A 57,671-nucleotide genomic window follows, 5' to 3' on the forward strand; every position below is an offset into this window, starting at 1 on the left:
TCGCGTTCATTCTGCAAGCAGAATGTTTACTCACTCGTTGTTCAGTTTTCAAAGATCAAACTTGTTTCGTTACCGAATTCCGTTCTCTTCAGCAACTCTTATATAATATCATGTCCGAACCAACTTTGCAAGCCCTTTTTTTAAGTTTCTTTCGAAGCTTATTTAATTCGCTTGCCACACCAGTGTTAAACCGTGTTTTCTTGGCCGGATTAATAATATATCACGTATAGATATTAATTACAATACTTAATTTAATAAAATTCATTTACCACAAATCAACTACCTTTACTATGTTGCTCTCCTCTATCCCAGCCTAAAGTTTATTATAGCTTAAATGACATTCTTTCCATTCATACATCGCAATACATGTCTAATTGCTTTTAAACTTATTAGCCTACATCTCCTCTCTTATATTTTAGCTTCATTAATATGCTCAATTTAGGTTGTCCTTTTATCAAGGTCATGCAAGATACTGGGGGCACTGTAAGTTACCACGAGTATAAGTAGAGGTATTATAAAAGATAAACAAAAAAAGTGATGCACGCATATAACTATACGTGAACCACTTTCTTGTGTGTTATTACATTATATATAGAAGGAAACTCTTAATGTTGTGCCTGTGCTGATGCTGGAGGCGTCATCGTCATTTGTCCATTACCTGCTTTTGCATACCAACTCGCAGCAACGTAATTCCCCACGTAATAATCGAGATCAATAGAAGATGAACCATGTATCCCCCAACTGCTTCTCCACTATAGATCAAACGCATAAATCCCTGTACCCCATTGGAAGCGGGCAGAAAGTTTCCGATATAACGGTAGAATGGCGCCAGCATCTCGGCTGGAATTATATTTCCTGCTGTCATCAACTGGAGCGGAACCATCGCTACATTAAATAGAGGACCTGCATTGCCAAACAGGGCAAAACTCATTTGTGTAAAACAGATACAAGCCAGACTCACCAGCACATGATACAGATACAAAGCGCCGAAGGAGCTCGCAACATCTGTGAACTGAAGAGCTACTGTATCCACAATTAGGGGAACAATCACAGCTATACACAATAACAGCAATTGCCGTCCCCAGAAGATTTCCCATTTGGAATGGGTACGCTTCATGATATTCGACGTAATATTAAACTGAATATTCATAGTCATCGAAGCAATATAGGTGATAAAACCCAGAATCATGGGCAACATCGATGTTGCAAAATCACTCACGCTGTTCGTTTTATTAATTTCAGCCTTCACAGGCCCTTCATTCATCTTCGCCATCGCTTGTCCAATAGCTGCACTCAGTTCATCGCTGTTTATACTATCGTTATTGAGTGTCACTTGAACCTTGGATTCCAGAATCCCTTGACCCATTTGTGCAGTCATTCCGGTCGCAGCATGTTCCACAATGGATTTGGCTACATCGGCATTTCCCTGATTGATATAAAAGGGTAAGCTCGCCTCTGTGCCTCCTGCAATCTGGTCAGTGAATCCTTCCGGAATAACAATAACCATCGCATAGTTACCTGCATTCATCTGTTGCTCAGCTTCCTCGGCAGATCCCAGAACATTGACATGGAAAGGCGCGAGCGTTTCAATCTGCTTCTGCACCTCTGTTCCCTGTATCCCGTCTTCGTTCACCAGAGCAACTTGAAGTTGATCCACTCTCTCCGTGGCTTGATGATAACCCGTCATCCAGATCACAACAAATAACAGCGGAACAATCAATGCAAAAACCAACCCTATTTTTGTCTGTGGCATTTTAAGAAAATCTTTGAAGCTTTTCATTCGTTCACGGCTCCCATTAGTAAAAATTAAAATAATTGCACTACATATATATGCACATGCACATAATTGCTCAAAAAAATTTATTTCATCTTTTCATAGATACGATTCATCACATTCATGAATGCTTCAAGCTCTTCAGGAGAACATTCGGCGAGTGCCTCTTGCTCTTGCTGTTTTGCCTTTGGTGTCAGAACGTTATTCATTTCCAGTCCTTCCGCCGTCAAACAAAGCAAAACCGCTCTGCGGTCCTGTGGATCTTCTTCTCTTGTCACCAGACCTTTGCGAATCAACTTGTCTATAATTTTGCCTACCGTTGTCTGGTCCCGCACTGTTAATTCAGCCAGTTTTTTCTGTGATATATGACTTCCAGCCTTGCTCAATTCATTCAAGACTGCAAATTGTTCCGGAGTAATATCCTGTTCACTCAGATTTCTGGTTGTTGTTTTTTTGTATGCCAGATACGTCCGTGACAGAATCAGTCCAAGTGGATTTTCATCCATATTAACAGGCATGCTGTTGCTCCTTTCTCTATATAGTAGCACTACCATCTAATTTGTGTAAGCTCTATATTATTACCATATTTACAATACTGTCAATTTATTTTTTTATCTTTTCAAGCAAAAAGAGACCCACCCGTTAGTCAGGCAGCTCTCTCCTCTGGCATCGTCAAGCCACACTTACTCGGGCTTGCCACTTGAAGTTTCGGTATCGTCCTTCTTCTTTGTACCTTTACTTTTATAAGGTTTCGGGGCACTTTTCGCCCGGTTAGCAGCGGCTTGCCAACGGTTCCAGCCTTTTTTACCCGTACCACGGCCGGTGCCGCCTTTTCCTTTTGCATTGCTCATGTTATCACTCCAATAATCCTGTATATGCTTAAAAATGACCGTCCTCGGTAACTTATTATGCAACCCAGCCCATCTAATTCACTTCCAGCATTTCTTATTATACCAAAAATCCACGTCTTTACGTCCATTTCCATAAATCATTGTAGTGTTATTCTGTTATGAAAGCGGTATAGTGGACATAATTGAAAGAGGAAGCTGCGTCTTCTTCGGGATTGTTACTGGTAAGCAGGCGATACCCAAACCAAGGCTGTCTATTAAGCCTTAGTTTGGGTTTTTTGTTTTTATTACGACCAATTGAGGTGAAACACATATATGATCATCCGTCAGATTTTTAACAACAATGTCATCCGGGCTGAGAACCAGGTTGGTCACGAATTTGTTGTCATTGGCAACGGTCTTGGCTTCAAAAAGAAAAACGGACAGCCCGTGGATGAGGATAAAATCGAAAAAACCTTTGTGCTGAAATCGGATAAAATACCACAAAAATTAATCGATCTGATTGGGGAAACATCGGTCGAATATTTGAAGTTAGCGGACGAAATTGTGGGCCATGCCAAAAAGGAAATGGGCGATATTTTTAGTGATAATATCTATATATCATTGATCGATCATATTCAGTTTGCTATTACCCGGTACCGTAAATCCGTCGGGCTGAAGAATTCTCTTTTGTGGCAGATCAAGAAGTTCTACAAAAAGGAGTTTGGGATTGGCATGAACGCTGTGGAGCTGATTCAGGAACAATTCGGTATCCAAATGGATGAACATGAGGCCAGCTTTATTGCGATGCATTTTGTAAACGCTCGTCAAGATGCTCAGGGCATGAAACAAACCGTTGAAATTACCGAAGTTATTGATGATATCTTCAACATTGTGACCAACCACTACCAGATCGCCCTGGATGAAAATTCATTTAATTATTCCCGGTTTATTACCCACCTTCAATATTTTGTGCAAAGAATGTTGAGTAATGAACAGGAGCAATTTGCTTCAGGAGATAACTTTCTGTATGAACAGGTGAAGGACAAATATAGCAAGGCATTTGAATGCACGCAACGGATCAATCAGTACCTTGAGGACAAGTTTGAAAGTGCCATGTCCATTGATGAAAAGGTGTATTTGACGATCCATATTCAACGTGTCACTTCCCGTAACGAGCTTCTCGACGCGGAATAAAAAAAGCTTGCAAACGATTTCGGCGTCATATATAGTAGGTCTCACAACTTAACGACAAGGATTGTTACTGCTCAAGCAGGCGATACCTAAATGATTGGCAACAGGTCATCTTTCCGATGATCATAGCCATTCGTTTAGGTATTTTTTGTTTTCAGGCAATCTTAACAACAAAGGAGAATGAACATGGATCATAAAAAAATGGGGGATGACATCGTTCGTCTCGTCGGCGGAGAAGCCAATATCAATGGTCTTGTCCACTGTGCGACCCGGCTGAGATTCGACCTGAAAGATTCCAAAAAAGCCGAACGCGAAACGCTTGAAAAGCATGACGGCATTATTACCGTTGTAGAAAGCGGCGGCCAGTTCCAGGTTGTCATCGGTAGTAACGTGGCTCATGTATATGCGGAGATCATGAAAAACCGAGATTTCGGAGGAGATTCCTCCTCATCGGCTGAGTCCACAGGGGAAAAAACCTCGCTATTATCCAAAGTTTTTGAAATTATATCCGGAAGTTTCTCACCGTTAATCCCGGCTATGGCAGGATCAGGTATGCTAAAAGCTTTGCTGACTGTCCTGACCATGCTCGGATGGATGTCGGATACAAGTGACACATACCTGATTTTATCTGCTACCGGCAACGCTGTATTTTATTTCTTGCCTATCTTCCTCGGCATCACACTGGGTATGAAGCTGAAAGCCAATCCTTATGTAGCTGGCGTAATTGGTGCCGCTCTGATGGAACCGAGTTTCACCGGGCTGATGGATAAGGGCTCAGATGTATCATTCCTGGGTATCCCGGTTGTCATGATGAATTATTCAGCCAGCGTATTCCCAATCTTCATATCCATTAGTATCTACGCTGTTCTCGATAAGTTACTCAAGAAAATCATTTGAAAGACCTGCAATTGTTCCTTGTACCAATGATTGCTTTGATGATTATGGTTCCTCTGTCCGCAATGGCCTTTGGACCATTCGGTACCACGGTAGGTGACTGGATCTCCTCGGGCGTAACTTGGCTCATTGGTGTCAGCGGTATATTATCAGGGGTTGTACTGGGTGGATTCATGACCTTCATGGTTGTGTTCGGACTCCACTGGGGCTTCACTCCAATCACGATACAGAATATCGGGGTTGGCGGCGATCCGATTGAAGCCATGGCTGCTGCAGCTGTATTTGCACAAATCGGTGTAGCCTTCGGTATTTTCCTGAAAGCCAAAAAGAACAAAACCCTGCGCACTCTTGCTGGCTCAACCAGCCTTACAGGTTTACTTGCAGGAGTCACTGAACCAATTGTATATGGTCTGATCCTGCGTTATAAACGTGTGATTCCTATCGTGGTTATCGCAGGTGCGATCGGCGGTGCCATCAATGGTCACTTTGGTGTTAAAATGACTGCTTATGTGTTCCACAATATATTTGCCATTCCTGTCTATACACCAACGGTTGTCTACGTAATTGCGATTGCCTGCTCCTTTGCGGTAGCCGCGGTATTAACGGTGATGTTTGGTTATGAAAGCAAAACCAAAGACAAAGTTTCCGGGACCAATGAATCTGTCTCCCACACGTCAGTTGAAAGTACGCCGGCAGAGCTTCCTGTCGTACCTGAGTCCAAAACAACAGAAATCAAGAAAGAACAAATTTATAGCCCGCTCACAGGTAAAGCCGTAGCACTGAGTACCATTAATGACCCGGCTTTTTCGACTGGTGCTATGGGCAAAGGTTTGGCGATTGTCCCTGAGATTGGTGAAGTTGTCGCTCCGGTAGACGGTGTTGTCACTTCCCTCTTCCCGACTGGACATGCCATTGGATTAACCACCAACGCAGGAACAGAAATCCTGATTCATATTGGCATCAACACAGTAGCGCTGAAGGGAAAACACTTCACTCCTGTCGTTCAAGAAGGTGATATCGTAAGACAGGGCGATCTGTTGATCCAGTTTGACATCGATAAGATCAAGGAAGCCGGATACGAAACCGTAACACCTGTCATTGTCACTCTAACGCAACAAGAAGTGGATGTGTTCGAAACAACTCAGGAACAGGTACAGAAAAATGATGTCCTGCTGACTCTCGTAGTCTGACCCAACTTATATTATACGAATTTAATTTAGGAGGAACTAACCATGAAACATACTCAACTAAAACCATTTCCTAAAGATTTTTTCTGGGGAGGTTCAACCTCTGCCTATCAGATTGAGGGAGCCTGGAATGAAGATGGTAAAGGCCCTTCTGTCATCGACATGGGGAATCATGTGGAAGGCGTAACCGACTTCAAGGTAACCAGTGATCACTATCATATGTACAAAGAAGATGTGGCGTTGCTCGCCGAAATGGGCTTTAAAGCCTACCGCTTCTCCATCGCATGGACACGCATCTATCCGCAAGGAGCAGGTGAAGTGAATCCGAAGGGCCTCGCCTTTTACGATTCCCTCATTAATGAGTTAATTAAATACGGTATTGAGCCCATTGTGACGATGTATCACTTCGATCTTCCTTATGCGCTTGAAGAAAAAGGCGGCTGGTCCAACCGAGCAACGATTGATGCTTTTGAACAATATGCCAAGACTCTTTATGAAAACTACGGAGATCGGGTTAAATATTGGCTGACCATCAACGAACAAAATATGCTGATCCTGCATCCTGGCTCTCTGGGTACACTGGATACAACACTTGTTGATCCGCAAAAAACACTGTATCAGCAAAATCACCACATGCTGGTTGCTCAAGCTAAAGCCATGGTCCTGTGTCATGAAATGCTGCCTGAAGCCAAAATTGGCCCAGCTCCCAATATCGGTGTAATTTACCCGGCGAGTTCCAAACCAGAAGACACACTCGCGGCTGATAACTATGCTGCCATTCGTAACTGGCTCTATCTCGATATGGCGGTATATGGACGTTATAACCATATTGCCTGGAGTTATCTCGAAGAGAAAGGATATACGCCTGTCATTGAAGACGGAGATATGGACATCCTGGCTCAAGGAAACCCTGACTTTATTGCGTTTAACTATTATACTTCCCAAACGGTTGGTGAAAGCCTGAACGATGGTAATGACTTCTCCCATACAGGAGACCAGCATGAAATCGTAGGTGAACCGGGCGCATATAGAGGATCTGTGAATCCCAATCTGCAAAAAACGGAGTTTGGCTGGGAAATTGATCCCGTGGGCTTCCGCTCTACCCTGCGCCAGATCTACTCCCGTTATCACCTGCCATTGATTGTTACGGAAAATGGTCTGGGTGCCTTTGATAAACTGGAGGAAGGCGACGTGGTTAACGATCCATATCGTATTGAATTCTTCAATAAACATATCGAACAGATTCAACTGGCGATTACGGACGGCGTGGATGTATTTGGCTTCTGCCCTTGGTCTGCGATCGATCTGGTCAGCACACATCAAGGGTCGAGCAAACGTTATGGATTCATCTATGTGGATCGTGAGGAATTCGATATCAAGGAATTGAGACGTATCCGCAAACAGAGTTTCCACTGGTATCAAAAACTGATTGAAACGAATGGAGAAGTCCGTTAATACACGTACTATTAAAAAAGTCGACTGCACATGAAACATGTGTAGTCGACTTTTTTGGTGTTGATGCATTGATGTGAAAGCTTTCTTTTCCAATTATAAAATTACATTTCAGCCTTCGGTTGCTTTACCGCTTTGGCCCCTCTGAGTACCCGCAGGGATAACAGGAAACAGATCGCCAAAACGGCTGCTGCTGAAACATAAGGATAGTTAATATTCACATCGAACAGTGCTCCAGCTACGATTGGACCTGCGATATTCCCCAAACTGGTATACGCCGAGTTCAATCCGGCCACAAAGCCCTGTTGTTCTTGTGCCAGTTTGGACATCTGTGTACTAATCGCCGGACGTAAAATATCCATACCCAGAAAGACGATAAACGTTACGACAAGAATCATCCAGTACGTACTTACAAACAAGGTCAACAGTACAAATACGGCTACAAATAACAGACAGACCGAAATGACCATCTTTTCACCAAACCGATTGAGCAACCAACCGATCAAGGATACTTGCACAACCGCACCCGCGATGGAGCCAAATGTAATAATAAATGCAATGTCTTTGGTCGTGAAGCCAAACTTGTGATCCACAAATAGTGAAAATACCGTCTCATAGTTCGCCAGACCAAATGCCATAACAAACACAATAATCAAGCTGAAAAAGTACGGTTCACGGTATGAATTCAGCAATTGGGATACCATACCCGGAGCTTTGACCTTCGTTAAACCAGGGATAGGTTTACTTTGTTCTCCTGTACTTCGTGCAGATTCCGGCAAAATAATCAATGTAATGATGGATGCCAGCAAACCGGCAACCCCAGCGGCGTAGAATGGAATTCGAATGCCAAAGTCCGCAATGTATCCACCAATTCCCGGACCGATGATAAATCCGGTTGTAATCGCTGCATTAATCAAGCCCATACCTTTGCCGCGTTCTTCCTCTGTTGTAATATCTGCGGTGTAAGCCATAACCGCCGGGAAGATCATCGCCGCACCAATACCGCCTAACATCCGGGCTGCGAAGAGCAAGACTGGTGCATTGACCGCACCAAACATAAACTCGGATACGGCAAAGATCAGCATGCCGCCAACGATAATTTTTTTACGTCCCCATGTATCCGACCAACGACCCGCAAGCGGGGAGAACAGAAACTGGGTGAAGGAAAATGCCGCTACCAGCAATCCAACCGTGAATCCGGTGATATGCAGTAGATCCATATACGCAGGCATGATCGGCACAACTAGGCCAATACCTGTAAAAACAAGAAAAATATTAAACATTAACAGCAGCAGTGCGCCCCTGTTCCGTGTTAGTAATGCCATGATTCCATCCTCCGTAGTTGTCAAAATGTTGCTTAAGCTTTATCTTTTGCAATCCCGTGCAAGAATACACTAGCGGCCTGGCGGTATAACGCAAGAGCCTGATCAGGCTCCATCCCCCGTGACATCTGACTAAGGCCAATAATGGTACTTTCCAATATGAGCGCGAGATTATCTACATTGTCTGCTTTGAACTCACCGCTCTCAATGCCTTGCTCTATCATTTGTTTATTAAATTGAATATGCCGCTCAAACATTAAGGAGATCCGCTCCTCAATATCATTTTCTTTCTTTTCCCCTGTGAAGAACTCATCAGCTGCCTTCGTCAGCGGGTGATTCATATCATCCATGACGAGTTGTTCCGCCAAACCATAAATTTTCTCCGTGGAGGTGCGATAGAGATGTTCTTTGGCCGCCCAACTCTCTTCCCACTCCCGGTCCCACTCATCGATTAGATAGAGGAACAGACCTTCCTTACTTTTAAAATGGTAATATATATTGCCTTTGCTGCTGCCCGTCGCAGCTACAATATCCTCAATGGACGTTGCTTTATAACCTTTTTGTACAAAAAGGGCTTTGGAAGCATCCGCAAGTTTTTTCTTGGTCTGCTCAGTCTGTAGTTGTTTTTTATTCATATTCATTCCATTTCACTCCGTCCCATGCATACTGAACATTCGTTCTGTATTTTAACAGATGCACCCAATATAAGCAATGAAAAAGGTACGACTGACAAAAAAAGAACCTTCCTATTAATCTAAGAAGGCTCTAGTTATTTTCATTTTATTACTCCGAAGGAAAAGCGCTGAGATCCATATAGGAAACTTCCCACAGGTGATCATCCAGATCCTGAAAACTCCATCCGTACATAAATCCGTGATCTTGTGGTTCGTTGGATGGCTTCCCTCCTGCATCGAGGGCAGCTTGTACAATTACATCCACCTGCTCCCGGCTATCTACAGACAGGGCAACGATGACTTCGGTTGTATCGGCGGCATTGGAGATTTTTTTTGAAATGAAGGATTGGAAACGTTCCTCCACCAGAAGCATGGCATAAATATTATCCCCGATAATCATACAAGTAGCAGACTCGTCCGTAAAATTGGCGTCAAACTCAAATCCCACCTTGGTAAAAAACTCAACGGATTTCTTCAAATCTTGAACAGGTAAATTGACAAAAATCTGCTTAGCACGAATAGCCACCATCGATCACCTCGAACTCATAGAATACATTCCACCTCAAAATAACACCTCGCGAATACGCTGTCAATTGAATATAATGGAGACATTCCAACTTGTGAGGTGACACGGATGTTGCTCCGTATTGTTCGAAGTAATTAGTCGTCGGGCTGGGTCAAAACGCGTACCAGCTATCAAGGTACACGTCTGTCCATTTGATCCTATTCGACCATTTACATTAGAACGATTTGGCACAACGCTCTTGTCCTATTCAAACAAACTCACATTGGAGGAATATGAAAATGAAAAACAAAATAGATTACGCTGACTTTTATGAACGCGTAGGCCGGACGAATGGCTGGAACTTCAGCTCCATGAACGTTGTCTCGGAGAACATCGGATGGAACTTCTATGAGGAAGTTGTCCGCCATACGCGATCGTCCGATCTGTTGCTGGATATTGGAACAGGTGGTGGAGAAGCCATTCTGTCCATTGCGGAAGAAACTTTATTGCTGGTGGGAATTGATCTCGCTCAAGGAATGATTGAGACCGCACAGCATAATCTTCAGTCTACGGGCGGTCATTCCAATGTACGCTTTCTTCATATGGACGCAGAAAAACTGCATTTTCCAGATTGCTTCTTTAATGTGGTATCTTCCAGACACTCCGGATTCTCAGCTTCAGAAGTATTTAGGGTTCTTGCTCAGGGTGGGATATTTCTAACCCAGCAGGTCAGCGAACATGATAAATCCAATCTTTCAGTAGCTTTTGGCCGTGGCCAAAGTTTTGGCATTCAACCTGGCACATTGATGGAACGATACAAGCATGAACTTCAAATAGCAGGTTTCCGTGACATTCAGGCCCGTGAATATAATGTGGTGGAGCATTACGCTACACCTGAAGATTTGATGTTTCTCCTAACCCATGCACCCATCATTCCTGATTTCGGAAAGGTAGACACTGACTTCGAGCGATTCCAGCAGTTTGTGAAAGAAAATCACAATGAGAAGGGCATTCATACCAACTCGGCACGCTTCATGATTACTGCTCGGAAATAAATGATTCCATATTGAATAAAATGAAACAATAAAGACCCGGTCACATGTGAGAACCATAACATGGTGACCGGGTCTTTTTATTATGCTTACGAGGCTATATTAAATCGGAGTTACTGCGTAATCTCCAACTTTTCCAAAAAAGGCTTTAATTTATCCACGACATAGTGGCTTCCACCTCGGCCGTTCACCTCTTCAATTACAGCGGATAACAGGAAGGTCGGAGAGTCGGTATCAAACACTACGAAAAATCCGTTTTCCTGTCCCTTCTCTCCCTTTTTTGCTTTCAGTTCCGCTGTTCCCGTCTTGCCCGCGAGCCCTCCAGGTATTAAATTCAAGGTGTGGGCCGTACCTCCCTGCCGGGAAACAACTTCTCCCAAAGCATCCTTAACCGTATTTGCGGCTTCCGGAGTAATAATTACCTCAGGCTCAGTGCTTTCTTTTCCCTCGATCAGAACAGGTTTCACCAGTTTCCCTTCATTAATAAAAGGTGTAAATGACGATGCCAGATGAATCGGGGACATCAACATCTCCCCTTGCCCGTAGGACGTATCAGCGAGCAACACCTCGGAAGACAGATCCAGATGTGCTTCGTTGGCATATTGGCTTGGCTTCAGATACAGTTCATCCAGTCCAAAGTTATCGCCAAAACCAAACTTCTGGATCCCATCAATAAACTTGGCGCTACCCATCTCGATCGCTTCCATCGCAAAGTAAATATTGTCCGAATACACCAGAGCATCGACCATGTTAACCGGGGATAAACTCTTCACACGCTTAACATAATAACCGCCCCAGCTATCGTCTTTGCGCCATTGCAAGCCAGAGATATCATGGGTTTTGTCCGCTGTAGTCACCTTCTCCAGCAGTCCCGCTGCGGCTGTAATCGCTTTGAAAGTTGATCCTGGTGCATACCGGGTAGTGACTCTGTTGATAAAAGGAAGCTTCTCATTCGCCGAATAAGCATCCCACTCTACCTGAGTAAGTCCTGTAACCATCTTGTTCGGGTTATAGGAAGGCGCACTGACCAACGCTAACAGGTTGCCGTCCGTCGGATCCATCAGAACCATTGCACCGGCATCTCCACCACTGGATAATGTCTGATACAATTTCTTTTGCTGTTTGGAGCTAATCGTCAGCTGAACATTCTGTCCATCTACAGCATCCTTGCGAATAAGCTCAGAACGAGAGTTACCGGATTCATCCGTGATTTCAATCAGACCACCACGTTCACCACGCAGCTGCTTCTCCATGGACTGCTCCAAACCCGCTTTGCCAATCCAATCTTCTGCGCGATAATATCCTTCCGTATCCTTATCCAGATCTTCCTTGGTGGCTTTGCGCACGTAACCAATCAGGTGCGCAGCCGCATTGCCGAGTGGATAATAGCGGATTTCCTTGCTTTGCATCGTAACCCCGCTTAAAGATTCTGGTACGTCAAACTCCTCCGTTGAACCAATCGGGACAAAATACTCCGGCTTCACCCATGTCTGCGCAAGCGCCTTGTGAATGGCATCTTCCGAAACCTGATAATGGCTCGCGATTCGGGCAATCATCTGGTCCGGGTTATCACCAAGTTTCTCAGGTACAATGCCCCATTCATTCATCGTTCCCTTGGTAGCGAGCGGCAAACCATCACGATCCACAATGTCTCCACGATCCGGGAACAGTGTCCTCACTCGTACCTTACTGCCCTTAACCATGTCATTCAGGATCAGTGAAGGCTGCCAGTTAATTTTCCAGTTTTTCCCGCCGTCCTCAAGCTCGTGCCGGACCAGTTTCAATGTATGCGTCTCACTGACTTCACCCAAAAAAGTTGTCAGTTGCAGGTTGTAATCCACCTCATACATATCCGGGTTTTGTTTCTCTGCATCGGTCTTACTGCCATCGGAAGTCGTTTCGGCAACCTCCACAGGTTTAACCTCCGCCTTGACGGTGGATACTTCCATACCCGAATAGATCGCATTGTATTTCTCAACAAATTGTTCCTTGTTCATGCCCGACTCTTGCAACGAAGCAGGTGTCATCAAGGTGTACAACTGGTCAAATTCTTTTTTTTGCAGATGCTCTATGTATTGATTCACGGTAGTCTGGGGCTTAGCCTCTGCTTCTTTGTTATTCTGCATGTATAGATACATTCCGATTCCACCTGCAAACAAGATGGGCAGCAGTCCGTACATTAATTTACGTTTTGATTTCATGGTTACATCACCTCTAATATACACTATAGATTTCCAGAGCCATTTAAACAATGAAACAAATCTGACGAATTTATCATTAAAAATAGCCGAAAGCTCACATAATATGTTTAAATAAGGAGAGTGAGATTACATACTAAAGCTTTTTTGCTATGCAAAAGGCTGAAAAGGAGCCCGATGATGGAAATCAGCTATTTTTTACTCCCCAAAGCCGAAGTGGCCTATATCAAGTCTACCGCTTCCATGAAAGATGCTATTGAGCAATTGGAATCGCAACACTACACCGCCGTTCCCGTGATTGACCAGGATGGAAAATATGTTGCTACCCTGTCCGAAGGCGATTTGTTATGGAAAATGCGAAATACACCCGGATTGACTTTTGATACGATGGATCAGGTTCAGGTCCATGAGATTAACAATCGGGTATATAATGAATGTGTATTCATTGAGGCTGAAATGGAGGATATGCTGACACTTGCAGCAGACCAAAATTTTGTGCCCGTGGTGGATGTCGATCGTGTCTTCCTCGGTATTATCCGTCGTAAGGATATTATTGAATACTATACGCGTAACATTTCGGATTAAATGAAGTCAAACATCCTGTAATAAACGAATATTCAACTCGAAAGGGTACTCCTGTGGTCATGTTTTGGCCAAACCGGGGTACCCTTTTTGTTTCATGGTCTGGTCGGAATCATTCTAGTTACGCTTAGCCCGCTCTTCAATGTAATAACTCAACACATCCCTCGGACTTCCCTGAAATGCACGCTCTCTGCCGAACTCATACGCCTGATGCAAATACGAATACGCCTCGTCATGCTGTTCAAGTCTCATGCAGATCATGCCGAGATCGATCAACGGACTCGTACTTCTATCCGAACTCCGCGTACTTAACGATATCTCAGCCCAAGGCTTGGCCAGTCCATACTGTTTCAGATCGATATGTGCATTCGCATGACAGGATGCGATCCAGCTTGCAATCTCCCATTCCATCTTCGGCTCGGGCAACATGCCCCATGCCTGATCATAATAGATAAGTGCTTGTTCATCTTGTTGCGTCTCATCCAGCACATTACCGGCTTCTACCGTTTCTACAATTTGTCGCTCCAGTTCGGCATGTTCCGGTGTCAGATCTTTCATTGCACCGTCTCCTCCTCCAGAACGAAATACCACTCCAGAAAAGCATTGAAATCAGCCCACTGCGGCTCACTCTCGCCATTAAGAAACCGTTCAATCGATTCACCCAGTTCCACCAGTACCACTTCTCCCGTCTGACGGTTGTAGAAAAATCCACCTTCACCTTCGAAACTGTCCAGTGGAATATACGCCTCGGGAAGTCCCAGTGTAAGCTGTGCTACATCCATGTCTTCCATATATACGGTGTTCTCCATAAACCAGCAGATCTGATACAACTCCTGATGCCTGCTGTAGAAAGTTGGTCCATCCTCTGCATGTAAATAAAATTGTGCAAAATCCGATTGAAGATCAATTCCAAGCTTCCGCAATGCTTCTTCGTAGGCTGCTGGAACATCTTCATGCCACCAGCCTTGCTCCTGGCAATGATCAATCACTTTATTGGATAACATCGCAGACCTCCTAATTCAATTTTGCTCATAATACATGTTCAAAAAGAGCCGTTTTCAGTACCAAGAAGATGGGATGAAGGTAGAAATGGAGTAGCGGAGCGTAGGGAAACTACGTGAGCAACGGACATTTCGGCTGAATGCCATATTCGATGCTGATGATGCCTCCAGGCATCCTTCGTAATCAAAAACGGACTTTTTGAACAACCACAGGTATCCAGACTTGGGGAGGTGTGCCGTGACCTCTGTACACTTCAAGTTCTGGAATACCTGCATGCTTATATGAAGTGGAAGGAAACCACTCTGTCATAATATGGTGCCACAACCGTTGTATCGCCTCCGGCTTTAATTCATTCGCTTCAAATACAACCCAATGGGAGGTGGGAAGTTCGATGGACACCAAACCTTCAGGCACTTCACCTGAGTAAGAGGTAGCAATCCAATACTCCATTTGATTGTCATGCAGCTCTCGCTGATCTACACAGATGCCCACCAGACCGGGAATAGCTCCGTTGTTGAACCCGTTTAAACGTTCCTCAATGCCGTCTGCCAAAGCATCCTGCCACATCTTAGGAATTTCTATTAAATTCTCACCATCCACACAAGAGAACGTTCGTTTGATGCCCACAAAGGTAAGGGACTGTTGTTCGATCACATGTTCATTCACATTCATTAGATGGACTCCTCTCCGAGAGCGATATGGGGCACGGTTCTCCATGACCCATTATGAAAACATTGTCCCATACATGATATATACCTCCGATATGTCCTACAGTTACTGTATCAAAAGAGTAAGTAGATTGGAAATAGTGCCAGTACTCCTGCAAATAAAAAAAGTCCGCAGTGACTGCGAACCATATCTCTAAAAGGAATCACTCATAGCTTCACTTAAGAAAACACTTCCCGGCTATGGAATATACGATATGTGGCAAGTATAGTCGAAACAGTCATGAAAGCCATCACAACTATATATAAGGTTAAATAAGACATATTCAGCCCAAATAAGGAATAGTTTATTGGTGTTTGATAAAGCCCTGTTACCCGTATCATGGTACTTATCGAAAATTTTTCGACCCATTTTAATGACACGGATTCCAAATTTAATACGTCAAAGGCCAAGTATGGCAGACCTACTATCACAGTATTCGTAATTATAGCTATAAAGGATGTAGAACTGAGGACCGATACCAGTAAAACAATAGATGCAAAGACCAAGCTACCTGCTATATGAGTAAACAATTGAACTAAATAATATTGAAAAGCAGTAAAAGTATACGGTGAGAACTCATAATCAAAGCTGTAAACATACATGCCCACGCTCTGTATGGAAGTATCCGCCCCAGCCAGATTACCAAACCTTAACCAATATAAAACCAAGTTTACACCAGTAAATAAAACGGCACACATTACAACGTACAATATGGAAGCAATGCATTTTGCTGATACAAGCTTGCTTTTTCCTCTTTTGCTGCTACGCAGTAATGATGCTGTACCTAGTACATATTCTTCGGTAAATACCGGAGCCAACCCTAGCAGAATTATAATCATCATAAAAACTACACCGAATTGATCAATGTATTCCAGTAGGTAACCCCAAGGTTTATTATAATATATTTCGGATACATTCACTGTTCGCTCCATGATGTTGCCATGATCATCATATCGTGTACTGTTCTTAATCGCCTCTGGAGAAAAAAACACAATATCGTACAATGCACCATATTGGTATCTACCTTTGGTACTATCCCAAATGGAATCATATTGATTATGTGCGACTTTTACCTTCTCTGTTGTAATAGCACCTTCATAAGGTTTGTAAAAGGCGGAACCATCCATTATCCCAGGATGCCTCCAAAATGAGTATACGACTAGAAAAACAATTAAAATAGACAATGCTATGCCAATACTTTTACGCGTTATAATTTTATAAAACTCGAATTGAGTTAAACGAATCAAGACTTCGTCTCCTCTCCAAAATAGTGCATATATACATCTTCAAGCCGAGGTGATTCTCGTACGGCTTGCGGGACAGGCTGTTCTTTGGCCAGTATTCTGGCTACGATTCCATCAGACTCATAAGACAAACCACTTACTTTGAAATGAGAGGTAAGATCAGCAAGTTGCTGCGGATTTAATTTCGCTTTCCATACGTTATTTTTCATCCGGTTCATAATCTCTTCCGGAGTATTATGGGCGATGAGCTGCCCTTCATTCAACAAAATCATCTCCTTACATGAAAACTCCAAATCAGAAATGATATGCGTAGATAACATTACAATACGATCTCTTCCCAGCTCGCCGATAATGTTACGAAATCGAATGCGCTCTTTGGGGTCCAATCCAGCTGTAGGTTCGTCAAGAATCAAAATTTGTGGATCATTCAACAAAGCTTGGGCAATTCCCAATCGCTGCTTCATTCCTTCGGAGAATGTGCGGATTTTATGTTGTGCTTGATTTTCAAGGCCCACCGTCACTAGCGTTTCCTGCACACGTGCTGAAGCTTGACTAATACCGATCCCTTTCAAAGAGCACATATACATGAGAAATTTATAAGCACCGAATCGGTTATAAAATCCAAATCGCTGGGGCATGTAGCCCAACAAACTTCGATAACGGTCTCCCATGTTTTGGATAGACTGCCCGTTCAACAAAATTTGTCCAGACGTGGGCTTGGAAATGTCTACAATCATGCGAAGCAATGTTGTCTTCCCTGCTCCATTCGGCCCAAGAAGACCGTAAACACCACCACTGGATAGTTCTAGTGAGACTTCTTTTACAGCCAACTTGTTCTTGTATTTCTTGGATACGTTATCCATGGTCAGTATCAAAGGAGTAACCTCTTTCTGTCTGTGATGTATATTTCCTTGCCATCTCATAGATCTGACTGATTAATAGTAAAACTCCGCATAGAGCCATTGCTATAAGTACTGTGGGCTGGATCGATTGAAGTAGAGTCTTCAATTCGGGATTACTTAGTACAAGCCAAACCAGCGCGAACCATACAATTAAAAAGATACTGACGGCTGTCCCACCTCTGACACGCATCGCAAGCCATAGACTTGTACCTGCTGCTATCATAAGCTGTGTATACGAGAGGCCGATAGCACTCCATGATATGGAAACATCTTTTTCGCTTGATATAAGTAAATTAAGCAAAACAACAAACGCCATATTCCCAATAAGTACTACGATTAGACGGGTAAGCATCAGTTGCTGTGCCGTGATTTTGCAGGTCAGTTCGATTTCCATTAATCCTTGATCTCGACCTTTAAAAACTTCTAGCAAACCAAGTACAAATGGAACAGGAACTATAAAGAGCACACTCATGTACGGGTCTGTCGTACTGTGAGTACCTAGCCAATAGCCGAACAACAAGAGCATTGAACAAACTAACCAGTAAGATTTGTGGAAGACAGCAACCTCACCATAAACTAACTGGAACAATTCCTTGACTGAATTCCCAGATGATTTTTGTTTCAGGTGAGCATTCATGGGATCTGGCATATATGTATCCAGTATTCTAATTGTCTTGTCAATCTCCATCTCGGATGGAAATTCGACCGGATACTCATCCAGATATGAAGCAATTTCGTTGTACTCTTCTATTTCCAACTCTGTTACAGGATTCAGTTCATCTCCGTTTCCTCTGCTTTTCATCCCGTTCACCTCCCACAATAATCTCCTTTAATTTCGTTATCCCCAATCGAATGCGCGACTTCACGGTCGATTCGTTGGTTCCCGTAAGTTCAGCAACTTCCCTGATCTTCAATCCATTGTAATAGTTTAGTATGACTGCATCTCGCTGGTGATCAGGCAAACTTAATACTGCGCGCCTGACTTGCTCATTCTGAAATCGCTTATGAAAAATATTCCAAACATTCTGTTGTTCACTGGCAGGGAACGCATCCTCAGTTAATTCACTCTCTCTTTGTTGCTGCTTGAACTCCCGCCCACGATAATAATCTCTACAATGGTTCACTGCAATCTTCAGTAGCCAGTGACTGAATTTACCTGTGTTCTGATACTTGTCAAAGGAATTCATCATTTTTACAAATACCTCTTGTGTTAGATCATAAGCAGTATGGTACTCTCCGGTTTTCCGGTAAACATAAGCAAATATCGACTGATAGTGCCGCTTCACCAGTACTTCCATGGCAGCACGGCTACCTTCGCGAATCTCTTGAATAAGCTCTTCATCATTCAACGCTCCCTCACCCCCTCTATAAACAATTAACGAAATTTGGATAGTAAAAGATCAAAAGCATAGAAGTATATTTTTCTGAATATAACAAAATTTCAAAAAAGAAGTATTAATACATTGGCTCTGATCCAAATTTACTCAGGCGTGCGAACTACTGGCTTCATCCTTGATTTCCTTATTCTGGTGCAACTTTATTGTTACTCGTTCGTCTAACTACTGACCAACAACGAAGGAGATGACTATGCGAATAACTTGCAGCCCCGGTTTTCCTGGAAGCATGATTGGATCGATTGATCTTCAGCCATCGAAGTATTACACCCCACCTTCCAGTAACAGTAAGATCACAGAATATGTTGACCCCGATCTCATTACCATTCCCTATGTGGAAGATCCAGCATTCGGCTCACACTTTGACGCCATGAAGATCATGATCGGAACTTATAAAGATGAAATGCAAGTGAGCTATGATGTCGAATTTACGATTGATGTAGATAAAAAAGGTTATATTACGCAATTCGAGCATATGTTCCAGCTGGAGCGTTATTTGGATCTGGTTCGCACAAAGTCCTATAAAGTGATCAAGACAAACTGGTGCGGACAAGTATTTCACGTGATGACGTACAGTTACCTGGAGGAAGTCATTCATCCGAAAAATGTTCTTTTTAAATGTAACATCGCAGAAGACGTTTTTGTGGTAGCTGAACTTGTCTCCAATCGCTCAGATGAAAGTGCAACTGGGCACGGTATCAGGGATCTGCATTTCCGTGCATTAATCTCGGCACGAGATGATCTGTACCCATTAGATTATATGTGTGAGCCTGATTTCGACCTGAGTCTCGACTAAAAAGTAGATACATATGTTGAAAGAGCATAAGCTGTCCCCAATCAGCGGGGTGGCCTGTGCTCTTTTTTCAACAAGTGAACCACCAACTCCCTAATTCAAACATCCTCCTTCACATGCTCGGCCTTATGCTCTCATGCCTGGCTCTAAGCAAAACCAGCTGTAATGTCGATGAATATACCATAATGCTGAACATGCATATGTTCTTCGTACGTTCAGATATGAGAGGGGTTGGAAACATGGTTTACCGGAAAAATAAAATGCATTCACTGTTCACTCTGCCCTTGGCAGGGTTGCTGTTTCTGTTATGGGGTGCTCAAGCTGCACATGCGGAACAGATCGACAGTTTGTTACCTGAGCGAAGTCAGCAGGAGATCGTTCAAAAGTGGAATCAGTGGATGAATGGCAATGATACATCTCCCCTGTATACAAAGACACCTTCGACAAGTGCTCCCTACTCTGCTGGTGTGGTAAGTGACGCCTATCTGGAACAAGGGCTGAACGCAGCCAACTTTTATCGTTTTATCACGGGTCTACAGGGCGATCTTGTCCTTGATCCGGCATTGAATCGTCAAGCCCAGCATGGGGCTGTTGTGGTCTCCACGGGTGGATACCTGTCCCATTCTCCAAAACAGCCAGGAGATATGCCAAAGGATTTCTTTGACACCGGTTCAAAGTCTGCCAGCAGCTCCAATCTGTACGTTACCAGCAGTGCAAAGAATAACGTCCTGACAAACAGCATTCAGGCCTATATGAATGATTCGGATGCCTCCAATATTGATCGATTGGGTCACAGGCGCTGGATTTTGAGTCCACAACTGCAACGAATCGGATTTGGACTCGCCACTCGTAGTGAAGCAGGCAAGACATATGATCAGTACTATAGTGCCATGCAGGTATTTGATAAAAGCAGAACGGGGGGAACTTCGTTCAACTACAGCCTGTTCCCGAATCAGGGAGCTTTTCCAATCGAAGCTTTTGGCAGTACACAGGCCTGGTCTGTTCAACTGAATACAGATGTATTTGCGAAACCATCACTATCTGAGGTACAGGTCGAGATGACTCGGACTTCCGATCAACGTACGTGGACCTTTAATGCCAAGAAACAGAACAGTGGCTTTCCAACCGGTTATTACAACGTGGACCCTGCGGATAAACAATGGTTTAATCAAGCCTATTTCAATGTAGAGACAGGTGGATATGGATATGGCTACGCCATTATCTTCCGTCCCGACGATGTGCAATTGTTAAAGAACGGCGATACGTTCAACATTCGAATTACAGGTCTGCAAAAGAAAAACGGTACAGCAGCGGAAATCTCATACTCCACACGTTTCTTCCATGTGGACGGTGTTCAAGATACAACACTTACCCGTATAACGCCAGGACAACCAAACCTGAAAGTCCGAACAGGAGAACAGATTGATCTGCCTTCAATCACTGCCGTGAATGATAACGGAACATCCTATGTTCCACAGTCTAACGTTTCCTTCACCACGACGTCAGATCGCATTGTCATCAAGGATGGAAAAATCATTGGACTTCAGGCTGGTAAAGCCGAAATTCGGATTCGTTTTGAAGGGAAAGAAGCGGTTGTCTCTGTTACGGTAACGGGAATTCCCCAATTAACTGATGTCCGTACACATTGGGCGAAAGATGCCATTCAATGGGCCGTTCAACAGGAGATGGTCAGTGGATACGAGGATGGAACGTTCAAACCCAACAATCAGGTGAGTGAAGCCGAATTCCTCTCCATGTTGTTCAAGCTGTATGCGAATTCCCATGTCATTCAGAGCATCGATGCTGCAGAGGGACAAGCTATCAAAGGAAACATCTGGAGTGATCGTTACTACACCTATGCTTCCGCGTTGAATCTGAAACTGGATGCCAGCAAACAGAATCCGAAGCTGCGCAATCGTGCCTTGAACCGAACAGAAGTAGCCGTAATCGTGGCGGGGCTTGGCGGTAAGAATTATACCCAAGATGAAGATGCCATCCGGTATCTGCTGAACATGGGATACTCTTCAGGCAAAACCGCAGCTACGGTGCAAGGTTATGCGGGACAAGAATCCTTGACCCGGGCAGAGGCCGTTGTTTTTCTCCAGAACCTGAAGGAAAAAAGCTTCGAACTATGGAGCAGGCCGAAGAATGTCACTGAAGCTACCGAGAATGAAAAGAACGGCGGACTACCGGATCAGACCATGAAAGCAGTATATTCCGCCGATCACACACTGGTCCTTCAAGGTACGTTCCCGGCGTATGCCAACCAGACGATGCCGATCAAAATCCATGGTCCTTCGCCTGCTGTAGAGCACATCCAGACGCAACAGGTTACAACAGATGCCTATGGCAATTTTAAACTAACGCTAAGTAACCTTGATGCAAAGGAACTTAACCTCTATGTGGACGTGCGCGAAGATTATGCCTACTGGATCAGTGTAGAAGCGGGGCATACTGCGATAAGTGATTATACCGAGTAACATGTAAAAAACCAGCTTAGGAATTCTACATGGAATTTCCAGTTGGTTTTTTTTCTCGAAACATATTATTTCTGGTGTGAACATGACATATTTTTATGGAATTGGAGAAGCGTCGGCTGCACTAGAAATTAAATCGGATAACCGAATTGCTCTGCCTTTTCTGTCATTATCCTCGCTAACCTCGCTCTTAGTCCGCTCATCCACTCCGGCTCATATGACCACTGCTCTGCAACAGATCGAAGCATACGCACATAACCGTACAAGTTGGCAAAACGACGACAAGCGGGGAACATACTCTCCAGATCATAACGTTCTCCCACCTTGGACCAATACCCGTTCAGGAACAATTGATTCTTCTGCTCCCATTGTTCAGGCTCGATCTCCTCACGTAGACTATCCAGACTCTGTTCCACGTCCATTGCGTACCAGTGATACATCGAGTCATCAAAATCAATGGCATAACAAGACTGGTTACCTTCGTCATAGAAGACATTGTCCAGTTCAAAATCGTAGTGGATGAGACCGAAATTTTGCTGGGTCATCGGCCAAGTCGCAAAATACGTTCGAAGAAACTCCACCTCATTCAAAGCAGCCGTTTCACCAGAAAAACCCTTCAGGATCTCCTGCATCCAATCCAAAACATCCGTATAGGTCCAGCGTTCCTCCTTCTGCTCAGGCATGAATGCGCGCGATAGATGATGCAGCTCACCCAATGCCTGACCATAGCTGTACAGGATGGAGTCATTCAAATCAATGCTTCCTAACTGCGATCCAGATACTCGCTTGAATACGGAAGCATAGTACGTTCCCCATGGGGTGTGAGCCTCTACAAGTTCCGTCCCTGAATGAGAAGGTACAGTCTCCATGGCTCCATACTGATTCGTTCGAAGATAACGGAGGAAATCCAATTCCGCGCTAAGGTTGATTTGATTTTTTTCCTCTACCGGGGCAAAACGAAGCAATCTCACTTCCCCCTGATCTCTGAACGGATACACGGCATTGGAGGATATGCGATAATACTGAAACATATCCAGCGACTCAGGATCATAACTCCAATTCTTTAGAATCATCTCGGCAAGGTCTTTATTTTGGAATAAATATTTTAATTTTAACATGGACATTTCTCCTTTTTGATCGTTTTAGGTGCATTGCTTGTAACCACCGAATGCCTATTTTTGCGCGCAAAAAGCCGCAGGCTATGCCTGCGGCTTTTAAAAATTCTGAGTGTATGAGAAATTTGCACAAGCAAATAAACCTCGCATACGCCAGAAAAAATGAGCAGTTATATCCCTATATATCGGCAGATCTCAGATCGGACTGGGAAACTGGATGTTTTCACCCTGCATCTGAATGGTCTGCCGGAATTATTCAGTTTATGCTTACCTTCATTGTAGTAATAGAACATACCATCTTAGACCGTCGTTTCATGACGCTCACTCCCTTCAAAAAACCAGTTGTTACCATAATAGCCGATAAGCCAAATGTAAGCAATTACAAAATGACGATAATCCCATCATTTTTTACTGGACAACCCTCACCCGTTCCACCGTCTCGGTGTTGTCCTTATACCACACCATCACGATGTTTTCTTTTTGAAGATCAGACACTTGAATGGACGAATTCGCACGTGAGCTGGAATTGCCCGAGCCCGGCGTCCCCATACCTTCAGTGATAACAACATCATCACTTATATTCAATTTCATCTCCATTCCGGTATCCTTCCACTCCATGCTTGGGGATGAGTTGTCCTGCACCTCAAGTAACGCCAGCGTAACTGTGTTTCCATTCACGGAGATGACTCTACCAGTAATGTTGTCATTCATCATCCCCTGCGTCATGCCAGGACTGCCTGATCTATCATTCATGCCCGCGGTGCCTCTTCCACCTCTCGGTGTTCCTCCATTCATTCCCAGGCCACCACCATTCGGCATACCACCACCGTTCATGCCTTGCGCAGAACTGGTCTTGGTAATATTCTGAGCGGTTATCACATCGCAAGCCGTTAGCATAACCGAACATCCCAGCAGTAGGAGTAGCGTAACCGATGTAAAATATTTATTTTTTCGCATATGATCACCTTTTTCTCTGGGAATATTTCTCCAAGGTACCTTTACGATGGAATATGAAGTCATACGTATCTTTGAAACCCATATAGGACAGCACAACCAACAACGGATATACAGGGTAGATGTATCTGGACTTAATCTCCCACAGAATATAAAATCCGATGAATCCGAGAATGACCAGGATTAAGGAGACTTCATCATACCGTTTATGACGAATTCCACCGACCAACCGGATGAAAATAAAACAGTACATCAAGAAATTCATCACATATACAATCCAGAGCAAACCTGTCCGATAAGCCGAATCCCCTTGCAACAGTTCTGTTATCGCATTGGTGTAACTGTAGGAGCCTGCGATTCCACCTCCCCTTCCTCTTCCGGCACCCAAGGAACTTTCATTGCCGATTCCGTATCGGTCCATTTGGTACGTTCCTTCGGTCCAGGTCCATATAATCTTTTTGTAATACATCTGCACCAAGTCACTTGCACTTGCTTCAGACAGCTTGTTGCTGATCTCTTGTTTGAACAATGTTGCGCTCTCAGCCTTATTGTAGTTGGCCTGCCTCTGATAGATCTGATAACTCTCCATATTGTCCCAGAAGCCAAAACGCTCCAGATTAATGCCCATATTCAGCCACATATAGACCGGTGCAGCATTCTCTCCGACAGATTCGCTCACAACACCGGAGGATTGAAGAACCGCATTCTGAGTCCAGGTTGGTACATTAAACAACATACCCAGCACACCGATGGAAATGATGACTTTCTTCATTCCAATGCTCCGTAAATTCAGCAGGATATATATGATGGCAGCGATCAGCACGATCACGCCAATGCTTCGGAAGTAATTGCCCATCGCGAGAAAAACGGCGGCAATGACGATGGTTTTCCAAGACTTTTCACGTACAAAACGAAGAACAAAGTATAAACACGATGTCAGAAAAGCTGTGGCAATCACATCGTTATAGATCAGGTTGTTCAGGAACAAGGAAGGCAGGTACGTTGCTGCAAAGATCAACACACCGTAATCACGTTCCGTGGATCTGTCGTTCACTTGTTTGTAGATAAGATAAATCATGAACGTTGTTAACGTTGAAAACAAAATATTAAATAGTTTGATGACCAGATAGTTGTCCGGGAACAGGTACAGCAATGTCTTCAGATACAACACGATCGAATAGTTAAACGGGAACATGTGCAGATAACCACCCGTTTCAAACGAAGAGTAGTCTTGGTCATACAGCATGTTCATAGCAAGTGAAAGAACGGTCTGTGAATCATCGGTGGGCACTCTCGGAAATACAAAAATGATGATGATCTGAATGACGAGAGAACATAACAGCACAATCGGAATGACAACCTTCGGGCTGTATTTGTTCAGCTTCAGACATAGAGCATATAACCCGACACCTGAACCAAGAAGCAAAAGAATGACCGGGAGAAAAATACTCCACTGCTGCATGCCCAAAATGGGATTGTCCCCATACAAGGCATAGTTGTACTGTGCCCGTACCAACAAGGACGAAGCAATAAACACCGCAACAAACACGAGCAAAATGAGATAAAACGACTTATGCAGCACCTTAGACATGCAAAAACTCCTTTTCGATTACAGGATTCCGTGAGTATTATAATGGCTCTGGCTGAAAAATCGCTGAAAAGGAGTAACGCTTTCGATCAGTGCAGCTCAGTATGTGTATACAAACAGAAAAAAACCGTCCCTTCGATAAGGTAACGGTCTATATGTCCAATTTTTTAAAAGTATAGGGCCTTAGCTAAATGTTGAAGATCACTTCTCGTCCTTGATAAACTCAATGATATCCTGGATGTCACAATCCAAAGCCTCACATATTCGATTCAGCGTATCGAACTTCACACCATCGGTTTCTTCATTATATAATTTGGCAATCCCATTTCTATGTAATCCGGTTAGTCGGGATAAATCAGCAATATTAATTCTTTTCTCACCCATAATACGAGATAAATGAACCTTGATCATACGAATTCTCCTCCAAACTAAAATGCACACTGTGATGTTGACAAGGAATGCCTTATTCTGTCCAATACACACAAATAGACCGCCCCCGTAGCAAAGGAATGCGGTCTATTTCATCGTGCCCTTATGTTACCGAAGCCCACCGCCCTTAAAAGCGGCTATTGCTCGGAGGAGTCGTGTTACCAGCACGGCTCTCTTTGCATTTTACGTCTAATCTGCTCTTATTATACCATACTCAAATCTCAGGCGTCACATGTAAACCACGCTAGATACGATACATTTCTTTATACTCATCCACATATAAAACTTCAATACAATTCGACCAATTCAAAATCGAACCGACAAAATCCTGAATGTCCAGACCCGGCATCTCATACGTCTCCGCTGTGTTCACCGAACCTGTTGCGTCCTCAATCAAGGTTACCTTAAACCCTTCGTGTTCCGCAGTGATTGCCGTAAACAGACAACAATATTCCATGTTGAATCCAACAATAAATACATGTTCTACCTGATGCTCATGTAGCCAAGTTCTTAGCTCCGGATTGCTGAAGGCACTTGGTTTGCTTTTCTCCATAACAGGATACTGACCGGTACCCATTATAATTTCCAGGTTCTCAACATTTTTATAGAACAGTGAAGAACCCTCCTGATCGTAATCTACATGTTTCATGTATATGATTGGCTCATGTTGCTGTTCAAAATCAGCGATAACCGCTTCAATCTTGCCCAACTGAACTGTGAAATCCTTCAATGACTTGATCCCATACTGCACATCCAACACGATTAGTGCTTTGTTCATCTGTACTTCCCCTTCAGTAGACTAACAGGTTTTTACCATTTACTACTTCTTCTGCTTCTTCTCCCGAGCTTTTTCCACATTTTCTTTCACCCGAAACTCCACAATCCGGCGGATCAGATCCTCCGGCAATGGCTGGTCCAGCGGAAACTGGACAGATCCCTTAGCCCCTTTGTACTTGGAGAGTTCCTCCTGGAAAGCTTGAATTCCCCTGGGAGCAGGGTAAAACCCAATATGATGCTGGTAAGCGGCAAAATGAACCAAATTCCCATGCTGTGCATACGTAGGCATCTTGTAACTGATTTTCTCTTCGGCGTTCGGAGCCGCTTCACGAATAATCTGTCTTATTGCCTGTAATCTCACCTGTACATCAGGTGCAAACTCCGAGATATATTCATCTACCAGCACCGAATAATGGTTACTCTCAGCCATCTTGGACTCCTTCCACCACGGATACATCAATGGATTCGTGGTACGGGCATATTTGCTTATATTGTACTGCAAATGGACAAGCGGAACAGCTATTTTCCTGCAACTTGGAATGTTAAATTTGATTTTTAAGTGAACTAAGCTTTATAATACGTTTAAACAATTAAACATTATAACGGAGTGAGCCATGAACGAATCGATGGGTAACCAAAAAGTTATTGATATTTTCGAGAATCTAAGTCCTTATCTTCAAGGTTTGGGAGATCCCGTTCGCCAGCGAATCATATCGCTGCTCATTGATCAAGAGAGCATGAACGTATCGCAGATTGCAGAGCATGTCCCCATGTCACGCCCTACGGTCTCTCATCACTTGAAAATATTGCGTCAATCCGGGCTGTTATCGGTTCAGAAGAAAGGTACGGAGATGTATTACAAGCTGGAGTTCAACGATGCGATCGAATTAATCAAACAGCTCGTTCATCTCGTGGAAGTGGAATGTCAGAGCTAGCGCATACCGCGCTGGTGTACTGCATTCCTTTTCTTCACCTCTATATGTTCAATAGTTTAAACATATAAGTACATAAACATATCAACGGAGGTATATAGAATGAATAGAAAAAGAGTTCTCATCGCAGGAGGCTATGGTGCTGTAGGTGCACAGCTTGCCCGCATTTTGCATGACAGGCATCCTGATCTGGAATTGGTATTGGGAGGTCGTTCTGCGGGTAAAGCAGCACCTTTTCCATCCAATCGTGTCCAAACGGTTGTTGTTGATACCAATGCAAACGATCCACTGATTCACGCAGGAGAAAATATATCGTTAATCATTAATGCAGTGAACGATCTGGATGATCGGCTACTGGTATCGGCAGTGCGGAGAAAAATTCCCCTCATCGATATAACACGCTGGACTGAGGTGTTCAATCAAGCGATCCGTACAGTAGAGCAGGAAGAGCTTCATGCTCCGGTAGTGCTGTCCTCTGGATGGATGGCAGGAACGGCGTCACTCTTTGCCATGATACTTTCTAACTCTCTGCAACATGTCGAAGTAAACATTCATGCCCTATGGTCGCTGCGGGATAAGGCCGGGCCTGATTCGGCAGCCTTCATGGACCGGATGAGTATTCCTTTTCAGATAACCGAAGCCAATACACATCGACTCGTCTATCCCATGACAGATCCGATCAAAGTTCATTTCCCGAACGGGTATACGACTCCATGTTACAGATTGGATACACCCGATCACGTCACATTACCTCATACCAGTCATATTGATTCAACCAGCTTCCGCATTGCATTCGATAGTAAAGTATCTACCTATGCACTCACGGGACTGGTTAAAACTGGAGTATGGAAGATGATCAGCGGTGAACGTTTCAAGCCATACCGGCGAAAGTTGCTCTATAATCCAGGAACTGGGAGTGCACATCATCTGGTCATTCAATTGAAAGGATTGGATGCAAAAGGGAATGAGGTTGAACGAACGATGACGGTCTCTGACCCACTTGGTCAGACCCATATGACTGCACTTGGCGCTGCGGTTCAAGCCGAGAAGATACTATTGATGCCAACGGACAAGCCTATGTCTCCAGGCGTCTATTATCCTGAGCATCTGTTCGATGATCGAATGGACATGGATGCGGTTACTCATTTTTTCACACAATACGGCGTTCAAGTAACCCACTCCTGATCCAGACATAACAAAAAATCCGCGAAGCCGCTCACTGCAAACAGTGGGACCTTCGCGGTTTTACGAATAATAATGGAGAAATGTATCTTTTTAAGTACAAGCTTGTGTCTGGCATTATAGTGTCATAGCCCGACCATTTCGCATCAGGTAATCTTCTTTTGTTTTGTAATCCGGCATGATGCTACCGATCCGCCGCCAGAAGGAGCGATCATGATTCATGTGGTGAATATGGCACAGTTCATGAATGATGACATAATCCATCACTTCCAGTGGCGCCATCGCCAGGCGATAATTGAACGTAAGTTTTTTGTCCCAGCTACAACTGCCCCACTTGGTGGGAGAATCTACGATCTCTACTGACTTCGGCTTCACCTTCAACTCTTGCTGATAACGTCCGATGCGCTCCCCAATCATACGTTTACACTCGGCAAAATAAAACTTCTTCAGATTCGCTCGCAGCTCTTCTTCTGTCAGCCCCTCTACAGGGATTAAGTCATGCAGTGCATGCTCCTTGCCAAAAAGCAGGAACTTCCCTTTGCCCTCATCTTCGTATTCCTTGGCTTGAGGACCGTCAAGCGCTCGCTGCATCAGTGCGGATTTCTTCAAAATCACATCCCCATGCTGCTCTACAAGTTGCCGGATCATGTCTTCACTGGTACCATTGGGTGCTTTTATTGTTACCATATAAGGTAAGTCCATCGTGATGGACACTTTCTTGCGTTTACCGTATTGGATATGACAGTTAATGCTGTGATTATTTAATTCTATAGTTAACATAACGCGCTCCGCTTCTGAAGTTATTCATTCAACCAAATTAAATTGTATACCATCTCCGGCTATAATGCATACTGTTCGGCGATATATATGTTTGTGTTGTATTTTTATACACAATTATGTATTATTATTTAATTATAAAATCGGAGGTTGGATATGACACATACCATAGATTCAGAACATAAAACCATTGAAGAACTATCGCTTAACCACTGGCAACCCTTGTCCACCTTATTATATGACGGCTGGGTACTGCGTTTTGCCAAAGGATATACCAAACGTGCCAACTCCGTTCAACCTATCTACGACTCCACTCTGGATGTGCATAAAAAGATTGAGGAATGTGAGCGCATCTATGCCTCCAATCAGTTAAGTACCATATTCAAAATCACGCCGTTTATTCAGCCGGATCATCTCGACCAGCTTTTGCAAGACAAAGGGTATACTGTTGTGGATCTGACTCGTATCCAGATCAGGAGCCTGGAAGAGATCAAAGAGCCTGCACACCAGGCTGTACAGATCGACGAACAGTTGACCACAGCGTGGCTGGATCATTTTTGCAGGTTAAATCAGGTGAATGATCTGCAACGGGAAACGACGGAACTTATGTTGAACAATATCCGCACACAGGTAGGTTTCATCTCGCTGTTGATCGATGGGCAAGTCGTCGCTTGTGGGTTTGGTGTCATCGAACGTGGCTATATCGGGTTGTATGATATCATTACAGACGCTAACTTTCGAAATCGGGGACTTGCTGAACAGATGATCTTGCATCTATTGCATTGGGCAAAAAAACAAGGTGCTACCTCCAGTTACCTGCAAGTGGTTGCGAATAATGCACCTGCCTTGAAACTTTACGCCAAGCTGGGTTATTCAGAGATTTATAGCTATTGGTACAGAGTCAAAGAATAGAGTGTTTGCTAATCAAGCTTAGCTTGTGGATTCTTTCATCATATTCAGTCTGACAAACGTATCAATTCAAAACAACATCTTGAAAGCAAAAACTGCCCTCCTTCTATAAAGGAAAGGCAGTTTTTAATTTGTCTTCGTAATTTTCCAAACTCTTCACATCGTTCAGCATTACTCCTTGCGCTTTTCTACAAAGGCAGCTTCACCAGCACCTCATATTTCACGCCGGCCTCTATATTCTTGATGATGTCGCCTGCAATCCGTTGACCGTCAACATGCACCTCAATTTGCTGGACAGTTGCATCCTTCTTCATATTTACATTCAGCTCAGCCCCGCGGAACAACCGCGTAACTGATGCCTCGTTCCAATCTTCTGGTAACTGCGGCCGCACTTGAAGTCCTTGTACATGACCTTGCAGTCCAAACAATCCGTCGATCAGACAACGATACACCCAAGGCACCGTGCCCGTGTTGAACAAATGACTGGAGCGCCCAGCTGTACGTGTGAATTGACGATAGGCTCCGCGATAATAATTCGGGATAAATACGGGTAGCTGACCCCGTTGAAGAATATCCTCGGCATCGGGGCCCGGAATCATTTTACGCAACAGACGATACGCCTTCTCCTTCTCGCCCACCAGGTACAACGCATAAATATAGAACGCCGCCGCGTGATTGTACACTGCACCATTCTCTGCACTTCCCGGATGTTTCTGCGTAACACGGCCTACATCTTCCCGCATTGCTGTGAAAGACGGCGCGAGCTTCTCGACACCATATGGCGTCTCCAATTGCTCCTCTACGGCACGGATTAACTTCTCCTGTTTCTCCTGATCCGCAGCACCGCTCATAAGTGCCCAGCTCTGAGGATTGATATAGATGCGCCCTTCCACGTCGTTGCTTACACCAAACACTACGTTATCATCCGTAATTCCGCGGGCATACCAGTCCCCATCCCACAGATACTCATTGGCTACCGCATTGGTCTGAGTGGCTTCCTGACGGAATTCCGCTACAACCTCGGCACGCCCTGCCTGTTCACCAATATCTGCCCACACATTAAACGCATATGCCGACGCAATGGTCAGCCAGCCGGATACGCCTTTGCCTTTGTACCCCACCATGTTCATCGGATCACACCAGTCACCCTGATTGATATAGTTCAACCCACGCGCATCACGCTCATGGATCAACCAGCGCATTGCAAGATTCATATGCTCCAGTACGGAAACCTTTTGTTCACTGTCTGTAAAAGCAACCTGTTCCTCCAAAATGCTATAGTCATTCGTTTCATCCAAATAGGTCTTCATACAGACCGGAAGCCAGATGCAGTGATCGGTATGAGGAACCTGGTTAATATATTTCAGTTCTGCGTCCGGGTGCAAAATAATGCCGTCTGGCATCGCCCCGCTTATATGCTGCTGAGACAAGGCTGTCAAGAACGCATCCCGCGCAATCTGCGGCTGAATGTAGCTCATACCCATGTTATCTTGCAAATAATTCCGCGTCTGCGGATCGGTTGTCAGACGGTTGGTTTTGCCATGATAGTACATCTGGCGAGGCAGCCAGTGATTCACGACATTATCTAACCAGCTATCCGGTGTCTCAATCTGGATGTTTCCTTGCCCTTCCGCAATATAACCAGCATATTCCTGTTCGGCTGCGACGAAACCATCCTGTCCATCCTTATTCTGCTTCACAAAATAATGCTGACGAATGCCCTCAATCTCTGTCTCATCATGAGCCGGACCAAAGATAAATCGATACGCCTGCTCCGCTCCCGCTTCCAGTTCGACTCTATATTGCAATACAGCTACAGGTGTCTCGTAGCGTGCATCTCCACCAGCCAGTGTCTCCGACTGCAGGGCCGAAGGATTATGTAGTCCGCCTTCGCCTTCAAAAGTCTCATGATTTACTTCCCAGCCAGTCGGTTGGTGATCTGCAAGCAGATAGGTTTTGTCGCTGTAATTTTTGATTTTGCTATAATCCTGATATTTCTGATACGGCGTAATCGCCGAGCAGACAATGCCCTGCAAATCTTCCACATATGAACCGGATTGGTTCATCCAGGACATATAACCGACCGTATAATACGGGTAGATACTCAGCTTGCGTTTTCTCGAAGACAGATTGGTTACCTTCACACGCCAGAGCTCCATGACATCTTCCTTCGGCAGGCGCAGGGACATCTCGATGCAAATGTCGTCCTGAATCACTTTCCAATGAATATCGTGTTTACCGACAGCGAACGTATAGCTATCCGCCTGCTTGCGAACGGGTTCATACGGGGCGGAGAAAATTTCGCCACTTATTTCATCTTTAATGTAGACAAACCGTCCCGGATGGTGGGCATAGTATGGCTGCTCCGGTTGCATAAACGTCTTGGCTTCCAGGTTGGGCGCGTACGAGTATTTGGCAGGTTCGGGCTGCATGAATTGGGCCACCGCGTACCCCCGGCAATTCACATGAATCATCATCTTTTCATTCCAAAGGAATCCGGATGCCTTCGGTAAACTTGTCGGGCTTGTTAGTTCAACATATTGATTATCTTCCGTTGCTTTAATCATCACTGAACCTCACTTTCAGATTATGGAGTTAAAAGACAGAAAACGTTTTAGGTAACTTGTATACAACTTTGTTCATTATAACACGGGAACGCTTACAAAGAACTGAAAACTAAAAAAGAGCTGAGAAACTCAGCTCCGATTACGTTCCAATTGTTTCTCGATGCCCAACCTGTCGATCTGTATCCAATACTCTGCAATTTGTTCTTTTTCCACTCGGTATACCGCACTCGCAATTTCAATCACCGGGAGGTTGGTTGGACTGTATCCGTCCACTTTGCCGATATGGGTACCCGTTTGTCTCCAGCGCACATAAACTTTATCACCTTGCGTCAGCAACTCCTGAATTTCGAGTGAAAATTCCCCGTAAGCTTCGATCATTTCTCGCACATGATCTGCATAATCGGAAGGGGTTCGGGTCACTGTGACCTCTTCTTCAGATATCACTTGATGGGCCAGTACTTGTTCCGCCATGACGCTGCTTGCATAATCAGGATTCCGGCCTGATCGGACTTCTTCAAAAAAGGTTCTGACAATCTGTTCTGCTGTCATACGCCAATCCAGCCTATTCAAATGTTTCGTTTATATATATAAATATGTAGTAACTCTTGTATTTTAACATGGTCCCCCCGCTACAGAATTACAACTGTTCTATTGTTATACAGGACTTAAAACCTACCCTCTCACCTTGACAATGCGTCAATATGACCATAAACTAGCAAAGGATATTAGGAAATTAATAGGAGGTTTGTCCGTTAAGAGGTTCGAGTATGGGTTTTAACCATATTTGATAATCTTTCGGTGTTAGAAACGTAGCATTAGAGCAACTCAGAAAAACAAGAAAGCGGTGTATCATGAAACGTCTATTTTTCATTATGTTTGCACTCACCCTGTTACTGGCTGGATGCCAGAGTACTGAACAGGAGAGTAGTCCGTCCGAAAATAACCCTACAGAAGTAGTAGAAGGTTCTACCATTTTAAGTTTGAAGCAGAAATACGGCTCTGAATCGGAACAAGCGATCATGCCGATGTACAACGTAGCTCAGGATGAAGAATTTATGTTCAAGTTTAAAGCCGATTTACGTAAAAGTAACCTGCGAGCTAGTGACATTATTAGTGTACATACCGATATTAAAGCACTCAAAGCAAGCGATGTATATGCCATTCCAGAGACAAACGACAATAGTGTTTCCATTAAGCCTCTTGGATGGGGCGTTTTAAGTTCAGATTCCATGATGAACAAGGATCAAAGTTCTTGGGGCGGTGCCCCCATTTATTACATTCGTCTGAATTATGATCCAGATGCTGAGAAGCTAACACTACTCGATCAGCCCATCATTATTCCGTTTACAGTGAAATCGGAGTTACCCGTACCTAACCTAAGATACGAAATTGACAAAGATAGACGGTTCAAGTTGGTCTGGGACAAGGTTGAAGGTGCCACCGAATATAAAATTTATAAACGTTCTGACCTAACCAACTTCGATACAAATGTACCTCTAACTGGCGCAGAGGACGCTTTTAGTAATAGTCTGCCTTTAGATATTGCGGTAACGACAGAGACGTCTTTCAATGATTTTTTGAGAGACGGAAAAGGCGGGCTAGGCACTTATAATGAAATGATAACTACCACTCAGAACCATGGTATACGAGGAGAATATTACGTCACTGCAATCGGCGGAGGCAAAGAATCCAATTTTAGCAGAGGTGTCCCTACAGCTCCGCTTGCTTCCCAGTTGCCAACATCTCTGAAAGAACAATTGTATAGGGAGAAATTAAAGAATATAGATGTACTTCCTCAGAAAGCAACAGTTGAGTACAATGACGGCTCTCTAGCTCGTGAAACCATTGTCTATGATACCAAAAGCGTAGAGATTTCAGAGTTCAATGAAACAAATATTCCTTTTCATATTAAAGGAACAGCTCTGAAAAGTTACGTACGCGTAGAGAATGTAACTCAAGCAGACCTGGACAGACTTTCTCAGCAAACCGTAGCCGATTCCAGCAACGGACTGGTGGAACCAAAGAATGACACACCTTACGTTCCTGCACCTGACGTGCCAACAATCATCAACAATCATGATGCACCTGAGTCTGCAACAGAAACAGAAGAAGCACCGGCTTCGGAAACTCCAACTACAGAGTCCACAACCGATACTGAGACTTCAGAAGATGCAACTGATCCTCTATCTACTGAGGCTTCCGATGATACTTCTGATAATTCTTCAGATATGGCTTCTGAAGAAGCTTCCAATGAAACACCTGCTCCAGCTCCAGAAGCTGTAGAAGACAACCTGGTAGATGAGCAGAAATCGAATACACAGCAAAATGTAGAACAAGGTAATCAGGAAACCGTGCCTCAGCCTGCTACAGGCGATGCAATGATCAATGCAGATTCCGCTTTGGAAGAAGTTTTAGCCAAAAATATGATTGCGGCACAAGATAAAATTTCGTTAAAAGCTTTCCCCGAAGCTCAAAATTTCACGACACTCTCAGATGTTGTTCTGAAAGTGATGTACCAGAATCCATTGATTCTTGGTGTGGAAGGTTTCGAATACAACTATGGTACACTTACCCTTTCCATTTATTACAATGAATCGGCTAGTGGTATCCAGAAGAAGCAAGATGAGATTATTGCCAAAGCAAACGAAGTTGTTGCTTCCATCATCAAGGATGGTATGAACGAAGATGAGAAACGTAAAGCCATCTACGATTATCTGAACGATAACGCGAAGTATGATGATGCAGCACTGGAAAATGCGGAGCAAAACAACTTCAAAAATGTCGATCCGCAGTTCAATGACTCGTTTACCACATACGGTATTCTGGTCAAAGGGGTTGGGGTATGTGCCAGCTATGCCTCCGTCTACAAATTGCTCTCCGATCTCTCGGGACTGGAAAGCATCGTCGTAACGGGAGCCTCCAGTGGTGTTCCACATGCATGGAACAAGGTCAAAATCGGTAACGAATGGTTCCATGTAGATGCTACGAACAACCTGACGAACTCCGGCATCCCATACTTCCTGTACAATGCCAACGATGAGACTGCTGCAAGTCAGAAAACGATAGCGGATCAAGATTATTGGCTTGATTCCGAGCTCGCGATGTTCAATGGCGAGAGCGATGCCAATGATTATTATGTGCAAAATAACCTCGAAGTCGCATCCATTAATGAGTACAAAACCAAGGCTGAGAGTGAACTCAAAAAAGGAGAGAACCGCGTCATTCTCCGTTTCGCCTCACCTGTTGACTCTGATGAGCTGATGACAGCTGCCGGCGAAGCCCTCGCAGCAGTGGATGAAGCGCTTCTGAACACAGCACAATTAGCCACGCTAGGCAGTTATGCCATTCTGGACCCGAAACCAGAGCAGAAGTAACTTAGTTACACAGCAATCCCCTTTGCTTTTTCACAAGCAAAGGGGATTTTTTGTCTATTATTAGATGACTTCAAGTCATTGATTTAACCTGTTGTAATCTGGTAATAAAAGAAGAAATAAATGCTTTTTCTTTCATGAGATTCTCTTGTAATCTCTCACTTATTTTACTGAGTGTACTTGTATCACGCGTTATATTGTATTTCAGAACTATATTTCTCAATTTAAAGTAGTCCTGTTTCAGAACAGTGCTTAACTCCATAAAAGTTGCATCTGGCTCAATGATTAATTTCTCCATTAAATAAGATAAACGTAACTCCATTAGTAGCTTATGTTCATATAAAAGATGAAAGACTCGTGAATCCAATGTTTCTCCAACTAGGGCTGCCTGCTCAATGTCGGTAAAGATGCGTTGAATGGCTTGCATTCCAAAATCGTATTTCTGATCTCTTACTAAGTCATATGTCTCGCTTGAGTTAAGATAGTTTTCCATCGCCGTTATAATCTGCTCCACATGAATTGAATAATTGATATTCTGGATAGGCTTGAGAAATCTCACTTCTGTCCAAAAACTGTACTCATTAGACATGGTCCAGTAGCCTTTCTCAAGTTCATCCAGACTACATACGCTTTGTATGAATTTACCATCATCAAGATTATCAGCAATGTATATCAAATTTTGATCCAGGTCATACCCATACACCAATAATTCATGCATGAGATGTTCCTTTTGATAATAGTCTGTACACGCAATGTAGTATCTGTCTGCGTAAATATATAGATAATATCCCATATCTATCGCTTCCGTAATCACTTGTTTAAGTGATGTTCCCCATTTGCTGATCACAATTTCTTGTGGCAGGTTGTAAAAGGAAATTCCCGGACAGGTACTTAACAGAAACTGATGAGAATCAAACGAAAAAATTCCCCATCCATGTGCATACCTGATTTGTATAAAGTTATTGAAAATCCATGGCCATAAATCTTCGTTCATAACGGATGTTAATGTCCCATATGATGTGTACGTGCTTATGACAGGGTCACCTAGTTTAAGTACATTCTTGGCCATTACAGAATTCCTCCTTCGATTCCTAGGCATAGTGTATTGATCTGAACAGATTCATTGTATAAGCAACGCACTCTCAGAGCTGGGAGCGAAGATCATGTTCTTGAATATATTACCATGTAGCTTTCCCGTTTTATATAAGAACGCTTTCATATATAAAAATATTTTATTTCTCTCATCTTAATGACAAAAAAGAGGATACCGCCCCCAATTCGGAGACCGTATCCTCTGTTACCCTGATCGGATTACCTGAAACTATTTACGGACTAACCGTACCGCCATTTGCATTCAGTGTCTCACCGCTCACATAGCTGGATTCCTGGCTTGCCAGGAACACAAATGCCGGAGCCATCTCCGCAGGTTGTCCTGCCCGACCAAGCGGTGTATTGGAGCCAAAATCGGCCAGCTTATCGACTGGTTGTCCACCCACGACCTGGAGCGGTGTCCATACCGGTCCTGGTGCAACAACGTTGACACGTATCCCTTTGCTACCCACCTGTTGGGCTAGCGCTTTGCTGAACGTGTTAATGGATGCCTTCGTTGTTGCATAATCCAGCAGGATTGGCGAAGGTTTATACGCCTGAATCGATGATGTGTTGATAATGGAGCTGCCCGGCTTCATGTGTTTCACAGCTGCTTTGCAGAGCCAGAACATGGAATAGACATTTGTTTTGAACGTTGCATCGAATTGCTCGGTGGTCAGATCCGCAATCTGCTCTACAAACTGCTGTTTACCTGCTACGTTAGCAAGGATATCAATCCCGCCAAGCTCTTTTACCGCAGATTCAATGAGTTCTTCACAGTATTTCTCATCCTTCAGGTCACCTGGCATCGTAATTGCTTTGCGACCGGCTTCCTCAATCAGCTTCACAACTTCCTGTGCATCTGCTTCCTCTTCCGGCAGATAGGCCAGAACGACATCCGCGCCTTCACGAGCAAATGCAATCGCTGCCGCCCGGCCTATTCCGCTGTCGGCTCCGGTGACAACCGCTTTACGTCCTGTTAAACGTCCGCTGCCTTTATAACTTTTCTCACCCGCATCGGGAACAGGGGTCATCTCACGCTGGAGCCCCGGCTCATCCTGCTGCTGTTTCCACTCCGGTGTCGCCTTTGGATATTGGGTCGTTGGATCTTGCATGGTGTGCTGATCTTGATTAGCCATGTTCAATTTCCTCCTTGGTTATTTACACGATATCCATCGTATAAACTTATTTTTTTATTTGTTGTGAATTTAATTTGCGTAAAAGTTGCACTCTTTCCTTTGTAACCGAGATGGGTGGAATTTAAACTACGCCCGCCAGAATTCTATGACAGTCGTCTAACATTGAATCTCCAGTGACAGGAGGTTGTATAATGAATCATGAGGTGATCTCGTTGAATGCAAACAAAGAACCCTATTCCATCGGTGAAGCAGCCAAACTGATCGGCTCCACGGTGAAAACGATCCGTTATTACGATGAGATTGAACTGTTACAACCCTCCAATCATACGGAAGGCGGGCATCGACTCTATACAACGCAAGACCTGTGGCAACTCGAACTCATTACAACGCTTCGTTATCTGAATTTCAGCATACCGGATATTCGAAAGCTCATGTCGGGTGAACTGGCGGTAGCACAGGCACTGGATCTACAGATTGAAGCCTTGGAAACCCAGATCGGCACGATGAATTCCATGCTCTCCATTTTGCAGCAAGCGAAGCAGCATGAAGAAGACACTTCACTGCATTCGGAACAGTCTCTTACCTACATCTCCAGTCTGGTTGAATCCCTAACGGCCCATGCGAGCAGTCGGAAACAATTCGTTGCTGCCAAGGTGGATGAATCCCATCTGCTGGACAGCATTCCGCAGGAGTGGAGAGTGTCGTTTCTGCACTTTTTCGATAAATACATGATGAAAGATACCAAACTGACGGCTCAGCAAACACTGGCCTGGAAGGAAATTCAGGAACTGATCAATGATCCGGCCTATTGGGCCGATCTGGCTCAGCTGGAGGTTCCATTCTTCATTATGGCGAATCAGCCACAAGTTGAAGCAGACGTCTGGGTGAAGAAAATGGAAGCAATTCGCATTCGCACTACCGAAGCGCTGGACAAACGTTGGGCAATCGATAGCCCTGCTGTGCAAAGCATGGTGTGGGACTTTGTGTTGATGTATGCAAGTGCTGAGCATGCGGAAGCACCAGAAGTATTTTTTCGCAAACAGGCCCGATATATGCTGGACTCTGTGACGGATCGCATTCTGCGTTTTAACAAGCTATGCAAGGTGATGAATCCCGAATGGAGCCAGATTGTAGATGGCATTAACTTATTGCAGGAGGGCATGCGGTTACGATTAAAACAAATGGAAGAAGACTGAACTTCAGTCTCCTTCCATTTATACGTTTAGCCTTTTTTCAACAAATAGGATTCATGTTCTCCCACTTCCTTGTCCATATGGAGCGGTTTCCCTTTCAAGTAGTGGTTAAAGAAATCAATCGTTGTATCGTTAACCAATTGTTGTGTCCCCCGCGCTTCTACACCCTGTGTCCATTCGAGCAGTGGAGAGATCAGGTAGAGGTCGGAGAAACTCAGATGTTTGGTGTTGGTCAGCTCCATCCAGAAGTTCCCTCCTGCGGTTACCGGCTCATAGCGCTCGTACACTTCCTCGTAATATTTCTCGGCTTCCGGACGGGTCGTGCCCATCGCAGCAATCTCTTCGTCACTCATCACACTTGTGCCTGCAACGGTTGAGTCTGCACTCATCATCAGGAACGGCTTGCCCACGCCTTCCGCAGGAATACGATTCTCGCCAAACAATACACCGTCCATATTCATGCCTGCTTTCACACGTGGATCATCCATTAACATCTGTACTGTCGTTGCTCCGCCAAATGAATGCCCAAACATGCCGATATTGTCCAGATCCATTCGTCCGGTAAAGCGTCCGCTCGGATCTCCCGTACCCAACTTCTCTACCTCATCCAGTACAAACTGTGCATCCTGCACCCATGTCTCATTCAACTTGTCCATGTAACTGAATTGCAGCTGTTCAAAGCCTTCTTTTCCTTCCGATTCAAACTGCGCCACACGTCCATCCGGGAATACGGACACCAGACTGCTATACGTGTGATTAATGCCCACAACGATGTATCCTTGACTCACCAGCTGCTCGACCTGGAACGTATTCTGATTTTCATACCCATGCAGACCATGAGAGAAGAGAACAACCGGATACTTGGCTTCGGCATCAGATAACTGAGCTTCCTGAATCGCATGCGTTTTGACCTGACTCAGACTGGAAAATAAAAGCTTTGGCAGTTTCAGCACTTCATTAAAGGCTGTCCCGTAGATCTCCGGCTTATTAACATAAGGGGCTGTTGCTCCCTCTGTTTCTGAATTCGTTGGATACCAGATCTGTACCATCAGCTCCCGTTGATCACCAGCAGAACTCGTCAGCAACTCCTCACGGCTGTTATCTGTCCAGTCGTAGGATACCGTTCCGATTCCATAAGGACCTGCTGGCTTGGCAAACGTAAACACCGGGAAGAGCAGCGGTATGCCAATGCTCACAATAGCGTATACCAACACCAGAAGAGACGTTGCGATGATTCGAACACGTCCGAATTTCCTCGTCACAGTCGATGTGGAAGATGGCGCCTCGGAACATTTACTATTCAGCGAAGTTGCACCTGACTTTTGCTGGCGTCTTGCCTGTGTAACTAACACAACCAGTGGAACCAACGTGAGCAGATACGCTGGAATCATCGGCCAACGAAGTCCTTCGACCACACCATGGATGATCAGCAGCACACCTGATATGGCAAATCCACCCCATACCATTTTCCGAAAATGTTGACTCTGTCTCCCAATCCCGATTCCCCCCACAAACATAAGCAGGTTGAAAATAAGATAAATCCATTCTATTGTCCTCATATACTTAAAGCCTCCCATTCTGCCACGGATTACATCGGAATGATATTATTGCGCAGCAGCTATTATATAAATTGAACTAAACATTTACACGAGAACGTAGAGGACAGAAATAACCTGAAGAAGCGGATGCGTTCGCCTTTATCCCCAGATTTTCACCTTTGTAAAATTAAATCAAAAAAATCAGGGGATAACAGCGATCAGAAGGTTGTTCTGTCATCGAAGTGGCAAGTGTAAATAGCTTTAGTGCAATCTTTATAATTCCAATCTTAAAACCTCCAGTTACAGGAGATTCAAGTATGAATTTTGCGGATAAAAAAATGCACTCCCTGAATGACGCTGAATCACCCTCAGGTTCTCCAATCGTTTCAAGGAATGCATGTATGATATTACGATATAAGTTGATTTTTGAATATTGGACTAGCGATCTTCGCCGCCATCTATCCGTTGTCTTTTTCCGATGCCAAATGCGAAATATCCTGCCACCACGATTGCCATGAACGTAGCTCCAACAACCAGAGGCAAGCGCGTATCCGGGTTAAACGCCATACCGATAATGACGAGGATCAGATACACAATAATAATGTAATTGCTGATCGGGAACCATTTGGACTTGAAGTTATGATCTGCCATCTCGTTGCCCCAACGCTTTCTGAATCGGAACTGACTGAACGCCAGCGCGAACCATGGGACCATACCTGGAAGAACACTTGCGCTATAAATGTACAGGAACAGCTTGGAGTCCGGCATCAGGTAGTTCAGCACAACCCCGATCAGTAGCAAGGAGATCGTAATGATGATACTGTTGCGGGGAACCCCGCCTTTGGATAGCTTTTTGAAAAAGGCAGGCGCCTGCCCATTCTCCGCCAGCGTGTACAGCATACGTCCCGCACTGTAGATCCCGCTGTTGCATCCCGACATGGCCGCCGTGAGCACCACGAAGTTAATGATCCCCGCTGCAGCAACAATGCCAACTTTGGCAAAGGTGAGCACAAACGGGCTTCCCGTCTCGCCTACTTCGTTCCAAGGGTACAAGGTTACGATAACAAATATGGCACCAACGTAGAAAATAAGAATACGCCACACGATATTTTTGATCGCTTTACGCAAAGTGTGTTTCGGATTCTCCGCTTCGCCTGCTGTAATACCGACCATTTCAACTCCCTGATACGCAGCCGTTACGATACACAGCGCGAAGAGGAAACCTTTGATGCCCCCAGGGAAGAAGCCACCATGGCTGAACAGATTCGACAGACCAATGGCCTGACCCCCATTCCCCCAGCCGAAGAAAATGAGTCCTGTTCCGATCACGATCATCGCCACAATAGCCGTCACTTTGATCATCGCAAACCAGAATTCAAATTCTCCATAGAACTTCACAGCCGCCAGATTTGCCGCCGCAATGATGAGCACCCCAGCAAGTGCGGGTAGCCACTGTGGAATATCCGGGAACCAATACCCGACATAGATACCAATCGCCGTAACTTCCGCCATACCAACCGTAACCCATAGGAACCAGTAGCTCCAGGCGGTCAGAAATCCGGCAAGCGGACTAATATATTTGTGAGCAAATGTTGCAAACGAACCCGTGACCGGCTCCTGAATCAACATTTCACCCATAATACGCATGACAAAAAAGATAACGATACCGGCCAGTAAATAGGCCAGCAACACGGATGGCCCTGCCCATTTGATCGTACTCGCCGATCCCATGAACAAACCAACGCCGATTGTACCTCCGAGTGCAATCAGCTCTACATGGCGGGGCTTTAGCCCTCTAGATAGTTGCTTTGATTCCAAACGATTCTCCCCTTTTCTTGTGTACAGATTCCTGATGTAATCTTTAATTTTCACATTCACATTAACGCAATGCAGAATTACTCCACCAAATTGTACGAGATGTGCCGCAGAAATACAACAAGGAATGTGAGGAAACGGATTCACTACACATATAGGTATAGGATAACCGCTTAATGAATATGGCAGACAGATAAGGTTAAGTCTGATTGTACAAGCTGAGCCCATTTCAAAGTGTGGAGTAGAACGATAGTACAAAAAATACAAAAAGAACCCCCTTCAACAGGAGGCTCTCTCAACTCTACTACTTATTACCGAACTATTGCTGCTTCATCATGGCAGGCAGTTCATTCAAAAATTCATGCATCGTGTAGGCATCACGTTTATTCCACTTTTGCTCCACTACATACACGTGACCGTTCTTAACCGCAGGAAGGTCCTTCCATATCGCTGACTTCATCAGTTCGTCATTCTCAGCGGAATCTTCCCCTGCCCCAGCTGCCATCAGGAATACGTGATCCCCGGCAAATGATGGCAGACTCTCAAGTGATATTTGAGCCCATGGCATTTCTTCATCAATCGTTACCTTTTTCACCTCATCAGGTATATCCAGTCCATAAGGTGAGTATAAATCTGCAGCTAACCCTGTCGTCATAACATACAGCGTACGATTTGTGTTTAAAAATATCGTTGCCGTCTCATCCGGACCGATGTTCGCACTCTGTTTGAACGCATTCCAAGCTTGCTCCGATTTCGCATCATAATCGGCCAGCCACTGCTGTGCCTCTGCCTCCCTATTCACCAGAAGACCAAGTATAGGCAGGCGCTGCTCCAATGGAGCATCTACATCGATTCCGACCGTCGGCGCCACTTTCGCAATCTGATCCAACTCCTCCCCTTGAGCGTGAAGACCTGTGATGATCAGATCTGGCTCAAGCTCAACCAGCTTTTCCAGATTCAACGGCGCACCAAGATCTTCAATGTCCTTGACTTGATCCTGATATATTGATTCGAATCGGCTATCCTGACCGACTGCATCTGCTCCAAGTACCAGCATGTCCCCGAAGGTTTTATTATCATAATAGACGATCCTCTGTGGATCAGTTGGAATCTCTACCTTACGTCCCAGATAATCCACGTACTCTTTGGTTTCCGGTTTCTCCGCAGCGGGTTCCTTTTCTTTTACGGTTGTCTGCTGCGTTGTTCCGTCATTTACCGACGCACCTTCATTGCTACTGCAAGCACTCAGGCCGATACTCAGCACCAGAACCGCACCAATAGACCATCCCCATCGTTTCACACTATACATGACGTTCTCCCCATTCACTCTGTTTTAATGATAATCATTATCACTATCTTCTACCTATAGTAACGATCCCGCATAGGCGCATCAATGGACAATTCCAGGGCTTTTCAGACAATACTTAGCAGGTTTAACACCAAGTTATGTTCTATCTCGCCTATCAATTGGTTGAAAAAAGAGCGTATTTACACTATGCTATTCCATGAGAATTGTTATCAATTAGTAAGGGGATTGTGGCATGAAGCTTCTATTACATACCGATCAGGTACATGGAATCTATTCGCTTAGCGAGATTGATTTTATGGAGGAACCCCTCAGCATACTGCCTTCGCAAGAGCATCGTCTCCTCATTGTCGTTTCAGGAAACTTCAGGTTGGATCTGGGGGAAGAGACCCTTACTGCCATTGAAGAACAGTGTTTTTATATTCGACCCGGAGGCAACATTGTACTAACCAGGCAGGATCATGAGCCGTTCGCTGTCTATATGTTTTCTTTTCATGTAATTAAAGTTCAGGCTTCGTCCGTCTGGTTTGACACAAGTCCTGCCTTTGATGGAAGTACGTTGCGATCCGATCGTTCCTATTCCAGCATGCACACCATTATTCAGGATATGAGTCGTCAACGCCCCTATATCAACAAAGCAGAAAGCAATGCCTATCAACCTATGTTCCATATGCTGATGCTGTCTCTCTCTGAGCAGAATACGAAAGCTCACTCTTTGGAAAATACCAGAGATGCTGTTAAACGCACCCTTATCTATTTGCAGGAACACTACGCCGAGAAAATTAAAGTGCAGGAACTATCCGATATATCCGGGGTTTCCTTATGGCAATACAATGAGCTGTTTCGCTCACTGACAGACAAAACTCCGATTGAATATCTAACCGAGATTCGTTTGAATCGAGCCAAGGAATTGCTTTTACAGACCGAAGAAACCATTGAGTCCATCGCCCATCAGGTTGGATTCAATGATCATTATTACTTTGTCAGACGTTTTCGTCAGAAGACCGGGTTGCCTCCTAGAGAGTATGCAGCGATGTATAAGCAAAGCCACACGGACAAGGACATTCTTTTCCGTGACTCTACAGGAAGGCTGTTGCAACTCCCCAAGGACAAATCACGTATTGTATATCTGGATCGTAATACCGCAAGTGACTTGATGGTCCTGGATTTGTTCCCAGTCGGTAGTCCCAAGAGTCTATTGGGCCAATTCATCGATACCGCTCCAATGCAAAACACAACCGAAATCAGCTTCCCCCCTAAGCCTGAGGAGATTCGAAAGCTGAAGCCCGACCTTATTCTCGTCGCCAACTACTATGGCATCTCTCTGGATGAGATGAATACCATTGCTCCAACCATCGTGTTGGATCGTGAGCAAACATTGGAAAGCCGCTTGCGGACTTTGGGCCAAATTTTCGGCAAAGAAAAAGAAGCGGAACGTTGGCTGATCCGCTATGACGCTATCGCCGAATATATGTGGAATGTATGCAGAGACGCATTCGTACCCGGTGAAACTGCCACAGTTCTTGTCGACAGTAATGATGGCAAACTCTATGTCATGGCCTCTCAAGGTCTCACAAACACACTGTACCATGCCAATGGATTCAGACCTCCTCATGAAGTAGCGACATTAATAGAGCAAGGCGAGGCTTTTGTTAAGATCGAGGAAAGCGATTTTGAGCGTTATGTAGGGAATCGTATTTTTATGATATCTGCAACCAGAAATGGGGACGTCGATGACGCTACCTCTTATAAGCGCGAGATGAGTTGGCTGGAAAGCCCTCATTGGCGTGATCTTCCTGCTGTGCGTAACGGAAAAGTATATCATGTAGGACAACACTGGAATATGGAGGGTGCGCTGGAACGTATGCAAGTGCTACATGCTTTGCCAGAACTGTTGCGTAATCAATCCTACCCTGATAACTCGTGATGATAAACGAATCTGAAAACCCATAAAAAAAGAGCTGCCAGAAAAATATCTTTAGCAGCTCTACATCCATTTTTGTAATCATCCGGAAGGCAGATGAACCATCACCGTTGTCCCCACGCCCACCTGACTTTTCATTTCGACAGTTCCGTGATGAAGCATCACGATTTTTTTGACGATGGCGAGGCCCAGACCGTTACCACTAATGCTACGATCGCGTGACAGGTCTGTTTTATAAAACCGTTCGAAAACATAATCCAGTTGCTCCGGCGCTATTCCAATGCCCGAATCGGTTATCGTGAAAAAGATTCCATCGACAGACTGGCTCGTGCGTATTTCGATACGCCCGCCCACGGGAGTAAACTTAATGCTGTTGCCTAGTAAATTCATCCACACTTGGTTAAGCTGGTCCTGATCTGCCCTGATTTTGATACCGTCCGCCAATTCTAAGTGAATTGGAATGCCTTTGGCTGACCATTGAGGCTCGCAAGTCACCACCACTTGCCTGATTTGTTCATCAAGATTATAGGTAGTTGTCTCGAACGGATGATGATCGGAATCCAGAGACGCAAGCTCCAGCAGATTATCACTTAGTCTGGATAGTCGTCCACTCTCCGTAATAATGATATCGAGATAATAGTTACGATCAGCCTCCGCAACCAGGCTGCTGTTTTTCAAAGCCATGGCAAAACCGGAAATAGAGGTCAGCGGCGTTTGAATCTCGTGAGATACATTGGAAACAAAATCCTGTCTCATCTGTTCCAGCTGTTTAAGCTCACTCGCCATTTCATTGAAACTCTGCGTCAATGCTCCCATTTCGTCCACACGTTTTGTTTGGATTTCCACATTGAAATCACCCTTCGCCAGTCGTTTGGTTGCCCGCGTCAACACCTGAATCGGCTTCACCAAATACCTTGCAGCAATAAGGATACAAAAACTTCCGATCAACAGTGCAAGCAATAATACCAGCAAAACCATCCGATTAATGATATTTTCATTCTGCGGAGAATACTGCATAAACATGGCTTGTGGTTCCCCTTTGTATGGAAAAGGAAGACCTATGAACGTCTGCTCCACTTCTCCGGGAGAACGATAGATCTGACCCTGCAACACCATTTGAACCACTTCTGGTGCAATTTCAACGGTCTCTGTATGGTCTAAGTCATAAAAGGTTACGTTACCCGAAACGTCATATAGATGAATGGGATAGGTGGACACTTTAACCATACTTTTGATGAAAGCATCCCTGTCCTCAGGTTGCGTTTGCTCATATAGACGGATCAGTTCCTCCCCTACAGAAATCATGTCATTCTGACCGATATGATTTACTTCCTTTTTGAAAAGGAAGATCCCCATGAAGAAAGAGGTCAGCAAGCTGAAAACAATGACGACCAGAAACGTGCAAATAATACGAACATATAAGGTTTTGATCATGTGATGACTAACCGGTAGCCCAGACTACGAGCCGTTTCAATCTGAAAATGGTGTGCATCACCAGCGAATTTTTCCCTTAGTCGCTTGATGTGAACATCAACTGTCCGGTCATCCCCTTCGTAATCACTCCCCCAGATCTTGATGATTAACTGTTCTCGGGTAAAAATCTGCCCAGGCTGGTTTGCCAGCATGAACAGCAATTCAAATTCTTTTAAAGGCAAATTGATTGTTTCTTCTCCACGAATCACTTGAAAGCTGCGTCGATTCAGCATAATGCCCCCTAGTTGAATGGTCTGGGAGGAGACAATCAAGTAACGTTTCAGCAATGCTTTTACTCGCATCACAAGTTCCAGCGGATCAAAGGGTTTTGTCAAATAATCATCTGTTCCCAACTGAAATCCCTTTACTTTCTGGGCCGATTCCCCTTTTACCGTGACCATTAGCAATGGCATATTCAGATCCATACGCCGGATCTCCCTGCATAATTCCCAACCATCCAATCGCGGCATCATAATATCAAGGATAACCAGATCAATTGGGGATTTCCCCACAATCTCCAGTGCTTCCGCACCGTCCTTGGCTACCACAATCTCGAATCCTTCATTCCGCAAAAACAAGGTAATCAGCTCACGAATATGCACATCGTCATCCACAACTAGGATTTTGGTCATATGAAATGTATGCCTCCGATATCTATCTTGTTTCTTCCACTTGGGAGGAAGTCTTCAACCAAAATGCCAGCCCAGCAGGTTCCAATGATAGAAAAATAAACTCAAGATCACCGCTGCTACCATTACGAACGTATAATGCACACGCTTCAGTAACGTCCAATATTGGTTTTTCCATGCCAGGACGCTCATGATGAATATTGCCGCAGTCAACCCTACAAGGATAACCGGCATAAACAGATAGAGACGTAAAGATAGTGGAATATGGCTAAGCCGATCAATCAGATTCATGTTCAACACGAGAAGTGTTGCGCCCAAGGTTAATAGTCCCCATATAGATGTAATAGCTGACAACCGTACTGCCCATTTCTGCGCTTTTGGCATCACTCTGATTTCGCGTCTGCGATAAACAAATCCATGCAATACAGTGATGAACAGAACAACCGAAATGCCGAGCAAGAGGAGCCAGAACTTCGATTGGTTCATTAACGGTGCAGGTTCCAGCGGCATTGGGTTTAATATATCCAGAAACATATACGTGACCTTGCCCTCTGCATCGGTGCGGAACCCCATCTGATGTGTCCCTCCGACCTCCTGGAATAAATTCACGCCAATCGGAGTATACACTTGCTGATCTGCACCACTTCCAATAAACAGTCGGTTATCCGAAAACTCAATATTGATTTGAGTCAGAAAACTGAAAAACTTATCGATCTTCGTGTGATTACGGCGTGTAAATTGATAAGAGCCTGCATATTTATCCAGGGACTCCCCTAATTCGATAGAAGCTTCATTAGGCTGCTTAGTTGCATCTACAGGATAGTATCGGTCAAAAAAGGCTTGTGCCAACCCTTCTGCTGCCGTTCCGCCTTCCCCTCCACTATAGGAAACAAAGATGCCCACTTTTTTGTCTGGTACAAGATAAAGCGCTGTATTAAACAGCTCATCGGCCCCTCCATGAGAGATCACACGCAGCCCATTCATATTCAACTCATAAAAGCCCAGATCCATGGCGGGTAAACGTTCATCAAACTGGAATGCCGGAGAATGCATGAGTTTGGCTGTTTCCGGCTTGAGTATTTGTTTATCTTCATATCGCCCGTCTTGAAGATGGGCAATCATAAAATGAGCCATATCGTTCGCCGACACGCTCCCTGATCCCGCAGGACGAAATCCTCCCTCAAACGTTGGCCGTTTGGTTACAAACTCGCCGTTAGCTCGGGCGTATCCAAGGGCGGCATAAGGTTCCAGAGACGCTGGAACAGGCTCCTCTACCGTAGCATAATTCATGCCCAGCGGATCAAATATATTTTTCTGTATATAGTCATTGTAGGCAACACCGCTCACTTCTTCGACGATAAGTCCCGCGAGTGAGGCGCCATAATTGGAATACGACAGCATCTCTCCTGGTGGCTTAACCCTTGCAGGCATATGTTTTGCCATCGTTTCAGCAATAGAGACGGGAAGTTTCCCCGGATCGGTAGTAATCTGATAACCAACACCGCCTTCCTCGAACCCTGCGGTATGGGTCATGAGATGGCGCAACGTAATCGGTTCCTCATAGGTTCTCGGTATTTGCACCGTTTTCAGATAAGTGTTGATATCTGTATCAAGATCAAGCTTGCCCGCCTCAACCAATTGCATCACGGCGGTCCATGTGAACAGCTTTGTTGTTGAAGCAATTCGAAATAAGCTGGTTTGGGGATCAACGGGTTTATTTTCTTCGATGTTCGAATGTCCGTACCCTTTGGAGAGCAGGATCTTCCCATCCTTCACAATCGAAATGACTGCGCCTGGAATCTGTAAAGATCGCATTTGCACATCCATCATCCCATCCATGAATGCCGTTAACTGATCTGAATCATCCAGATTCGCTACGACTCCTTGCTCCAATTTGCCCGAATTTAATCCCGGATTGGATACTGCTGCCGATAGTGGTATGGTCCCTAATCCAGTTGCCCCTAATATCATGCCTAACAATAACACCAGTAAAATCATTTTCCCAAAAATCTTTCTTATCAACGATGACATGACTTACCCCCACCACTCCGCATATTTTTTAATACCTGTTCCTTACGCTTTCTTTCGAGAGCATATCAAGCACGTATGAACGGAGCGTGAACCTTTTTTTCATATTTTGCCAAATCAAATTACCTTTAGTAAGATAGGAACAGATTGAATAGGAAAAGGAGACTTTGCATGCCTGACTTTTTACTGGTTTTATTTTTGTTTAACCTGTCTCTCTTTCTGCTTCACGAAATGGATGCCATCAGGCGGTCCGAGTGGAAATTGTTTATGGTGTTAAAAGATATGGAAGATGATAAAGCCTATAGGTATTTCACTTGGATTCACCTTCCAATGTATACCATCATCCTCTCTCTTCTTTTTAGCTCATATCAGACCATTACATTTTGGGTGCTGGATATCTTTTTCATCATACATACCGTATTACACTTCTTTTTCGAAAAACATCCTCGAAATGAATTTAAAAACGGGTTCTCCAGATCATTGATCTACCCTATGGGAATAATCGCTTTAATTCATTTGATATTCCTAATCATCTAATCTGATCCACTATTTACATCTGTAATTTATTGGTATATAGTATAGTCGTTAGGAATGTCAGCGCTAACATAAACTGAATAAGGAGGGGCTCCAATCCGTTTCGAAAAGGTTTTTGGTTTACATTGAGTTAAACTATAAAAACACTTTATTTTGAGAGGATGGGCATTCTATGAAAAGACGCATTAGCACATTTTTTGCACTTATTCTAGGTATCTCCCTTCTGTTTAGCCTGACCGCTTCCGCTAATCCCGCCATCGTAAGTTATGGAAGCACCTATTCCCATGCGCTCTCGGCCGGGCAAGGATACGCCTATATTCTTCCTAACGCTAAAACGACTGGTACCAGCGTGAAAATTACGACAAATGCAGCCAATACCCTTCAACTGCGCTACTACTGGAACTACAATAATACGACACTCGACCTCGGTACAGTTATCGTAAGCAACAATACTTACAATGGCGGGTCAGCCTACTACAATCCGGGTACGCTGATCACTGTCGTAGAACGTGTTCCAGGATCGACGACGGCATACCCTAACGTAGCCTACACAATTTCTTTCAATTAGATTAGTCCTATATCACCGATCAATCTAACCTACGACCGCTGATTGCGGTCTTTTTTATATTCAACAACTAGACTCTCTTATTTATGGAAGTGGCACCCCTTAAATAAAAGGGTAATAATAGATTGATAGTCTATTCTATATTTTCTTAAATGGAGATAATAAAGTGGATTACGCCAAATCAAAATATGCCATCGTAGACGAGACCCCGAATCCAGCAGCTTCAAGGCATTGGAAGAGGTCATGTTACAGCGTGAAGGTAATCTAATCATGAAATAGAGTACTGTAGAATAACAGTGAATATGGAGGTGTGCCTATGCAGCAGCATCATACAGAACGAGTTGAATTATTTGTTTCCAATACCCAGATCATCAAGAAGTCGTTCAAATGGCAACATGCGATGATGCAACGTCTGGTTGCCCTGCTCTATGCAGCGGAGAATAAAACAGCGGATGGGGAAGCTATTCGTCAAAGCCATGAGTTGATTAAGCAAAACACAAAACTTTTCTCTGCATTCAGAGGTAATTCGGCCATTAGCATTGCTGCCATGCTCTCCCTTACAACGGATGCAGAGACAAGACTGGCAGACACCTTGCATGTCTATGACTTGATGAAAGAGATTAAATTTCGCAACTCTGATTATCTGGTTATTGCCGCCTATCAGATCGCTACTCAGACATCACCTGACCAGTTTCAACCTACGGTGGAGCGGGCCAAATCATTTTATGACGGCATGAAAGCAGAGCATCGTTTCCTCACTGGACAGGATGACTACATATTCGCTGCCATGTTAGCCCTTTCCGACCTCAACGTAGATACTGGTGTGGCACGTATGGAACAACTCTACGGGGAATTAAAACCAGAGTTCTCTTCCAGAAACAGTGTGCAGGCGTTAACACAGGTCTTGGTTCTTGGAGATGATCCCCCGGATGCAGGTGCTCGTGTGATTGCTTTAAATGAAGCTTTTCGTAAAAGAGATTTTCGAATGGACAAAACGTATACGTTACCATCTCTCGGGATACTATCTCTACTGCCTTCGGACAGAGACTCATTAGTGGATGAAGTCGCGGAAACAAATGACTGGTTACGGACTCAAAAAGGCTTCGGTGCCTGGTCAATCGACAAACAGGAGTTGCTCCTGTTCTCGTCTGCTCTGGTAGCCATTCAACATGTGGAGAATCTGCGGAACGGTGTGCTTACGACAGCAATCTCAACCAGTATCACAAATATTATCATCGCCCAGCAGGCCGCCATGGCCGCAACTGCCGCAGCATCGGCTGCTGCCGCTTCATCATCATCGAATTAATAAGTGACCCTGTTACCTTCAATATAAGATGAAAAAGACCCTCCCGAGTTCAAGTTCACTCGGAAGGGTCTTAAAGCATTCAAACCTACACCTAAAATAATGTTCATCATTCGCTAGGATATAATCCCCGTATCCCGGAATTCTTCCACGAAACTATCCAGCCAATCCGAACCATAGTCCAGCGCACCCGTATCACTCTCAATAAAAGCAACATCTAGTCCCATCACCCAGAATCGGCGAGCAACAATAAAGAGATCAACCGCCTGCTCATCTTCGGCAGAGAAACTTCTGACTGAACGATATCCTGCCATGAGCGCATCCCATAATGCTGCTTTTCGCTCATCAGACTGCCTTTTTCGAACTTTCACTTGAGCTAAATCATAGGCACGCCAGCCTTTGGCTGCCCACTCGAAGTCATAATGGATGAACTGATGTTCCTGTTGAAACACATTGTTATTTCCATGCATATCGCCATGGCACAGACCAAAGTCCAGCTCTTGTCTGGAAGTGGTAACGATGCGTTCTTTTAACGTTGTGGCAAACGTATGGAGAAATGCTGCTGCTTCATTGTTCTCACCGATATAGTGGATAATTCGCTCAAGGGGTTCGTCAATAAGTAACTTCAGATCCAGCTCATATCGTGGCAGCTCCATGTTCACCTGATCCATAGCCTCATGTAATTCAGCGGCAGATTGACCAAAAGCGTAACAAGACTCCTCATCCTCCAGGTTGTTCTCCGTACCCTCAATATACCGAAACATTACAGCAACCCGCTTGCCTTCCGCAGCCTCCAACACCGTATATCCCGTATGATCTTTCTTCTCGATGTATTCTCCAATGTCGGTATGTTCCGCAGAACCTAGAACGTTCTTCAGTTGAGACAATAATGAAAGCTCATACTGAACATCTGCCTCCGTGATTTCAGTGCGGTAGATACGGAGAATGTACATGCCACTGGACGTGCGAACCCGGTAAGTATCATTCAATCCTCTAAGCCAAAACAAACATTCTTCCCATGTTCCAATGTCATAGTGATTCCTCAATGCAGACTCCAGGTACCTGGGGTTAAGCACTGAACGTAAAGCAGTCGGTTGAATGGACATATGGTTGCTCCTTCGGTTTAATATGATTATTTCTCATCTAATAGACGATGTAATCCTTTCACCTATCAACCTATAACATAGTATATTTTTCGTTTATTTTCCAGAATATATATTTTGATAAGCAAATACTCTCTAGACTCTTATAGCTCCATCTCTCTCATCAGCAGGTTAGATAGGGCTATTTACATTGACTCGCTTTCCAGGTTTCAGCAGGTTATTACACTCTGGGTCGGTGCCACCACTCGACAATGCAGCACATTCACGAAAGGCAAAATGTTTGCACCCCCTGCATTTCTGAACATCCAGATGCAATAATGCATAATTGATGGCTTCACCCGTGTGCTCAAACATATGATCCGGACCAATCCGTTCAATCAAACCTGTTCTCTTCAACATCTCCAACGGTTGCGCCTGAATGCCTGAAAGTAAAATCCTGCCCCCGGATCTCTCCATATGTTTGACAACACGGGCCAGATTGGATTCACCTGTTGTATCCATAAAAGGCACCTTACCCATTCGCAACAGCAGAGTGCCTGGTCGACGATGAATCGAATCCATGACCGACTTCTCGAACGTATCCGCTGCGCCGAAAAAAAGTGGCCCTTCAATTGTGTATAGGCTTATTTGCGGGCAGTCATGTCCTTCCCGAACCATGTGGGCCATGACTTTCTCATGTTTATGATCGGGATCGGGTAGTACTTTGGCAACCTTCAACATCTCACTCATCCGTTTAACAAATAAAAGGACAGCCAGAATTAACCCAACCTCTACAGCCGTTGTTAAACTTGTAAATACGGTCAGCAAAAAGGTAATCAGCAGAACGAGTGAATCACTCGTTTTGGTTTTCATGACATGTATGAAGGATCTCCGTTCACTCATATTCCAGGCAACCAGCATGAGAACGGGAGCCATACTGGCAAGAGGAATGTGGGATGCATATGGCGCAAAGAGGACAAGTACCAGCAAAACCACCACACCGTGAATCACGCCAGACCATGGCGATACTGCGCCGGATTTGATATTTGTTGCTGTGCGTGCAATCGCTCCTGTTGCAGGAATACCACCAAACAACGGCGTCACCATATTAGCAATCCCCTGCCCAATCAACTCTCGATTGCTGTTATGCCGACTTCCGGTCATGCCATCGGCAACAACTGCGGATAGCAGCGATTCAATTCCACCCAGCATGGCGATGACAAAAGCGGGTTGCAGCAAGTTCACAATACGCTCCCAAGTGATCTCTGGCACATGAAACTGAGGCAAAGAGTTAGGTATGGCGCCAAAGGACGAACCAATTGTAGCCACCTGCCCTTCAAAAAAGAACGCCGCGACTACCGTCGAAAGAACCAGCCCCACCAGTGATGCAGGCACCTTTGGTGCAAACTTGGGCACAAGCAGAAGAACAGCCAGACAGATTCCAGCTGTAAGCACACTGTATATATTAATCGTCGAGATATGCATCCCGATTTCTTTCATATTGGACCAGAAATCCTCGTGTTTCTCGATGCCTCGAAGTCCTAGAAAGTTCGTTATTTGTCCGCTAAAAATAATGACGGCGATCCCTGCCGTAAAACCGATAGTCACCGGCTTTGGAATAAACTTAATTAATGCCCCGAGCTTGAATACGCCCATTAGTACAAGCATCAAACCGGCCATCATTCCGGCGATCAGCAGATTCTCATATCCATACTGCATCACAATGGCAAATAGGATCGGAATGAATGCCCCCGTTGGCCCGCCAATCTGGAACTTGGACCCACCCAGCAAGGAAATGAGAATCCCTGCGATTACTGTGGTATACAATCCATACTCCGGTTTGACCCCGGAAGCGATGGCAAAGGCCATACCGAGTGGAATCGCAATGATACCTACAATCAGTCCTGATAACAGATCCTTGCGAAAAGCGGCAGCATTGTACCCTGCATATCTCCCCATCCATTTCATGTACCAAAACCTTCTTTTCTTCATATATTTGAATATTTGAATATATTTAAAAGACTACTCCCCTGCATACGTCCTGTCAATCGGATTACGCACAATCTCAGCAGGAACTTAACACAAAAAAACAAGAACCTCCGGCGATTACACCCAGTTGCTCTTGTTTATTGTGTCAGGACTCTTTACGAATATCTTCCAGCATGGAAATGGCATCAACCAGATGATTGTCAAAAATCTGTTTGGTGACTGCCAACAGGTCCTTAATCAGCGGATCACGCAGCGAATAGGTGACGGTTGTCCCTTCTTTGATTCCGTGGACAACGTTTTTGCTGCGCAATACAGCCAGTTGTTGTGAAACAGCAGAGCCTTCCGATCCCAGAATGCTTTGCAGTTCATTCACGTTTTTGGCTCCTTCACTCAGCAGCTCCAGAATCTGAATCCGCATCGGGTGTGCCAACGCTTTGAAAAAATCCGCTTTAAACTGTTGTATGCTCTGATTCATACGCTATGCCCCTTCAATCGAACTTTTGAAGATGCAAATATCATAACATAGAACGGGTACCATGCTTTACTCTAACCGTAAACGGTTTGATGGAAAAATTAAGATTGACCTTGAAGTACACTTCAACCTTTATACTTTACTTATAGTCTCCACAGACCGTATATCTGAACTCCATCAGGAAGGGTGATTCCTCAATGAACATGTATATCCATACTCACAAACGCTCGTTGACGAGCTTTCTATTCGAGAAATATATCGGAACGTTAGATACCAAGAAATTTTTTTCAACACGCGAGCTTACCCGCAAACACCTGGATCATATGGGCTTGGAAAACATTAAACCTTATATCTTGGGTAAAACAAAACTGTCATCTTCCATCAAAGAGCGCTCCCATGAAGACATGCAGGTGTTCACATTAAACGATCAGCATTCCCGTGAACAGAGGGTCATTCTCTACATTCATGGCGGGGCGCATACACACCAGCCGCTGTCTTTACACTGGAAATTCATGGACCGCATGGCTCAGGCTCTGAATGCCAAAGTTGTTGCTCCCATCTATCCAAAGGTTCCGCATTTTAATTATCAGCATACGTATCCGAAACTGCTCAATCTATACCGGGATCTGCTTGCCTCCGTAGACGACCCGGCACAACTCACCATTATGGGGGATTCCGCAGGTGGGAACATATCCCTAGCCTTGGCCCATTATCTGAAGATGCATGATCTCCCGCAGCCCAAAGATATCATCTTGTTATCACCTTGTGTGGATATGGTGCTGGACAATCCAGTCATATTTGATTACGAGA

Annotated in this window: 50 protein-coding genes and 1 pseudogene (1 of these 51 running past the window's edge); 17 read left to right on the plus strand and 34 right to left on the minus strand. The window is 44.5% G+C overall.

Annotated features, from left to right (window positions below; all coding sequences use genetic code 11):
- Positions 1-643 precede the first annotated feature (643 nt).
- From C170_RS01665 to C170_RS30325, 3 genes are all read right to left on the minus strand, one after another.
- On the minus strand, positions 644-1,780 hold the full coding sequence (locus C170_RS01665; protein ID WP_051446942.1) for a YhgE/Pip domain-containing protein: 1,137 nt from the start codon (positions 1,778-1,780) through the stop codon (positions 644-646).
- Between the two features lie 80 nt (positions 1,781-1,860).
- Positions 1,861-2,292 (minus strand): MarR family winged helix-turn-helix transcriptional regulator, encoded by a 432-nt coding sequence (locus tag C170_RS01670; protein ID WP_036605963.1) that lies wholly within the window; start codon positions 2,290-2,292, stop codon positions 1,861-1,863.
- 165 nt (positions 2,293-2,457) lie between these two features.
- Positions 2,458-2,625 carry a DUF3934 family protein gene (locus tag C170_RS30325; protein ID WP_074093608.1) on the minus strand — a complete coding sequence of 56 codons (168 nt, stop codon included), beginning with the start codon at positions 2,623-2,625 and terminating at the stop codon, positions 2,458-2,460.
- 312 nt (positions 2,626-2,937) lie between these two features.
- Between C170_RS30325 and licT the strand changes: the two genes are divergently transcribed.
- From licT to C170_RS01685, 3 genes and pseudogenes are all read left to right on the plus strand, one after another.
- Positions 2,938-3,798: a BglG family transcription antiterminator LicT gene (gene licT, locus C170_RS01675; protein ID WP_036605964.1), complete on the plus strand. Its 861-nt coding sequence runs from the start codon at positions 2,938-2,940 to the stop codon at positions 3,796-3,798.
- Positions 3,799-3,981: 183 nt separating this feature from the next.
- Positions 3,982-5,879 (plus strand): annotated as a pseudogene (locus C170_RS01680) (beta-glucoside-specific PTS transporter subunit IIABC).
- 42 nt (positions 5,880-5,921) lie between these two features.
- Positions 5,922-7,331: a glycoside hydrolase family 1 protein gene (locus tag C170_RS01685; protein WP_036605965.1), complete on the plus strand. Its 1,410-nt coding sequence runs from the start codon at positions 5,922-5,924 to the stop codon at positions 7,329-7,331.
- A 101-nt stretch (positions 7,332-7,432) separates the two neighbouring features.
- Here the strand turns inward: C170_RS01685 and C170_RS01690 are convergent, their stop codons facing one another.
- From C170_RS01690 to C170_RS01700, 3 genes are all read right to left on the minus strand, one after another.
- The gene (locus C170_RS01690; protein WP_036605966.1) at positions 7,433-8,653 is read right to left on the minus strand and encodes an MFS transporter; all 1,221 of its coding nucleotides are present in this window, start codon (positions 8,651-8,653) and stop codon (positions 7,433-7,435) included.
- A 32-nt stretch (positions 8,654-8,685) separates the two neighbouring features.
- On the minus strand, positions 8,686-9,285 hold the full coding sequence (locus tag C170_RS01695; protein ID WP_036606079.1) for a TetR/AcrR family transcriptional regulator: 600 nt from the start codon (positions 9,283-9,285) through the stop codon (positions 8,686-8,688).
- Positions 9,286-9,433: 148 nt separating this feature from the next.
- Positions 9,434-9,850 carry a VOC family protein gene (locus tag C170_RS01700; RefSeq protein ID WP_036606080.1) on the minus strand — a complete coding sequence of 139 codons (417 nt, stop codon included), beginning with the start codon at positions 9,848-9,850 and terminating at the stop codon, positions 9,434-9,436.
- A 278-nt stretch (positions 9,851-10,128) separates the two neighbouring features.
- On the opposite strand from C170_RS01700, the gene C170_RS01705 reads away from it, so the two are divergent.
- Positions 10,129-10,884 (plus strand): class I SAM-dependent methyltransferase, encoded by a 756-nt coding sequence (locus C170_RS01705; protein ID WP_036605967.1) that lies wholly within the window; start codon positions 10,129-10,131, stop codon positions 10,882-10,884.
- 110 nt (positions 10,885-10,994) lie between these two features.
- Here C170_RS01705 and pbp4 read toward each other — a convergent pair whose 3' ends face one another.
- A complete protein-coding gene (gene pbp4 / locus C170_RS01710) occupies positions 10,995-13,082 on the minus strand; it encodes a penicillin-binding protein PBP4(5) (protein ID WP_036605968.1) in 2,088 nt (695 codons plus the stop codon).
- A gap of 177 nt (positions 13,083-13,259) precedes the next feature.
- Between pbp4 and C170_RS01715 the strand changes: the two genes are divergently transcribed.
- A complete protein-coding gene (locus C170_RS01715) occupies positions 13,260-13,664 on the plus strand; it encodes a CBS domain-containing protein (protein WP_036605969.1) in 405 nt (134 codons plus the stop codon).
- 114 nt (positions 13,665-13,778) lie between these two features.
- Here C170_RS01715 and C170_RS01720 read toward each other — a convergent pair whose 3' ends face one another.
- From C170_RS01720 to C170_RS01750, 7 genes are all read right to left on the minus strand, one after another.
- Positions 13,779-14,219, minus strand: coding sequence for a hypothetical protein (locus C170_RS01720; RefSeq protein ID WP_036605970.1), 441 nt, complete (start codon positions 14,217-14,219; stop codon positions 13,779-13,781).
- Positions 14,216-14,665 (minus strand): SMI1/KNR4 family protein, encoded by a 450-nt coding sequence (locus tag C170_RS01725; RefSeq protein ID WP_036605971.1) that lies wholly within the window; start codon positions 14,663-14,665, stop codon positions 14,216-14,218. Before C170_RS01725 ends, C170_RS01720 begins: the two co-directional genes overlap by 4 nt.
- 181 nt (positions 14,666-14,846) lie before the next feature.
- The gene (locus tag C170_RS01730; RefSeq protein WP_036605972.1) at positions 14,847-15,335 is read right to left on the minus strand and encodes a GyrI-like domain-containing protein; all 489 of its coding nucleotides are present in this window, start codon (positions 15,333-15,335) and stop codon (positions 14,847-14,849) included.
- A 215-nt stretch (positions 15,336-15,550) separates the two neighbouring features.
- Entirely contained in the window at positions 15,551-16,618 is a 1,068-nt protein-coding gene (locus C170_RS01735) for an ABC transporter permease (protein ID WP_036605973.1), read from the minus strand.
- On the minus strand, positions 16,615-17,490 hold the full coding sequence (locus C170_RS01740) for an ABC transporter ATP-binding protein (protein ID WP_036605974.1): 876 nt from the start codon (positions 17,488-17,490) through the stop codon (positions 16,615-16,617). Before C170_RS01740 ends, C170_RS01735 begins: the two co-directional genes overlap by 4 nt.
- Entirely contained in the window at positions 17,471-18,319 is an 849-nt protein-coding gene (locus C170_RS01745; RefSeq protein WP_036605975.1) for a hypothetical protein, read from the minus strand. Before C170_RS01745 ends, C170_RS01740 begins: the two co-directional genes overlap by 20 nt.
- Positions 18,294-18,866: an RNA polymerase sigma factor gene (locus C170_RS01750; protein WP_036605976.1), complete on the minus strand. Its 573-nt coding sequence runs from the start codon at positions 18,864-18,866 to the stop codon at positions 18,294-18,296. Before C170_RS01750 ends, C170_RS01745 begins: the two co-directional genes overlap by 26 nt.
- Before the next feature lie 238 nt (positions 18,867-19,104).
- Here C170_RS01750 and C170_RS01755 point away from each other — a divergent pair, with 238 nt between their 5' ends.
- Together C170_RS01755 and C170_RS01760 are read left to right on the plus strand one after the other, a co-directional pair.
- Positions 19,105-19,707 carry a hypothetical protein gene (locus tag C170_RS01755; RefSeq protein ID WP_036605977.1) on the plus strand — a complete coding sequence of 201 codons (603 nt, stop codon included), beginning with the start codon at positions 19,105-19,107 and terminating at the stop codon, positions 19,705-19,707.
- Between the two features lie 236 nt (positions 19,708-19,943).
- A complete protein-coding gene (locus tag C170_RS01760; protein ID WP_036605978.1) occupies positions 19,944-22,184 on the plus strand; it encodes an S-layer homology domain-containing protein in 2,241 nt (746 codons plus the stop codon).
- 128 nt (positions 22,185-22,312) lie between these two features.
- On the opposite strand, the gene C170_RS01765 is transcribed toward C170_RS01760, so the two are convergent.
- From C170_RS01765 to C170_RS01790, 6 genes are all read right to left on the minus strand, one after another.
- Entirely contained in the window at positions 22,313-23,299 is a 987-nt protein-coding gene (locus C170_RS01765; protein ID WP_036605979.1) for a phosphotransferase enzyme family protein, read from the minus strand.
- 405 nt (positions 23,300-23,704) lie between these two features.
- Entirely contained in the window at positions 23,705-24,253 is a 549-nt protein-coding gene (locus tag C170_RS01770; RefSeq protein ID WP_155985008.1) for a hypothetical protein, read from the minus strand.
- 4 nt (positions 24,254-24,257) lie between these two features.
- On the minus strand, positions 24,258-25,841 hold the full coding sequence (locus C170_RS01775; RefSeq protein WP_036605981.1) for a glycosyltransferase family 39 protein: 1,584 nt from the start codon (positions 25,839-25,841) through the stop codon (positions 24,258-24,260).
- A gap of 198 nt (positions 25,842-26,039) precedes the next feature.
- The gene (locus tag C170_RS01780; protein ID WP_036605982.1) at positions 26,040-26,249 is read right to left on the minus strand and encodes a helix-turn-helix domain-containing protein; all 210 of its coding nucleotides are present in this window, start codon (positions 26,247-26,249) and stop codon (positions 26,040-26,042) included.
- 262 nt (positions 26,250-26,511) lie between these two features.
- Positions 26,512-27,045 (minus strand): isochorismatase family protein, encoded by a 534-nt coding sequence (locus C170_RS01785; protein WP_036605983.1) that lies wholly within the window; start codon positions 27,043-27,045, stop codon positions 26,512-26,514.
- Positions 27,046-27,087: 42 nt separating this feature from the next.
- Positions 27,088-27,474, minus strand: a complete 387-nt coding sequence (locus C170_RS01790; protein ID WP_036605984.1) for an iron chaperone — start codon at positions 27,472-27,474, stop codon at positions 27,088-27,090.
- A gap of 184 nt (positions 27,475-27,658) precedes the next feature.
- Here C170_RS01790 and C170_RS01795 point away from each other — a divergent pair, with 184 nt between their 5' ends.
- Positions 27,659-27,979 carry an ArsR/SmtB family transcription factor gene (locus tag C170_RS01795; RefSeq protein ID WP_036605985.1) on the plus strand — a complete coding sequence of 107 codons (321 nt, stop codon included), beginning with the start codon at positions 27,659-27,661 and terminating at the stop codon, positions 27,977-27,979.
- A 99-nt stretch (positions 27,980-28,078) separates the two neighbouring features.
- Positions 28,079-29,161 (plus strand): saccharopine dehydrogenase, encoded by a 1,083-nt coding sequence (locus C170_RS01800; RefSeq protein ID WP_036605986.1) that lies wholly within the window; start codon positions 28,079-28,081, stop codon positions 29,159-29,161.
- Between the two features lie 114 nt (positions 29,162-29,275).
- Here C170_RS01800 and C170_RS01805 read toward each other — a convergent pair whose 3' ends face one another.
- A complete protein-coding gene (locus C170_RS01805; protein WP_036605988.1) occupies positions 29,276-29,938 on the minus strand; it encodes a M48 family metallopeptidase in 663 nt (220 codons plus the stop codon).
- Positions 29,939-30,091: 153 nt separating this feature from the next.
- Between C170_RS01805 and C170_RS01810 the strand changes: the two genes are divergently transcribed.
- Complete coding sequence (locus tag C170_RS01810) at positions 30,092-30,847, plus strand: GNAT family N-acetyltransferase (protein ID WP_036605989.1); 756 nt, start codon at positions 30,092-30,094, stop codon at positions 30,845-30,847.
- Positions 30,848-31,032: 185 nt separating this feature from the next.
- Here C170_RS01810 and C170_RS01815 read toward each other — a convergent pair whose 3' ends face one another.
- Positions 31,033-33,411: a GH36-type glycosyl hydrolase domain-containing protein gene (locus C170_RS01815; protein WP_036605990.1), complete on the minus strand. Its 2,379-nt coding sequence runs from the start codon at positions 33,409-33,411 to the stop codon at positions 31,033-31,035.
- A 129-nt stretch (positions 33,412-33,540) separates the two neighbouring features.
- On the minus strand, positions 33,541-33,960 hold the full coding sequence (locus tag C170_RS01820; RefSeq protein ID WP_036605991.1) for an ester cyclase: 420 nt from the start codon (positions 33,958-33,960) through the stop codon (positions 33,541-33,543).
- Positions 33,961-34,262: 302 nt separating this feature from the next.
- Between C170_RS01820 and C170_RS29885 the strand changes: the two genes are divergently transcribed.
- Complete coding sequence (locus tag C170_RS29885; RefSeq protein WP_051446943.1) at positions 34,263-36,785, plus strand: transglutaminase domain-containing protein; 2,523 nt, start codon at positions 34,263-34,265, stop codon at positions 36,783-36,785.
- Positions 36,786-36,855: 70 nt separating this feature from the next.
- On the opposite strand, the gene C170_RS01830 is transcribed toward C170_RS29885, so the two are convergent.
- Positions 36,856-37,851: a hypothetical protein gene (locus tag C170_RS01830; protein ID WP_036605992.1), complete on the minus strand. Its 996-nt coding sequence runs from the start codon at positions 37,849-37,851 to the stop codon at positions 36,856-36,858.
- Positions 37,852-38,107: 256 nt separating this feature from the next.
- Positions 38,108-39,010, minus strand: coding sequence for an SDR family oxidoreductase (locus C170_RS01835; RefSeq protein WP_036605993.1), 903 nt, complete (start codon positions 39,008-39,010; stop codon positions 38,108-38,110).
- Between the two features lie 191 nt (positions 39,011-39,201).
- On the opposite strand from C170_RS01835, the gene C170_RS01840 reads away from it, so the two are divergent.
- Positions 39,202-40,206: a MerR family transcriptional regulator gene (locus tag C170_RS01840; protein ID WP_051446944.1), complete on the plus strand. Its 1,005-nt coding sequence runs from the start codon at positions 39,202-39,204 to the stop codon at positions 40,204-40,206.
- Between the two features lie 26 nt (positions 40,207-40,232).
- Here C170_RS01840 and C170_RS01845 read toward each other — a convergent pair whose 3' ends face one another.
- The 3 genes from C170_RS01845 to C170_RS01855 form a co-directional block, all read right to left on the minus strand.
- Complete coding sequence (locus C170_RS01845) at positions 40,233-41,762, minus strand: alpha/beta hydrolase family protein (RefSeq protein ID WP_036605994.1); 1,530 nt, start codon at positions 41,760-41,762, stop codon at positions 40,233-40,235.
- A 417-nt stretch (positions 41,763-42,179) separates the two neighbouring features.
- Positions 42,180-43,559, minus strand: coding sequence for an amino acid permease (locus C170_RS01850; RefSeq protein ID WP_036605995.1), 1,380 nt, complete (start codon positions 43,557-43,559; stop codon positions 42,180-42,182).
- Positions 43,560-43,875: 316 nt separating this feature from the next.
- The gene (locus C170_RS01855) at positions 43,876-44,865 is read right to left on the minus strand and encodes an ABC transporter substrate-binding protein (RefSeq protein ID WP_051446945.1); all 990 of its coding nucleotides are present in this window, start codon (positions 44,863-44,865) and stop codon (positions 43,876-43,878) included.
- Between the two features lie 232 nt (positions 44,866-45,097).
- Between C170_RS01855 and C170_RS01860 the strand changes: the two genes are divergently transcribed.
- Complete coding sequence (locus C170_RS01860) at positions 45,098-46,789, plus strand: helix-turn-helix domain-containing protein (protein ID WP_036605996.1); 1,692 nt, start codon at positions 45,098-45,100, stop codon at positions 46,787-46,789.
- A 78-nt stretch (positions 46,790-46,867) separates the two neighbouring features.
- Here the strand turns inward: C170_RS01860 and C170_RS01865 are convergent, their stop codons facing one another.
- The 3 genes from C170_RS01865 to C170_RS01875 are packed head-to-tail and all read right to left on the minus strand — an operon-like array spanning position 46,868 to position 50,919.
- On the minus strand, positions 46,868-48,220 hold the full coding sequence (locus C170_RS01865) for a sensor histidine kinase (RefSeq protein ID WP_036605997.1): 1,353 nt from the start codon (positions 48,218-48,220) through the stop codon (positions 46,868-46,870).
- A complete protein-coding gene (locus tag C170_RS01870) occupies positions 48,217-48,891 on the minus strand; it encodes a response regulator transcription factor (protein ID WP_036605998.1) in 675 nt (224 codons plus the stop codon). The genes C170_RS01865 and C170_RS01870 overlap by 4 nt, the downstream gene beginning before the upstream one ends.
- Before the next feature lie 54 nt (positions 48,892-48,945).
- On the minus strand, positions 48,946-50,919 hold the full coding sequence (locus C170_RS01875; RefSeq protein WP_036605999.1) for a serine hydrolase domain-containing protein: 1,974 nt from the start codon (positions 50,917-50,919) through the stop codon (positions 48,946-48,948).
- A gap of 168 nt (positions 50,920-51,087) precedes the next feature.
- Here C170_RS01875 and C170_RS31560 point away from each other — a divergent pair, with 168 nt between their 5' ends.
- From C170_RS31560 to C170_RS01890, 3 genes are all read left to right on the plus strand, one after another.
- Positions 51,088-51,453 carry a DUF6713 family protein gene (locus tag C170_RS31560; protein ID WP_017690584.1) on the plus strand — a complete coding sequence of 122 codons (366 nt, stop codon included), beginning with the start codon at positions 51,088-51,090 and terminating at the stop codon, positions 51,451-51,453.
- A 169-nt stretch (positions 51,454-51,622) separates the two neighbouring features.
- A complete protein-coding gene (locus C170_RS01885) occupies positions 51,623-52,018 on the plus strand; it encodes a hypothetical protein (protein WP_036606000.1) in 396 nt (131 codons plus the stop codon).
- A gap of 313 nt (positions 52,019-52,331) precedes the next feature.
- A complete protein-coding gene (locus tag C170_RS01890) occupies positions 52,332-53,321 on the plus strand; it encodes a DUF4003 family protein (RefSeq protein ID WP_036606001.1) in 990 nt (329 codons plus the stop codon).
- A gap of 113 nt (positions 53,322-53,434) precedes the next feature.
- On the opposite strand, the gene C170_RS01895 is transcribed toward C170_RS01890, so the two are convergent.
- The 3 genes from C170_RS01895 to C170_RS01905 all read right to left on the minus strand — a co-directional run bounded on the left by C170_RS01895 (position 53,435) and on the right by C170_RS01905 (position 56,864).
- Positions 53,435-54,424, minus strand: a complete 990-nt coding sequence (locus tag C170_RS01895) for a phosphotransferase (RefSeq protein ID WP_036606002.1) — start codon at positions 54,422-54,424, stop codon at positions 53,435-53,437.
- Positions 54,425-54,592: 168 nt separating this feature from the next.
- On the minus strand, positions 54,593-56,368 hold the full coding sequence (locus C170_RS01900) for a SulP family inorganic anion transporter (RefSeq protein WP_036606003.1): 1,776 nt from the start codon (positions 56,366-56,368) through the stop codon (positions 54,593-54,595).
- 166 nt (positions 56,369-56,534) lie between these two features.
- Positions 56,535-56,864, minus strand: a complete 330-nt coding sequence (locus tag C170_RS01905) for an ArsR/SmtB family transcription factor (RefSeq protein WP_017690603.1) — start codon at positions 56,862-56,864, stop codon at positions 56,535-56,537.
- A 194-nt stretch (positions 56,865-57,058) separates the two neighbouring features.
- On the opposite strand from C170_RS01905, the gene C170_RS01910 reads away from it, so the two are divergent.
- Positions 57,059-57,671 carry the 5' portion of an alpha/beta hydrolase fold domain-containing protein gene (locus tag C170_RS01910; protein ID WP_036606004.1) on the plus strand. 332 nt of this gene lie beyond the right edge of the window, so only the first 613 of its 945 coding nucleotides appear in the window; the start codon lies at positions 57,059-57,061; the stop codon falls past the right edge of the window.

The organism is Paenibacillus sp. FSL H7-689 (assembly GCF_000517905.1).
Lineage (GTDB): Bacteria > Bacillota > Bacilli > Paenibacillales > Paenibacillaceae > Paenibacillus > Paenibacillus amylolyticus.

What these genes read in the sequence shown, in the direction of transcription:
- C170_RS01665 (WP_051446942.1), bottom strand. Translation starts at nt 1,780, where the DNA reads ATGAAAAGCTTCAAAGATTTTCTTAAAATGCCACAGACAAAAATAGGG.
- C170_RS01755 (WP_036605977.1), top strand. Translation starts at nt 19,105, where the DNA reads ATGCGAATAACTTGCAGCCCCGGTTTTCCTGGAAGCATGATTGGATCG.
- C170_RS01895 (WP_036606002.1), bottom strand. Translation starts at nt 54,424, where the DNA reads ATGTCCATTCAACCGACTGCTTTACGTTCAGTGCTTAACCCCAGGTAC.
- C170_RS01770 (WP_155985008.1), bottom strand. Translation starts at nt 24,253, where the DNA reads ATGCGAAAAAATAAATATTTTACATCGGTTACGCTACTCCTACTGCTG.
- C170_RS01870 (WP_036605998.1), bottom strand. Translation starts at nt 48,891, where the DNA reads ATGACCAAAATCCTAGTTGTGGATGACGATGTGCATATTCGTGAGCTG.
- licT (WP_036605964.1), top strand. Translation starts at nt 2,938, where the DNA reads ATGATCATCCGTCAGATTTTTAACAACAATGTCATCCGGGCTGAGAAC.
- C170_RS01835 (WP_036605993.1), bottom strand. Translation starts at nt 39,010, where the DNA reads ATGGCTAATCAAGATCAGCACACCATGCAAGATCCAACGACCCAATAT.
- C170_RS01720 (WP_036605970.1), bottom strand. Translation starts at nt 14,219, where the DNA reads ATGAAAGATCTGACACCGGAACATGCCGAACTGGAGCGACAAATTGTA.
- C170_RS01765 (WP_036605979.1), bottom strand. Translation starts at nt 23,299, where the DNA reads ATGTTAAAATTAAAATATTTATTCCAAAATAAAGACCTTGCCGAGATG.
- C170_RS30325 (WP_074093608.1), bottom strand. Translation starts at nt 2,625, where the DNA reads ATGAGCAATGCAAAAGGAAAAGGCGGCACCGGCCGTGGTACGGGTAAA.
- C170_RS01810 (WP_036605989.1), top strand. Translation starts at nt 30,092, where the DNA reads ATGACACATACCATAGATTCAGAACATAAAACCATTGAAGAACTATCG.
- C170_RS01885 (WP_036606000.1), top strand. Translation starts at nt 51,623, where the DNA reads ATGAAAAGACGCATTAGCACATTTTTTGCACTTATTCTAGGTATCTCC.
- C170_RS01745 (WP_036605975.1), bottom strand. Translation starts at nt 18,319, where the DNA reads ATGAAAAGCAGAGGAAACGGAGATGAACTGAATCCTGTAACAGAGTTG.
- C170_RS01705 (WP_036605967.1), top strand. Translation starts at nt 10,129, where the DNA reads ATGAAAAACAAAATAGATTACGCTGACTTTTATGAACGCGTAGGCCGG.
- C170_RS29885 (WP_051446943.1), top strand. Translation starts at nt 34,263, where the DNA reads ATGAAACGTCTATTTTTCATTATGTTTGCACTCACCCTGTTACTGGCT.
- C170_RS01690 (WP_036605966.1), bottom strand. Translation starts at nt 8,653, where the DNA reads ATGGCATTACTAACACGGAACAGGGGCGCACTGCTGCTGTTAATGTTT.
- C170_RS01820 (WP_036605991.1), bottom strand. Translation starts at nt 33,960, where the DNA reads ATGACAGCAGAACAGATTGTCAGAACCTTTTTTGAAGAAGTCCGATCA.
- C170_RS01845 (WP_036605994.1), bottom strand. Translation starts at nt 41,762, where the DNA reads ATGAGGACAATAGAATGGATTTATCTTATTTTCAACCTGCTTATGTTT.
- C170_RS01780 (WP_036605982.1), bottom strand. Translation starts at nt 26,249, where the DNA reads ATGATCAAGGTTCATTTATCTCGTATTATGGGTGAGAAAAGAATTAAT.
- C170_RS01730 (WP_036605972.1), bottom strand. Translation starts at nt 15,335, where the DNA reads ATGAATGTGAATGAACATGTGATCGAACAACAGTCCCTTACCTTTGTG.
- C170_RS01760 (WP_036605978.1), top strand. Translation starts at nt 19,944, where the DNA reads ATGGTTTACCGGAAAAATAAAATGCATTCACTGTTCACTCTGCCCTTG.
- pbp4 (WP_036605968.1), bottom strand. Translation starts at nt 13,082, where the DNA reads ATGAAATCAAAACGTAAATTAATGTACGGACTGCTGCCCATCTTGTTT.
- C170_RS01900 (WP_036606003.1), bottom strand. Translation starts at nt 56,368, where the DNA reads ATGAAATGGATGGGGAGATATGCAGGGTACAATGCTGCCGCTTTTCGC.
- C170_RS01715 (WP_036605969.1), top strand. Translation starts at nt 13,260, where the DNA reads ATGGAAATCAGCTATTTTTTACTCCCCAAAGCCGAAGTGGCCTATATC.
- C170_RS01855 (WP_051446945.1), bottom strand. Translation starts at nt 44,865, where the DNA reads ATGTATAGTGTGAAACGATGGGGATGGTCTATTGGTGCGGTTCTGGTG.
- C170_RS01905 (WP_017690603.1), bottom strand. Translation starts at nt 56,864, where the DNA reads ATGAATCAGAGCATACAACAGTTTAAAGCGGATTTTTTCAAAGCGTTG.
- C170_RS01865 (WP_036605997.1), bottom strand. Translation starts at nt 48,220, where the DNA reads ATGATCAAAACCTTATATGTTCGTATTATTTGCACGTTTCTGGTCGTC.
- C170_RS01725 (WP_036605971.1), bottom strand. Translation starts at nt 14,665, where the DNA reads ATGTTATCCAATAAAGTGATTGATCATTGCCAGGAGCAAGGCTGGTGG.
- C170_RS01800 (WP_036605986.1), top strand. Translation starts at nt 28,079, where the DNA reads ATGAATAGAAAAAGAGTTCTCATCGCAGGAGGCTATGGTGCTGTAGGT.
- C170_RS01830 (WP_036605992.1), bottom strand. Translation starts at nt 37,851, where the DNA reads ATGGCCAAGAATGTACTTAAACTAGGTGACCCTGTCATAAGCACGTAC.
- C170_RS01805 (WP_036605988.1), bottom strand. Translation starts at nt 29,938, where the DNA reads ATGTTAACTATAGAATTAAATAATCACAGCATTAACTGTCATATCCAA.
- C170_RS01890 (WP_036606001.1), top strand. Translation starts at nt 52,332, where the DNA reads ATGCAGCAGCATCATACAGAACGAGTTGAATTATTTGTTTCCAATACC.
- C170_RS01875 (WP_036605999.1), bottom strand. Translation starts at nt 50,919, where the DNA reads ATGTCATCGTTGATAAGAAAGATTTTTGGGAAAATGATTTTACTGGTG.
- C170_RS01840 (WP_051446944.1), top strand. Translation starts at nt 39,202, where the DNA reads ATGAATCATGAGGTGATCTCGTTGAATGCAAACAAAGAACCCTATTCC.
- C170_RS01695 (WP_036606079.1), bottom strand. Translation starts at nt 9,285, where the DNA reads ATGAATAAAAAACAACTACAGACTGAGCAGACCAAGAAAAAACTTGCG.
- C170_RS01785 (WP_036605983.1), bottom strand. Translation starts at nt 27,045, where the DNA reads ATGAACAAAGCACTAATCGTGTTGGATGTGCAGTATGGGATCAAGTCA.
- C170_RS01860 (WP_036605996.1), top strand. Translation starts at nt 45,098, where the DNA reads ATGAAGCTTCTATTACATACCGATCAGGTACATGGAATCTATTCGCTT.
- C170_RS01795 (WP_036605985.1), top strand. Translation starts at nt 27,659, where the DNA reads ATGAACGAATCGATGGGTAACCAAAAAGTTATTGATATTTTCGAGAAT.
- C170_RS01685 (WP_036605965.1), top strand. Translation starts at nt 5,922, where the DNA reads ATGAAACATACTCAACTAAAACCATTTCCTAAAGATTTTTTCTGGGGA.
- C170_RS01790 (WP_036605984.1), bottom strand. Translation starts at nt 27,474, where the DNA reads ATGGCTGAGAGTAACCATTATTCGGTGCTGGTAGATGAATATATCTCG.
- C170_RS01815 (WP_036605990.1), bottom strand. Translation starts at nt 33,411, where the DNA reads ATGATTAAAGCAACGGAAGATAATCAATATGTTGAACTAACAAGCCCG.
- C170_RS31560 (WP_017690584.1), top strand. Translation starts at nt 51,088, where the DNA reads ATGCCTGACTTTTTACTGGTTTTATTTTTGTTTAACCTGTCTCTCTTT.
- C170_RS01670 (WP_036605963.1), bottom strand. Translation starts at nt 2,292, where the DNA reads ATGCCTGTTAATATGGATGAAAATCCACTTGGACTGATTCTGTCACGG.
- C170_RS01775 (WP_036605981.1), bottom strand. Translation starts at nt 25,841, where the DNA reads ATGTCTAAGGTGCTGCATAAGTCGTTTTATCTCATTTTGCTCGTGTTT.